This is a genomic window from Pseudoalteromonas sp. CR1, from assembly GCF_019392235.1.
Lineage (GTDB): Bacteria > Pseudomonadota > Gammaproteobacteria > Enterobacterales > Alteromonadaceae > Pseudoalteromonas.
Map to the genome: position 1 here is coordinate 1 of NZ_JAHXRM010000014.1, position 56796 is coordinate 56796.

Consider the following 56796-nt stretch of genomic DNA (forward strand, 5'->3'; position numbering starts at 1 on the left):
CGCGGGATGGAGCAGCCTGGTAGCTCGTCGGGCTCATAACCCGAAGGTCGTCGGTTCAAATCCGGCTCCCGCAACCACTGAAATAAAAAGTTATAGTAAAGCAACACGCCTAAAGCGTGTTTTTTTATGCCTGAAATTTAGTGAAATGGGTAGCTCGTCGGTCTCAACTCTTCATTAGCCAGCAAAGGTCGTCTTCACTGCGTGAGGCATTCACCCTCTATAAGCTCAGGCTCCCGCAACCACTGAAATAAATAGCTATAATAAAGCAACACGCCTAAAGCGTGTTTTTTTATGCCTGAAATTCAGTGCAATGGGTAGCTCGTCGGTCTCAACTCTTCATTAGCCAGCAAAGGCCGTCTTCACTGCGTGAGGCATTCACCCTCTATAAGCTCAGGCTCCTGCAACCACTGAGATAAATAGCTATAATAAAGCAACACGCCTAAAGCGTGTTTCTTATGCCCGAAATTCAGTAATTTCTAATAACAAAGCTGTGATTACATTTACCCCATTTACTTATACTAATCATTTTAAGTTTTTTATTACTTAACACCCCGTGCTGGGTATGTTAAAACGGCTGAAATATTTTTAAGCGCACTTTTACATGACAGAACTTTACCACTGGTTTGATTTAATCGGTATCGCCGTGTTTGCTATTTCAGGCACATTAGTGGCCTACGAGAAAAAAATGGATGGCTTTGGGGTTGTAGTATTAGCAACAGTAACCGCTATTGGTGGGGGGACTGTGCGTGATGTTATTTTAGATGTGCCGGTATTTTGGTTGCATGACCAGAGTTATTTTTTCGCTATTTTAGCCGCAGTGCTTATTACGTCTCGGCTTATTAATAAGCAAAAATCAATTCCGTACTACACATTGCAAATAGCAGATGCATTCGGTTTGGCATTTTTTGCTGTAATGGGCACGCAAAAAGCATTGCTTGCAGGTATGCCAGAAATGACAGCAATTATTATGGGGGTAATAACCGCCTGCTTTGGAGGCTTAATACGCGATGTTCTTGCCCGAGAAATTCCTATGTTATTAAAAGGCGAGCTATATGCTATTACCTGTATTGCGGGTGGTATTGTATATACGCTCAGTGTGTATTTTTCATTTGTGACCGAGCTGGCGATGGTATTGGCGATGTTGATGACATTACTCCTGCGTTTTTCAGCAATAAAGTGGAAAATCACATTACACGTTTTTAAATATCCTGACTAAACTTATCTAATCATAGGACTGATTAGGATAAGGAATGTCATTAGCTCGTATATATTCTCGTGCACAGGTGGGTATTAATGCCCCTGAGGTTATTGTTGAGGTTCATTTAGGAACGGGTCTACCTGCATTTCATATTGTGGGCCTTCCTGAGGCCTCAGTAAAAGAGTCAAAAGACAGGGTGCGCAGTGCACTTGAAAACTCTCAATTTGGTTTCCCTGATCAACGCATTACTGTTAATTTAGCGCCCGCCGACTTACCCAAAGATGGTGGTCGGTTTGACCTTGCTATTGCCGTAGGTATTTTAGTGGCATCAGGGCAAATAGTGTGCCCTGATATTCATAAATATGAGTTTTACGGTGAACTTGCACTCAACGGTGAGGTACGTGGAGTAAATGCTATTTTACCTTCTGTACTTGCTGCTAAGGAACAAAACCGCTGCTGCTTTTTACCCATAGCTAATGATAGCTTGGCAAGTCTTGTAAATGGTGTAAAACGTAAAGCGGTAAGCTCTATCCAAGAGGTATGGGGGGATTTACTAAACCAGCAGCCGTTGCCGTTAAATATAGAATACCCAGATTGCACGCAGGCACCTGACTTTTTACTTGATTTGAGCGATGTAAAAGGCCAGCCCGGTGCTAAACGTGTATTAGAAATAGCCGCTGCAGGCGGGCACAACCTGTTGTTTTTAGGTCCACCGGGAACCGGTAAATCAATGCTTGCTCAACGAATGGCCACAATAATGCCGGCTATGTCTGATGATGAAGCGCTTTCAACTGCCGCACTTTATTCAATTATTGGTCATTCAATCGATTTAACAAACTGGCGGCAGCGCCCTTTTCGTAATCCTCACCATACCTGCTCGGCGGTTGCATTAGTAGGGGGGTCATCAAACCCTAAGCCGGGTGAAATTTCGCTAGCGCATAATGGGGTATTATTTTTAGATGAACTTCCAGAGTTTGAGCGCAAAGTGCTCGACTCCCTGCGTGAGCCAATGGAAACCGGTACGGTAACTATTTCGCGTGCGGCGCGGCAAATGGAGTTCCCTGCGCAGTTTCAGCTCATTACAGCGTTAAACCCAAGTCCTACGGGAAGCCACACCGATAAACGAGCAACACCCGATCAAGTTATACGTTATTTATCTCGTGTATCAGGCCCATTTGTTGACCGTATTGATTTGCAAATAGAACTACCACGGTTAACAAGCGTAGAACTGCAAAGCACTAAACAAGAAGAAACCAGTGCACAGGTGCGTGCGCGGGTAGAAGCAGCTTATTACATACAGTTAAAACGCCAAGGCAAAGTAAATGCGCGGCTTAATAATAAAGAAATGAGTATTCACTGTGAGCTTGCTTCAGCAGAGCTGCAGTTTTTGGCGAAGGCCAGTGAAAAGCTGTCTTTATCGCCGCGCTCTTACCATAGGGTCATTAAAGTAGCGCGTACGATTAGTGATTTAAAAGGGAATGAAAAAATTAGCTTAGACGACTTAAAAGAGGCATTAAATTACAGAGCCTTTGAACGCTTAATTGCTCAACTCACCAAGTAACCAAAGTTGAGTATAAATAGCTTAAACCGCTTTTTAACAACTATATAGAGAGCATGTAGCCTTTGCCACGCACTGTGACAATACGCTTTTGATCTTTTTCATCGTTTAGCTTTTTACGCAGTCGACCAATAAGAACATCGACTGTACGATCGTTAGGGCTCCAATCGGGCTGTCCTATTTCTTCAGATATTTTTTCACGTGAAGTGGCTTTACCTGCATTACTTATTAAACAAATAAGTACTTTGTGCTCTGCTTCAGTTAAACGTGATTCAACACCTGATGAGGTAATTAAGGTGCGATTATCGGGGTGTAATTTAAAGTCGGCGTATTCAATAAACTCTTCACTTTCGTCGTTATCTATATTAACAGCAACGCGTTTGTATAGAGCACGCATACGTAGTTCAAGCTCAAGTAAATCGACAGGTTTACAAATATAATCGTCTGCACCTTGGGCAAGGCCTGCTATGCGATCTGCTTGGGAATCACGGCTAGATAGCACAATAACACCAATGTCTGTTAGAGTATTGAGCTCTTTGGCAAGCTGTAGCCCATCAATTTTAGGCAAAACAATATCTATAATGGCAAGTGTAAAAGCATCGCGCAGGTTTGACCGCTGCTTTACGATGCTTAGTGCATCAGCGCCAGTTGAGTCTACTTCTATTGTAAATTCGGTTTCTGCAAAGTGATTTTGAATGCGTTTAACGAGTATTTCGTCGTCTTCAACCAATAAAACATTAATAGCCATAGTACTTTATTTTAAATGTTTGTAGCTCTGTATGGTAGCACCATTAGGTAAATGCTGAGAAGGGGTTACATGCTAGTTTTAAGTAACTTAATATTTCAAAAATATTAAAATAATTATAAAAAATTAAAAAGCGCCCTTATATTTGAGGGCGCTTTTCATAGCGTTATAAAATACCGGATTAAATTATTTACCTTCGTACATTGAATCCCACCACTGTGGCTCATCTTTTAGTTTTTTATCGAAATAAGCCAGCATAGTATTCCACCAGTTAAAGCGTTTATCGCGAGCAAAAATTTGATGGTCTGCGCCTTTATACTCAATAAGCTCTACGTCTTTGTTAAGCAGTTTAAGTGCGGTATACATTGTTAAACTCTCGCCTACCGGTACGTTAGTATCGCTATCACCATGAATAAGTAACAGTGGAGAGGTTACTTTATCAGCATGAAATACCGGACTATGCTGGCTATAAAGCTCAGCGTTATTCCATGGGAAGCTGTTTTTAGATGCCTCACCAGAATATAAGTAGCCCCACCATCCTTCGCCCCAATAAGAGGTTAAGTTTGAAATACCAGCATGGGAAATAGAAGCGCTAAATAAATCGGTTTTTGTAGCCAATAACATAGTCATAAAGCCACCATAAGAGGCCCCTAAATTACCAACTTTGGTATTATCTACATAGTCGTATTTTCTTAAAAATGCCTGTGTCCCTTCAATAATATCGTCGGCGGTGTAATCACCCCACGCATTTACATGTTGCGCTGAGAATTTTTGTCCAAAGCCCGTTGCGCCGGTAGGTTGTACTACATAAACCACATAGCCGTTTTCAGCCCATAAATTAAATGGGTAACGGCCGGTAAAGCCACGAGTAACAGGTGATGTGCCACCGTAATAATAAACAAGAGCAGGGTACTTTTTAGTTTTATCTAGGTTACTTGGCACATAAACACGCCCGGTTATTTCAACACCACTTTTATTAGTAAAGTTAAATTCTTCAAGGGTGGGGATTGTTGTATTGGCATAAGCAATTGGTTTTGAATCCCAAATAAGATCGGTTTTGTTTTTACTAATATTAAGGCGTTTTAGTTGTTGGGGCGCTAAAGCACTTGTGCCAGTGATTAATACTTGTGAATTACGCCCGTATGAAACGCTAAATTTTTCTACAATATCTACACTGGTATTTAACTTTTTAAAGCGCTGCTTACTTAGGTCAAATAAATACAGTGGTTGAGTGTCTTTTTCGGTCACTTTAAGTACCGCATCGCCGTTTTCTAACACGCTTAGCTGACCAATCGATGGGTCGAATTGTTTACTGAGCGCAGTGACATTTTTACCGTTGTTAGTTAACAGGTAAAGCTGTCCGTCGTAATTATTGGCAAGCATTGACTTTGGCAGCGCTCTGCCAGCGCCATTTTTAAAGTCGGGACCTGCAACAACATACACGTCTTTGTTTGCGTATTTTGCTTGGTTAAATGTCTTAAATTTACCAAGTGACAAAAGTTTGTTTGATTTTATATCCAGCTCAACGAGCTCTGTCTCAGGGTGAGTAGACGCTTGCATAGCCATAACCGAACGGCTCATTAATACTTTTCCACGCGCACTATTTAAATCTTCAAAGCTATGAGAAAGCGGGCCTTGGCTAAGCGTTTTTGTTAAGCCACTTTTAGTATCAAGCATATAAAGTTGGCTGGTGGTGCGCGCATATGACCAACGATCTTGAAGGCCTTTGTAATGCTTGGTTAAGTTGTGACTGTTTTCTGGTGATTTAGACCAGCTAAATACGATGCTAGTGTCGTTAAAAAAAGTGAAGCCACTCGCGCCGGCTAAGTCGCTTGCCAGTGTTTTAATAGCTAAGCTTTTACGATTAAGCTGTTTTAGCTCACCATTTAACAAGTACACTAAGTACTGATTATCTGGGCTCCAAATAATGTTACTTGGTTGTCCATCTTCAAATCGATATACAGTCAAGTTGTCTGTATTTTTTAACTCGGTAACCAAGTTGGCTTTATTTTGATTCTTATCGTCGTAAGTGCGTTTAGTGGTTATGTATTGCTGAGCGTTGGGCGCTAGAGATATATTACTTAGGGTCGGTGCATCAAATAATTGCTTTGCCGATAAGCGCTTTATGTTTGATGTTTTTAGCGTAATTTTATCAGTGTCACTTTTAGGGATGAAATCGATAACCACATCATTCCAGTTTGCGACTTGTTGCGCCAAAATAATAACGCTGTGAGTGGAGTTAGTTAAGGCAAGCTTATAACTGTTTTTATCACCTTTTTGAAGCTCACTATTAATAAATAATTGCCCCTCTTCAATCCCCTTTAAAGTCAGAGTGCCTTGTGTAAAACGCGTTGTTTCTATATTAAACTTCAGCGCTTGAAGTCCGCCAAGGGTGAGTGCGCTTACTTTATTGAATGGTTGCCAGCTTTGTTTTTTACCGAAAATAGAAAAACTATCTGAGTTTGCTTGTAATTGTGGCAAAAGGTTGTTGATAATGGCTGAGCTATGAGGCGTTTGAAAAGGTTTTAATTGCATATCTTCGGCAATAGGGCCGATAAATTGAATCTTTGATTTGTCCAATGGTTCAGCAAGTGTTGCAAAGCATAAACTGCCAAACGCTAATAAGCCTAAGGCTCGTTTAAGTCGCTTGTTGCGATAACACCAAGGTGCATTAAATTTCATTATTGTGCCTGTTATTATTGGATGTTTGGTCAAATATAGCATGTATTGTTAACATGCTCATCCATCCAATATAAAGGAGAGAAAGTGACTTTACTGATTGTTTATATGGTTGTGGCCATTGTTATTTCGTTTTTGTGCTCTGTGATGGAGGCGGTGCTATTAAGTATTTCGCCAAGCTATGTTGCATCACTGAGAAAAGAGCAGCCTGAGCTTGCTAAGCAACTTGAAAAACTAAAAAATAATATAGATCAGCCATTAGCAGCTATTTTAACCTTAAATACCATTGCACATACCGCAGGTGCGGCGGGTGTGGGGGCGCAAGCTGCTGTGGTTTTTTCTGATGCTGCAGTAGGAATTGCCTCAGCAATAATGACTTTACTGGTATTAGTTCTTTCTGAAATTATTCCAAAAACACTGGGGGCTAATTATTGGCGTGCCTTAACGCCAAGTGTTACCTACTCTTTACGGTTTTTGGTGATTTCGCTAAAGCCCTTTGTATGGTGTGCGCAAAAGTTAACAAACCTAATGGGGCCAAAACACGACGAGGCTTATTATATTCGCCAAGAAATAGAAGCCATGGCAGATATTGGCACTGAGTCGGGTGCTTTGCACGAAGATGAGTCTGAAATTATTCGTAATCTTTTACATTTTAGACACGCAAAATTGTCTGACTTAATGACGCCGCGCACGGTTATATTTAAAGTACATAAAGACTTAACAGTAAACCAATACTTAAATGAGCATGGTTCGTCATCGTTTTCCCGCGTATTAATCTTTGATAAAGATGCTGACGACATTGTCGGATTTGTGCATAAAAACGATATTATGTTGGCCTATCATCGCTTAGGGACCGATTATAAAATTAGTAAGCTGATCAAACCAATCTATACAGTACCCACATCTCAAAACGTATCGTCATTATTGCAAACACTACTAACGCAGCGTACGCACATATGTTTAGTCGTGGATGAATACGGAGAAGTGCGTGGCATTGTAACGCTTGAGGATATGATTGAAGCACTTATGGGCTTAGAAATAGTCGACGAGCGCGACCAATCAACCAATATGCGTGCAGTAGCAAAACAGCGCTGGCGTAAACGTTTAGCCAGCAGTGCGCATATTGTAAGTGCAGAAGATGAACACCCTAAAGAAGAAAAATAGCCCTTTACTTGCAGCGTTAGCTATTGTTAGGTACTTAAACTTAAAACAATAGTTAACGCCTGCCCTCGTGTTTTTTTAGCCAAACGGTATACTAGCGCGATTATTTTAAATGGCTTTAATTATGATAAGAATAGATCTCACCTTGGCTGACCAGCCATTTTCATTGATGGTTTCTGGGCAGCAAATAGTACAAGTATTTCATAACCAGCAAGCTATTGCGTTTGATACTCCTCGAGAACATTACTATCAATTTAACTTTCAAGATAAATTAATAGGTATAGATACCAGCACAACTACTGAGCAAAGTATTTCGTTATTTGTAGACGAGCAATTTGCTACTCAGCTCGCTTTACCAGCCCCAGTTAATGGCGAACCTAAAAGAGGGGTTTTAGGGCTCGCGGCGCTTGGCTTTAAATTATTTAAAAGTGCAAAAGTAGTAAAGGCTGCGCTGGCAGGTGCATCAGTTGCTGGGTATGCCTGGCTATTTAGTATTGAATTTGCGCTGATGCTTATAGCGTGTTTAGTAGTGCATGAGTATGGGCACGTAAGAGCAATGAAGTACTTTGGTATAAAAACCAAAGGTATTTACTTAATCCCATTTGTAGGTGGGTTAGCTGTCAGTGACGATAAAATAACAACCCGCTGGCAAGATGTGGTGATATCGCTCATGGGCCCTGCATTTGGTTTGTTTACCTCAGTGTTAGGTGTGGTGCTTTATTACGCCACAGAGATGGACATATTTGCCGGTGTTGCGGTATTGAGCGCACTACTTAACTTATTTAACTTACTGCCTATTTTACCGCTAGATGGTGGGCATGTATTAAAGAGTATCAGCTTTTCTATGCGCTCATGGATTGGACTAAGTGTATGCTTGCTGGGAGTGTTATTTGGCTTATGGCTAAGTTACACCTTTGGTTTAATGTTATTAGTGTTCTTTTTGTTTGTGGGCGCACTGGAAATTGTATTTGAATGGCGCAGCCGACATTACTCCCATTTATTGCCGCTTGATAAATACGGCCAAGGCTTTTCAGCAGCTATGTACGCTATTGTAGTTGCAGGCCATGTGGCAGTGATGATGCATTTTGCAGACTCTGACAATCCAATACTTAGTTTACCGATGACGATTTTATCGAGCTAATAATTGTGCGCAGTTAACTTTTAACTGCACGCAAAGCTTCATTAATAAAAGCTCAATATCAGCGATATAAACACCCCTGTTACAAATAGCTGTACTACACAAAAACCCATAATATCTTTTGCTTTTAGGCCCGCTATAGCCAATACGGGTAGTGCCCAAAAAGGTTGAATTAAATTAGTCCACGCATCGCCCCATGCTACAGCCATAGCAACGCGCGATATATCGGCGCCTAGCTCTTGCGCTGCGGGTATAACAATAGGTGCTTGTACTGCCCATTGGCCGCCACCTGAGGGCACAAACATATTAACGAGTCCTGCACTTATAAAGCTGTAAAATGGCAAGCTATCGGCATCTGCAATGGCAATAAAGCCTTGTGATATTTGTTGTGCTAACCCTGTATCGACCATGACCGCCATAATGCCAGCATAAAACGGAAACTGAATAATAATACCCGCACCACTAGGAATTGCTTGTTGTAAGCTATTAAGCACATTGTGAGGAGTTTGATGTAGCGTAATAGCTAAAAATAAAAACAGGGCAATTACACTATTGAGGTTTAAGCCACCACCAGAGATAAAAAAGTAATAGCCTAAGTAGGCAAGCCCCATTAAGCCAATACCCATACCTAGTAGTTTGCTTTGCTCTAAATGTTGTGCAGGACGCGTTACATTTCTTGCTGCAGGTGTGCTGGTGTTCAATAAGTTTGGATCAATATAAATACTGTCGTTTTCACTGGGTAACATGTAGCGGTTTACTAATGGGACGATAATAAATAAACCAATCAGAATGGCAATATTAAAGCCTGCAAATAAGGTTTGATCTGTACTAACAATACCCATACTTGCCTGTGAAAAGTGTCCTGGTGTTGCAATGGTTAGCGGGATTGAGCCTGCAAGACCGCCATGCCATACCACAAAGCCAGTATATGCACTAGCTACTAATAATCGATAATCAACACGGGTATGTTTTGCGATAGCTTTGGCAAACAATGCACCAATAACAAGGCCAAATCCCCAGTTTAGCCAGCTCGCTAAAAGTGAGATCAAGGTAACCAATATAATTGCTTTAGGCGCGGTATTGGCTAAGGTTGCTAGTTTCTCTAATACTTTGCTAATGGGGGGGGTACTTGCCAGCATGTAGCCTGTAATAAGTACAAGCAGCATTTGCATAGCAAAGCTTAATAGGTTCCAAAATCCATTGCCCCATGCTTGCAGTACATTAATACTGGTGAAAGGTGTAAATATACTGGCAGCGCAAAATGTAATAAGTGTAAGCAAAATTACAAATATAAATGGGTCGGGTAGGTAACGCTCAACCAGTTTTGTAAATGGGGTGGCTATTCTATTAAGCATAAAAATACAGTTTAGTGTTTGTTTGTAGATTAATTAATCACGAAATGTGGTTATGTGCAAATCACAATTAGTATTACAGGGGACAGTTTTATACTGTCTATACCTTAAACGTTGATTAAAACTAAGGCATACAGTAACGTACTGTTTATAGATAATTTAATAACAAAGATTTTGTATTATGCCGGTGATATTTAAAAGGTTAGCGTTACTTGTGCGCGCTCATATTGATCAATTGAGCTGGCAAGCAGTGACCTTTGCAATTTTAACTCATATGCTCGTAACCTGGTTGCTACTGTATGTTGCTAATGAACAGGCATTAACCTCTATAACCACTTTTTTTTACTATTACACAGTGACAACCTCAACAGTAGGGTATGGTGATTTTAGCCCGACAACAGAGCTTGGTCGGTGGGTGGTTGCTTTAATACAAATTCCGTTTGGTTTAGCTTTATTTGGTGTTTTGCTTGGAAAAGCAGGACAAACTGTTACTTACTTAATTAGGCACGCTATGACTGGTGATAAAGATTTTGCTCACAGTAATAACCACATCATTATTTTTGGTTGGCACGATACCAGAACTAAAAAAATGATTGATTACATTTTGGCGGATACAAAACGCACTGAACGTCGTATTTTACTCGCGGTAACAGAGCAAATGGAACATCCGTTTTTAGCAAATGAGCAGGTTGATTTTGCGCGTCTTTCTAGCTTTACTGATTTAGCTGAGCTGGAGCGTGTAGCAATCAGGCATGCCGATAAAGTAATTATTGATGGACAAGACGATGACCAAACATTCACTACTGCGCTGCGTATTAGCCGCTTAGTAAAAGATGAGTGCCATATTAGTGCTCATTTTTTAGATGAAACTAAAGTCGATATGTTACTGGAGCACTGTCAAAATATAGAATGTAGCAGCGCTAAGTCGGCTGAAATATTAGTTCGTTCAATGCAAGACCCCGGCTCTAGTCGAGTACAAGAAGAGCTGCTTTCTACATTACATGGTGATACACAATTTAGCTTAAAAGTCCCCAGTGGTTGTAAGGAAATGGAATTTGGCACTTTATTTCATCATTTTAAAAAGCAGCACGACGCTATTTTATTAGGTGTTGCACATAACTTGAGTGCTCAAAATATGGACTTAAATCCACCTTTGGATTATAAAGTGAATGAAGGGGATATTCTCCACTATATTTCTGTTGAGCGTGTATTGAGCGGCGAAGTTGATTGGTCAAGCTTGGAAAAATAATGAATGAAGTTATATTTTTAATTGTTATTTTAAGTGCGTACATTTTACCTGTAGTCATTGTACTAAACAGTAAACGTACGCAAGGCCACGAAAAAAATGGTTGGCTTATTGGCATTATCTTTTTTTCGTGGTTAGGGCTTATTATGTATTTTGCAATTGTGCCCAAACACGGGCACAAAAAGAAAAAAGCAGTAAAAAAATAAGCGCAACGCGACCCTTACTATTTGGCCATATTCATAATTTCATTCCAATCATGCTCTGTTACGGGCATAACAGATAATCTTCCTGCTTTTTTTAGTGCTAGCTCAGTAATGCTGTTGTTTGCTTTTATTGATTTTAAGCTCACAATTTTATTCAAATGTTGGTGATAGGTTACGTTAACCACTACCCAGCGCGGGGTATCGCTGGTGGCTTTAGGGTCATAATAATCGCTATTTAGGTCAAATTGAGTAGGGTCTGGATAGGCTGAACTTGTTACCTTTGCCATACCCGCGACGCCTACGTTTTTACAGCTCGAGTGATAAATCATCACTAAATCGCCTTCTTTAACATCATCACGCAAAAAGTTTCGGGCTTGGTAATTTCTTACACCTTCCCACATTGTTGTTTGGTTAGTTGCGTGTTTTAGGTCGTCAATTGAAAAAGCATCGGGTTCGGTTTTAAACAGCCAGTAAGCCATAGTTGTATTCCTAACAAAGATTTACATAGTTGTAGTCTATAGTATCATTAAGTTATTAGGGAATTGAGGAACATATAATGAGCCAAGTTTTAGATGATTTATTATCGTTATTAACACTTGAAGAAATAGAGCAAGGGTTATACCGAGGGCAAAGCCAAGATTTGGGTTTTAGAGCTGTTTTTGGTGGTCAGGTTATGGGGCAAGCGCTTTCAGCTGCAAAGGAAACCCTACCGGCTGGACGTATTGTTCACTCATTACATTCTTACTTTTTACGCCCGGGTGACGCAGCTAAACCTATAGTGTACGATGTTGAAACTATTCGCGATGGCAAAAGCTTTAGTACCCGCCGTGTAAGTGCTATTCAATACGGTAAGCCTATTTTTTATATGACTGCATCTTTTCAAGCGGTTGAAGACGGACTTTCACATCAGGCAACGATGCCAGATGTACCGCAACCGGAAGAGCTTCGTTCGTCACTTGAGTTTTATCAAGAAAATGCTGAGCATATACCCGAGGTGATTCGTAATAAATTTATTCGCGAAATGCCTATTGAAATGCGCCCTGTGACATTTCATAACCCCTTTAAACCAGAAGCAATTGAACCAGTTAAACATATTTGGTTTAGAGCGAATGGGGATATGCCCGATGATCAGCGCATTCATAATTACCTATTGGCTTATGCCTCTGATTTTGAGTTTTTACCAACTGCATTACAGCCCCATGGCGTGTCGTTTATGCAGCCAAATATGCAGGTTGCAACGATTGACCATGCAATGTGGTTTCATCGTTCGTTTCGATTAGATGACTGGATTTTATATACCATAGACAGCCCGAGTGCGAGCTCAGGCAGAGGGTTGGTAAGAGGGCAGTTTTTTGATCGCCAAGGCAACTTGGTTGCCTCAACAATTCAAGAAGGGGTTATGCGTCAGCGCTAACCCTATTTTTTTTAGCGGCTAGTTACACTGGTCTTGAACAATGTCGCTAATTGATTGCCATATGCGGGCAGGTAGCAATGTTTTAAGTTGTGAATAGGTTTCGCATAATTGCGTACTGCCCACCAAGCCATTATCGCCCTCTGTAACCAGCCCTTCACCACGTAAGTTATCGATAAAACCAACAAGTACTTTTTTATCAAAAAATTCTGGTGTTTTAATGCCATGTAACGTGCCTAAACGCTGGGCTAATACTTGGCTTTCACGTTCAAGCTCTGCTTTTTCTATTCCATCACTCGTTTGTATAAAACCAATAACAATAGCATAACGTTGCAGGGTAAAGCTGAGTGCTCGTCCTAGCATTTCTAATTTTGCTAAACAATCGTTAGTGTTGGTGATATGTATATTGTCACCATCAAATTCAATTAAATTTTGGTCAGCAAAGTTCGCTAAAATACGAGTGATATAGTTTTCATCAAGGGGCTGTAAATACCACTCCTTGGCAAATAGCGGATAAAACGAATGTACTAATTGTTCGCATTGCTTAATCGTTGTTGTGTGCTGCTTGAATAAGTGCAATGCCAGTAAGCTAGGTACCGCAAATAGGTGCAAAATATTATTTCGGTAGTAGTTAAAAAGTGTTTTTTCTTTATCGCTAATGGCAATAATCTCGCCAAACTCATCGCTTATCACATCAAACTTATTAAGTTTTAAAGCGTGCGTAAGTAGTTGCTCCGGTGTTTCGTCTGGCGCGGTTACTTTGTCGCTATAACTAGCATCACGCTGCAAGCGTAAGTAAAAATCAAGCTGGGCTAATAGCTTTGGTTTACTTAATGCGTGCTTGTCGTTTACTAGCAACACCATCGCTAATAAGTTAACAGCATTTAATGCAGCTGCATTATTAATTTTAACCATAACTTGGTCTGCTAAAGCTGCGACTTGTGGGCCTAACCACTGAGGTTTTTGTACGTCAGTTGGGTGAATCGCGTCGCGCCAGTCGGGTTGGTTATCGTTTAAATATTGATTAACCGAAATAGGATCGCCGAAATTAAGGTAACCACGGCCATAGTTTTTAAGGTTTTTTATCGCTTTAAAAATACCAAATATTGACTCGCCTTTTTTATCTTTTCCAGCAAGCTCTTTAAGGTACGTATTTATTTCCATCACATGTTCGTAGCCAATATATACAGGGACTATCGATACCGGTCGGTCAATACCACGTAGCATTGCTTGAAAGGTCATTGCAAGCATACCTGTTTTAGGAGGTAACAAACGCCCCGTGCGGCTTCGTCCACCTTCTGTATAAAACTTAACAGAGTAACCTTTAATAAATAATTGGCTCAAATATTCTTTAAAAATAGCAGAGTACAGTTTATTACCTGCAAATGAGCGGCGAATGAAAAACGCACCAGAGCGGCGGAATATACCGCCTGCTGGGAAAAAGTTAAGGTTAACGCCTGCGGCAATATGTGGCGGCACTAAACCTAAATGGTAAATAGAGTAGGTAAGAAGCAAGTAGTCCATGTGGCTACGATGACAAGGCATGTAAATAATTTCATGTCCTTTATTTGTTAACTCATGCAATTGCTCTGTATGTTTTATATTTATACCGTTATATAGCTTATGCCAAAGCCATGTTAAAAAGCGATCAGCAACGCGGATCATGGCTTCAGAATAGTTTGCGGCTATTTCATCAAGTAGCTTAAGCGCATTTTGACGTGCTTCGGTTTGGCTAATATTTTTAGCTTTTGCTTCATCCTGAATGGCTTTTTTAATGGTAGGAGAGGCCAATAGTGAATTAAAGAGCTGCTCGCGCGATGGCATTTTAGGGCCAGTGGCTGCCAGTTTTTGACGCTTAAAGTGAACCCGGGCAACACGTAGTAATTTTTGTGGTAGCTCATTTACATCGGCTTTTTCATTTACAATAAGTGATAAGTCGAGAGGTTGACTAAAGCGAATAAAGTTATCGCGACCAGAAAATAACACCACAAAAAATTTTCTAAACCAGCTTGGTGTAACCGAGTGCGTTATTAATGTACGTAATCCTGGTTTTTCTTTACCTGGGTCGCGCCCCCATAAAATAGTTGCCGGTATCACTTGTACATTTTTTTGGCCACTATTTATAAGGTGGTCAATTATTTGCTTACCTTGTGCCAGCGCGTTAGTAGGTTTTGCTGTATCACCAAATAAAGGTGGTGGATTTTTAATACCAATAAACCGATCTAAATGCTCATCACCTAATATTTGCTCTTCAGTTGGACTGGGCAACCCGTGTTTTTTACAAGCATGAGCAAGCGCTGCAAGATCAAAACGAGAGTTTAAACGCACTATATAAAATGTAGGGTAATCAGGATTTAAATCGTACTGTTTAATAGGGTTTCCTGGGAGGACTTTGCTTTTTACAAATAAGCGACTAAATCCAGCAGATAAAACGTTTAAACAATAATTAAAAATACGCATCGACTCACCATATTGAGGGTGTTAAAAAAGCAAAATTAGCGTGATAGGATATCATATTATCTAAAAAATCGCTTCTTTACGAAATGAGATTAGTTAATGCTGCTATTGACCTTCGTAGAAAAATTTAGTTCCAGTATAGTCATATAATAGAAGCAGGCACTTATTTAAACGAATTAATCACTCATAGATTGTTTTGAATTAGTTGTTGCATTTATCACCAATACCTCTATAATACGCAGGCTTTCAAAATTCCCCCGGGAACTAGGAAGGATAAATTAAGCTTGGATTTCAAGCTAATAAACAGGAGTTCCGATTTGGAACTCAACGTAGATATAATCAAACAGCCGGCATCTTAGTTATTGAGATTGTTTCGGTCGTTTTTTTATGCTCTTTTAAATGCTCTTTATATTGAGGTTAAGAATGTCAAATCAACGCATTCGTATTCGCCTAAAAGCTTTTGACCACCGTTTGATTGACCAATCAACGGCAGAAATCGTGGAAACTGCGAAACGCACTGGCGCACAAGTACGTGGTCCAATCCCACTACCTACACGCTTTGAACGTTTTACTGTACTTACATCACCGCACGTAAACAAAGATGCGCGTGATCAGTACGAAATCCGCACCCATAAACGTCTGATAGACATCGTAGAACCAACTGACAAGACTGTTGACGCTCTTATGCGTTTAGATCTTGCTGCTGGTGTTGATGTTCAAATCAGCCTGGGTTAATCGGAAGATTAGAGAGGTTTTAGGAAAATGGCATTAGGTCTAGTCGGTCGTAAAGTGGGTATGACACGAATCTTCACTGAAGATGGTGTATCTATCCCTGTGACAGTTATTGAAGCGACACCTAACCGCATTGCTCAGATCAAATCTGACGCAACAGACGGTTATAACGCGCTTCAAGTAACCGCAGGCACTAAAAAAGCAAGTCGTGTAAACAAAGCTTCAGCGGGTCACTTCGCTAAAGCTGGCGTTGAAGCGGGTCGCGGTCTGTGGGAATTCCGCCTTAACGGTGGTGAAGGCGATTTTGAAGTAGGCGCAGAGCTTACTGTTGAGTTATTCAACGAAATCAACAAGGTTGACGTAACCGGTACTTCTAAAGGTAAAGGTTTCCAAGGTGGTGTTAAGCGCTGGAATTTCAGCATGCAAGACGCTACACATGGTAACTCTCTATCTCACCGTGCTCCTGGTTCAATCGGTCAAAACCAATCACCTGGTAAGGTGTTTAAAGGTAAGAAAATGGCCGGTCATATGGGTGCTGAGCGTGTAACGACTCAAAACTTAGAACTAGTTCGCGTTGACGCTGAGCGTAACTTGCTTTTAGTGAAAGGTGCAGTACCTGGATCTATCGGCGGTGACGTTATCGTTAAACCAGCTGTTAAAGCATAAGTCCTGGAGATTTAGTGATGGAATTAGCAATCAAAGACGCTTCTGGCGCTCTTGAAGTTTCTGAAGCTACTTTTGGACGTGAGTTTAACGAAGCATTAGTACACCAAGTAGTTGTTGCTTACGCAGCAGGTGCTCGTCAAGGTACTCGTGCTCAGAAGACACGTTCTGAAGTAAGCGGTGGTGGTAAAAAACCATGGGCTCAAAAAGGTACTGGCCGTGCACGTGCTGGTACAATCCGTAGTCCAATTTGGCGTTCAGGTGGCGTTAGCTTCGCAGCTAAACCACAAGACCACAGCCAAAAAGTAAACCGTAAAATGTACCGTGGTGCGATCAAAAGCATCCTATCTGAACTAGTTCGTCAAGAGCGTTTAATCGTTGTTGAGAGTTTTGGTCTTGAAGCACCAAAAACTAAAGATCTAGTAGCTAAGCTAAAAGAGCTTGAGCTTAAAGATGTACTTATCGTGACTGAAGAAGTAGATGAAAATCTTTTCTTATCAGCACGTAACCTTTATAAGGTTGACACGCGTGATGTAGCTGGTATCGATCCTGTAAGCTTAATTGCTTTCGACAAGGTACTTATTACAGCCGCTGCTGTTAAGCAACTTGAGGAGGCGCTAGCATGATCCGTGAAGAACGTCTTTTAAAAGTGATCCTTGCTCCACACATCTCTGAAAAAAGCACAATTGCTGCTGAAGAAAACAACACGATTGTTTTCAAAGTAGTAAATGACGCAACTAAAGCTGAAATTAAAGCAGCAGTTGAGAAGCTTTTTGAAGTAGAAGTAACGGGTGTTCGCACACTTAACGTTAAGGGTAAAACAAAACGTACTGGCATGCGTTTCGGTCGTCGTAGCGACTGGAAGAAAGCTTACGTTACTCTTAAAGAAGGCAGCGAGCTAGACTTTGTCGGCGGCGCCGAGTAATAAGGGGATAGAATTATGGCACTTCAAAAGTGTAAGCCTACTTCTGCGGGTCGTCGTCACCTAGTTAAAGTGGTTAACTCTGATTTACATAAGGGTAAGCCATACGCACCACTTTTAGAGAAAAACTCTAAATCAGGTGGTCGTAATAACAATGGTCGTATTACGGTTCGTCATATCGGTGGTGGTCATAAACATCATTACCGTTTAATCGATTTTAAACGTACTAAAGATGGCATTCCAGCTACTGTTGAACGTTTAGAATACGATCCAAATCGTAGCGCAAACATCGCTCTTGTATTATATGCAGACGGTGAGCGTCGTTACATTATCGCACCTAAAGGCTTAAAAGCTGGTGATGCAATCCAGTCTGGTGTTGATGCACCAATCAAAGCTGGTAATGCACTACCAATGCGTAATATGCCTGTAGGTTCGACTGTTCACAACGTAGAATTAAAACCAGGTAAAGGTGCACAAATCGCACGTTCTGCTGGTGCTTACGTTCAAATTCTTGCACGTGATGGTCAGTATGTAACATTACGTCTTCGTTCAGGCGAAGTACGTAAAGTTGAAGCTGATTGTCGTGCTACACTTGGTGAAGTTGGCAATGCTGAGCATATGCTTCGTTCACTTGGTAAAGCAGGTGCAAACCGCTGGCGTGGTATTCGTCCGACAGTTCGTGGTGTTGCCATGAACCCGGTTGATCACCCACACGGTGGTGGTGAAGGTCGTACTTCTGGTGGTCGTCACCCTGTGTCTCCATGGGGTAAGCCGACTAAGGGTGCGAAGACGCGTAAGAACAAGCGTACGGATAAATTTATAGTACGTCGTCGTACTAAGTAATATTGAGGAATAGCCATGCCACGCTCTCTCAAGAAGGGTCCTTTTATAGACCTACACTTGCTGAAGAAGGTAGAGAAAGCTTTGGAAAGCGGTGAGAAAAAGCCAATTAAAACTTGGAGCCGTCGTTCAATGATCATACCTAACATGATCGGATTGACCATTGCTGTCCATAATGGTCGCCAGCACGTACCAGTTTTCGTTTCTGACGAAATGATCGGTCACAAACTAGGTGAATTTGCACCAACTCGCACTTACCGTGGCCATGCTGCGGATAAGAAAGCGAAGAAACGTTAAGAGGGGAAGATAAATGCAAGCATTAGCTAAACATAAATTCGCCTCTGGTTCGGCGCAAAAAGCACGTCTAGTTGCAGATCAGATCCGCGGGTTACCTGTCGATCGCGCACTAGAAATCCTGGCGTACAGCCCGAAAAAAGCGGCTGTATTAGTTAAGAAAGTACTTGAGTCTGCTATTGCTAACGCAGAGCATAACGAAGGTGCTGACATTGATGAGCTTCGTGTAACTACGATCTTTGTGGACGATGGTCCTACAATGAAACGTATTATGCCTCGTGCTAAAGGACGCGCAGACCGCATCCTTAAGCGTACAAGCCATATCACTGTTATGGTTTCAGATAGCTAGGAGTATAAGTAATGGGACAAAAAGTTCATCCTACTGGTATTCGCCTAGGTATATCTAAACCTTGGGTTTCTACCTGGTACGCGAGTTCTAAAGATTTCTCTGATCAGCTTTTTGGCGATCACAAAGTTCGTGCATTCCTTACAAAGGAATTAAAAACGGCTTCTGTGTCTAAAATCGTTATTGAGCGTCCAGCAAAATCAATCCGCGTAACAATCCACACGGCTCGTCCGGGTGTTGTTATCGGTAAAAAAGGCGAAGACGTAGAAAAATTACGTCAAGCAGTAACTAAAATCGCTGGTGTACCTGCTCAGATTAATATCTCTGAAGTACGTAAGCCAGAACTTGATGCACAACTAGTAGCAGACGGCATTGCCTCTCAGCTAGAGCGTCGTGTTATGTTCCGTCGCGCTATGAAGCGTTCGGTACAAAATGCAATGCGCATCGGTTCAAAAGGGATTAAAGTTGAAGTTAGCGGTCGTCTTGGCGGCGCAGAAATCGCACGTTCAGAATGGTATCGTGAAGGTCGTGTACCTCTACATACTCTTCGTGCTGATATCGACTACGCAACTTCTGAAGCCTTAACCACTTATGGTATCATTGGTGTTAAAGTTTGGATCTTCAAAGGCGAAGTTATTGGTGGTTTACCACTAGTACAAGAGCAAGAGAAGCCAGCTAAACGCGCGCCAAAGAAAGCCAAGAAAAGTGCTAAGTAGAGGTAGCGAGTAATGTTACAGCCAAAACGTACAAAATTCCGTAAAATGCACAAAGGCCGCAACCGCGGTTTAGCGCAAAACGGTAACAAAGTAAGCTTCGGTACTTTCGGATTGAAAGCTACTGGCCGTGGCCGCATGACTGCTCGTCAAATCGAAGCAGCTCGTCGTGCTATGACGCGTCACGTGAAACGTCAAGGTAAAATCTGGATCCGTGTCTTCCCTGACAAACCGATTACAGAAAAACCTCTTGAAGTTCGTATGGGTAAAGGTAAAGGTTCTGTTGAATATTGGGTTGCTGAAATTCAGCCTGGTAAAGTACTTTACGAAATGGAAGGTGTTTCTGAAGAGCTTGCTCGTGAAGCATTCGACCTTGCAGCTCGTAAACTGCCATTCAAAACAACTTTCGTAACTCGGACGGTAATGTGATGAAAGCAAGCGAACTAAAAGACAAAAGCGTAGAAGAGCTTAATGCTGAACTTCTAGGACTTCTTCGTGAGCAGTTTAACCTGCGCATGCAAGCAAGCACTGGTCAGTTAGCTCAGACACACACGCTAAGAACAGTACGTCGCGATATCGCGCGTGTAAAAACAATTATTAACCAGAAGGCAGGTCAATAATGAGCGATAAAATTCGTACTCTTCAAGGCCGTGTAGTTAGCGACAAGATGGAAAAATCTTTCACTATCGCAATCGCACGTTACGTGAAGCACCCAATCTATGGGAAATTCATTAAACGTACAACTAAGCTACACGTACATGACGAAAACAACACAGCAAAAGCGGGTGACGTAGTTACTATCCGTGAATGTGCACCAATTTCTAAGAATAAATCTTGGACTTTAGTAGACGTTGTTTCTAGTCCAAAACAAGCTTAATTTTTAATTAAGTTAGTTTTGTAAAAAAGCCCCGGCATTAGCTGGGGCTTTTTGTATTTAGTACTGTAGTAAAGCAACGTATTGATGATTTTTAGACCGACAATGTATCTTTGTAAATGAACTAAACCTGCACAGTTATACTCATAAAGTAAACGGTTTACAGGAAGTTGATGTGTTGAAAGGTAACTATAAAGCGTGGGGTATATCAATTGGTTTGCATATTGTTGTTATTTATTTGGTTTCAAGGCAAACGCTTGAGATAGCACAACCATACGCAGGCAAAGTGATAAAAGCGTATGTAATGGTGGACCTGACAACATTACCTAGCCATACAAAAAGTAAACAGCCGAATACTTCATTCCCTGAAAATGATACCGAGTTTGATGCAAGTGAGTTAACACTTAAGCCGCTTAAAGAACGTGACTTAGAGAACGCTCAGCGATTAAAATTAAATTTACCAGAGAATACCACTGAGACAAGTAAAAGCATTGCCATAAGTACTGATAGAAAAAAGCATAATGTAAATAAAGCCACTATTGAGCCTATAAAGAATAAGGTTAATTCAAAAACTCAGCAGCAGTCATTTAAAAAAATTGATCCGTACGCACCAATAACTCAGCTTTCTACTTCCAGTAATGCTATTGTATCCTTTGATTTCCCGCAGATAGCAACTTTGCCAAAGAGCAAGAATCACCAACAAATAACGGTTCCAATTGAGCATTCTAGTGATTTTAAATCCGCGGTATTGTGGCAAAGCGCAGATGGTAGTCAGCGGATGGAAATGTACAAAGGTATGTGCTACAAAATTGATTTTAAGAGTGTTATGGGTAAAGTAGGCTTACCAACGGGATCGCCAAGGCCATGCAAAGATAACGATCGTATTTTATATAATAAAATAATGGATAAGTGGAACGCTAAAAAGCCCATTAGGTAATCTGTTTAAACTTTATTAAGAAGCTTAATTAATAAATGCTTTTTAGAAAAAGCGGCAACGACAACGGATAGCAAAATACAAAGTATAGAGCCTACAATTAAAAAGCGGTTTTCAATCCGGCTAACTTGTCTCTCACCTAAAATTTGGTAAATAACATCACCTTCAATAAATCGCTCGCCTTGGTAGTGCTGACTGACGTTGAATGCTACAAAATCGCCTAATTTGGCCTGATAAGTAAAGTAAGTCTCTGGGTAGAAAATTTCATAGGTTGCGCATAACCACATTACGAGACCAGTAATGAGCATAATTAAACTTACAAACAGCCTTTTTTTAATCTGTGTGCTTTGTAATGTTTTTGATGGTAAATACTTATCTAAACACGTTTTGCCATAGCAAAGTTCGAGCTTTTCAATTACCTCAGCGGACGGAATAAATTGTCCATTTTCAAGCTTAGATAAGTAAGATTGTTGAATACCAATCTCGCGTGCAGCAAATGCTTGGGTCCATTTTTTATTTGCTCTTAACTGCTTTAGCTCAATTGCTAGCGACAAGTTGCTTCCTTACCTTTTAATACTCATCTATTTATTATCGCTAAAAATGGTGTGTTTAAATAGCCCAATAAGCAATATTCATCACTATGAATTAAAAGAATATTATGAATATTAATAAGTTAAGTTTTAATAGGTGATAAATTGGTTATGCTAGGCTGACTAAATGATAAAGGAGTATAACGAATGAAAATGTATTTTTATAAAGCCGTAATGGGGATTACTCTGGGGCTTTTATCTTCAGCCTGTATTGCAGAACCAGTATTTGCAATTAAAGCCACTATTTACAAGCTAGAAAGTAAAATAACCATAGATAGCAACATAGATGAAACATTAAACACCCTACAACCTATCCATCAACCTCAGTTATTAGCTAACTTAAACAAACGTGCATTAATAGAAATAGGCGACGGCGAACAGTTAACAGCACTTGAGGTAAAAACAAACGAGCAAGGAAGTTATTATAATGCGAGCATGAAGATCAAAGAAAAAGTAGATAGCGATTGGCAGTCTATTACCTCTTTCATGCCTAATATTCCCAATGGGCAAACGGTGTATTTTAGCCGTACATTTACAGACAGCGTATGGGTGATTAAATTAACGGGAAAGCGCTATGAGTCTATTGCACTTGGTCAGGCGAGCTTTAAATAGCCTCAGCCTTGGCTGAGGCTATATTTATTACCAAATCATTTCTACAAATTCAGGGTAGTCGATAAACGGATTACGGTTACCTTGGAATTCAAATGCTGCTTGGTTTCGGTCTATTTCCATTTGGCTAACAGGGTCTGCGTTATGCCAGTTGATTAACATAGCAACAACCCAGCTTTCAAATACCTGCGTACTGGTGCCGTTAAGAACGGCATTACTTGCAGTGGTATTATTTTGCCACGTCCCAATCACATTTTCGTAGCGTGTAGCCATGTAAAAATAGGCGCGCGCAAAGTCACCTTTAAATTCATCAATGGGTTCAAACACTGTGCCCGTGTAATTAATGGTACTACTTGCAGAGCCTAACTTACTGCCATTAGTTGATGTAAATGTGGCGCTTGCTACTTCACCAAACGGGAAGTTGCTGCGTTTAGAGTTTACATAGCCATCGGTTGCATAAATATGATGAACATCTGAGTTCATAGGCTCATTGGTACCGCCAAACCAACTTTTAGGGAACGAATGCTCACGGTTGTAACAACCACCTTCACCACTATAATTGCCACATTGATCGCTAACAGCTGTGTATGTGTAGCTATCGCTGCCATTTGGCTTTTCGCTGTACATATCTAAAATACTATTATCGTTTTCAAAATATGTATCGCGAGCCGATGAATCATAAAAGTCCCATATCGCAGAGTACCCCTGCGAACTATGATTATTAATGATGTTATAAAGCTCTGTTTTCAGTGCATAACCGGTTAGGCCTTGTGCTGTAACATAATAACCCGTTGGTGTGGTCGGGGTGCCACCAGAGCCACCGCCAAGCGAAAATGAGGTGCTTTCAGTGCTGCTGAAACTTGCTCCACTTGCAATGGTTGAACCACCACTAGTGAGTGCATAATTACCACTACCAAAACTACAACAGATACCATCACCGTAGCTGTCGTTAATAGTAAAGGTATAGGCGCCATCAGCTAAACACAACGCTTCGTTGTATTGTGTATTAGACGCATAACCACTACCACTGGCAACCGTACTACCTTGGTTATTATTAATAGCCCAGCTTGTTTCGCTACCATAATTGTCTGTCGTCAAACTAAAAGAGAGACTATTGCTCGAACAACTTCCTGAACTGCTGTCGTTACTTGTAGGTAAAAAGTTATCTATATAAACAAGTTCACTGCCATCAAAGCCACTAACATCATAAAAGCGTAGACCAACATTAATGGTTTTATTACTACTTGCTGTATAGCTGTGGCTAATTGTTTGCCACTGGTTAGTTTGCGTATTATTGGAGTAGCCTTGGTAACCATCTACGAATAAACGGGCTTTAATTTTTCCTTCTGTGTGGTAGACATCAGTTGAAAACACATAGGTTTTCCCTGCTTCTACCGTTATTTGTTGTAATAAATCGGTGTTAGCCTGAGAGCCTGTGGTTACATTAACTGCTGCAGCGCTATTACCTGTTTTAACAATATTTGTTGAGCGCGATAGGCTAATGCCGCTATCTATCGTGCTCCATGCGTCAGGTGTATTGCCTGACCATTGCTCAAAACTACCGTTTTCTAAATTTGCCATTACCGGAAGTGTGCCTAGTAATAAGGCTGTTCCGAATAGTTTATTTTTATATGTCCCGTGTGACATGATTGTTCCTATTTTTATAATGAGTGAATAATATACATTACTTTGTTTAGGTTACAAAATTGTTAATTTAAAATTTAATAAAAAGCAATAATCACTCTTTAATCTGTTTTTTTAGGTGTTTTTTAAAATTAATAACTAAATGGAATATCAAAGCAGATTCTATTCTTTTTTGATAAGCGGATAGCCCGTTATCCTGCACAGTAAGAAAACCTCAGCAAACTTTATATTGGTTGAGGAAAAACTCATTTTTAACAATACACGGTGTGTGTTGTGCTTAATTTTCAGGGTTATGGGGAATCGATAAATGTTGTTAGGTCAACTAAATGCTGCGGCAAGCCCGCTATCGCAAGATCAAGTTCAAAAGCTGCAAGGTTTAGTGGCTGAACTTAATCCAATTCAACAAGCATGGGTAAGTGGTTACTTAGCAGCTAATGCTAATGCCTCAGCGCTTGGTATGCCTACAGCTGGGGCGTCAGTTTCTGGTGATGCAGCAGTACTAACTATTTTATACGGCTCACAAACGGGAAATGCAAAAGGTGTTGCAACCCAAATGAAAGAGCAAGCTGAATCACGTGGTTTATCAGCTAAGTTAGTAAGTATGTCTGATTACAAGCCAACGGCCCTGAAAAAAGAAAAGTTTTTAACCGTTGTTGTATCTACTTATGGTGAAGGTGAGCCGCCTGAAGATGGCGAGACTTTGCATGCATTTTTAGCGACCAAAAAAGCCCCTAAACTCGACGGTGTTAAAATAGCTGTTATTGGCTTAGGCGATTCTAGCTATGAGTTTTTCTGCCAAACCGCAAAAGATTTTGAAGAGCGCTTAAATAAGTTAGGCGCTGAGTCGGTTTATCAACGTGCTGATTTAGACGTTGACTACGAAGAAGAAGCTGCAACATGGATTCAAGGCGCATTGGATGCATTTGAACCAGATTTAAAAGCGCAACAGGGTAACGCAGGGGGCCAAGCCGCCGTTGTGCCATTTGGCGCGCCAATGCCTGTAGCTAGCCAGTACACAAAGCAAAATCCATTTGAAGCCGAATTATTAGCAGTTCAAAAAATTACTGGGCGTGATTCAACAAAAGATGTACGCCATGTAGAAATATCGCTTGAAGGCTCTGATATCACTTACACACCAGGTGACTCGCTGGGTGTGTACTTTTTAAATGATGAGGCGTTAGTTGATGAAGTACTAGCACTTACCCAAATTGATGGCTCTAGTCGCGTTAAAGTAGCGAATGAAGAGCTAAGCGTTCGTGATGCACTTATTGAAAAATTAGAGTTAACTCAGTCATACCCTGGCTTTGTTGAAAAATACGCAACAGCAACAGGTACACCTGAACTATTAAAGCTAGTAGAAGATAAAGCGGCGATGCGTGCATACATTGAACCACGCCAAATATTTGATGTTATTCGTCAAAATCCAGCAAAACTAGATGCACAAACATTAGTTGATTGCTTACGTAAGCTTCAGGCTCGTTTATATTCTATAGCTTCTAGCCAAAGCGAAGTTGAAGACGAAGTGCATTTAACAGTAGGACTCGTTGAGTTTGACACCTTTGATAGCGAGCACTTAGGTGGTTGTTCTGGTTATTTAGCGCGCCGTGCAGAAGAAGGCAGCAAGGTCAAAGTATTCAGCGAGCATAATGATAACTTCCGTTTACCTACTAACGATGAAACACCTATCATCATGGTGGGTCCGGGCACCGGTATTGCGCCATTCCGTGCTTTTTTACAAGAGCGTGACTCGCGTGAAGCACAAGGTAAAAACTGGCTGTTTTTTGGTAACCCTCATTTTACACAAGACTTTTTATACCAAGTTGAGATTCAGGGGTATTTAAAATCGGGCTTATTGAGCAAAGTAGACGTGGCATTTAGTCGCGACCAAGCCGAAAAAATCTATGTACAAGACAAGCTTCGTAAAAACTCAAAAGATGTTTTTGAGTGGTTAGAAGCTGGCGCTCACTTTTATGTGTGTGGTGATGCAAACCGCATGGCAAAAGATGTACATCAAGCATTGGTTGATATCATTAAAGAAAATACCGGCAAAAACGATGAAGACGCAGAGCAATATTTAAAAGACCTGCGTAGCGCAAACCGCTATCAGAAAGACGTGTATTAATCACGTTTCTTATTTTATTAACAGCTAACAGCCGTCACTGTAACAAATTTAGGATTTAAAATGAGCGAACAAGATAAAAACGTAAAGCTTTCTGATAACGAGCGTTTGAAAAGAGAAAGTAACTTTTTACGAGGCACTATAGAGCAAGACTTAAAAGATGAGATAACCGGTGGTTTCACTGCTGATAACTTCCAGTTAATTCGTTTTCATGGCATGTATCAGCAAGACGACCGCGATATTCGTCCAGAGCGCGCTAAACAAAAGCTTGAGCCATTACATAACGTAATGCTACGTGCGCGTATGCCTGGCGGTATTATTAAGCCAGAGCAATGGTTAGCAATTGATAAATTTGCTGATGAGAAAACTAGCTACGGCAGCATTCGTTTAACTACGCGTCAAACGTTTCAGTTCCATGGTGTATTAAAGCCAAATATTAAAGGCATGCACCAAATGTTAAACAGTGTGGGTATTGATTCAATTGCAACTGCGGGCGATGTAAACCGTAATGTGTTGTGTACTACCAACCCGGTTGAGTCTGAGCTACATCAAGAAGCGTATGAGTGGGCTGCTAAAATTTCAGAGCACTTGTTACCAAAAACAAAAGCGTATGCTGAAATTTGGTTAAACGGCGAAAAAGCAGAAACAACAGAAGAGCCTATTTTAGGGTCTAATTATTTACCACGTAAGTTTAAAACAACCGTCACTATTCCGCCTAATAACGAGGTTGATGTTCATGCTAACGATTTAAACTTTGTCGCTATTGCAGAAGACGGCAAGCTTGTTGGCTTTAACGTACTTGTAGGTGGTGGCCTTGCGATGACCCACGGCGATACGGCTACGTATCCGCGTAAGGCTGACGACTTTGGCTTTATTAGCCTAGAAGACACGCTAAAAATTGCAGAGCACGTTGTATCTGTTCAGCGCGATTGGGGTAACCGCTCAAACCGTAAAAATGCAAAAACTAAATACACACTAGACCGTGTTGGGTCTGACGTATTTAAAGCCGAAGTAGAAAAACGCGCAGGCGTTAACTTTGCACCGAGCCGCCCGTATGAGTTTACTCATCGAGGTGATCGTATTGGCTGGGTAGAAGGCATTGATGGTAAGCACCACTTAACGCTATTTATTCAAAGCGGCCGTATTTTAGACTACCCAGGTAAGCCACTTAAAACAGGTTGTCGTAAAATTGCAGAAGTTCACCAAGGTGATATGCGTATGACGGCTAACCAAAACTTAATAATTGCTGGTGTACCTGCCGATCAAAAAGCAGTGATTGAAGAAATTGCTCGCAATCATGGGTTGATTGACGACGGTGATACAGAGCAACGTAAAAATTCAATGGCCTGTGTGGCATTACCCACATGCCCGCTAGCAATGGCTGAAGCTGAGCGTTACTTACCGAGCTTGATTGAAAAAACTGAAGCTTTACTCGCTAAACACGGCATTCCAGACGACAGCATTATTATGCGTGTTGTGGGTTGTCCAAATGGGTGTGGCCGCGCAATGCTTGCAGAGGCCGGTTTAGTAGGTAAAGGCCCTGGTAAATATAACGTTTACTTAGGCGGTAACCTTGAAGGTACACGCATTCCTAAATTGTACCTAGAAAACGTAGGCGAAGATGTTTACCTAGAGGCGTTTGACAAGTTAATAGGCCAATGGGCAAGCGAACGTAACGACGGTGAGTGTTTTGGTGACTTTGTAATTCGCAAAGGCATTGTTGCTGAAGTAAAAGTATCAGTAACCGACTTTCACGCATAATTTGATACCAGCGCATGGCGCTGGTGAGGCTTGGAATTTTCCATGAGTGAATTTAAAAATATATTACAGCTAGATAAACAAAGCCAAGCGGCTATGTTGGCTGATGCTAATGGTTTACTAGCAGATATGAACGCAGAGGAACGCGTTGCGTGGGCACTTGAAAATTTACCCGACACTGCGTTTTTATCCTCAAGCTTTGGGATTCAAGCTGCGGTAATGCTGCATTTAGTGACGACCCAGCGCCCAGATATTCCTGTGGTATTGACTGATACTGGCTATTTGTTTCCTGAAACGTATCAATTTATTGAGCAAATGAGCGAACGTTTGTCACTTAATTTAAAGGTGTACAAAGCGCAGCTGAGCCCAGCATGGCAAGAAGCTAAGTTTGGAAAACTTTGGGAGCAAGGTGAAGACGGTATTAAGCAATATAACCAGCTCAATAAAGTTGAGCCAATGACCCGTGCGTTAAAAGAAATTGAAGCGGGCACCTGGTTTAGTGGTTTGCGTCGCGACCAGTCATCAACACGAGCAGATAAGCAGTTTGTAGAAATTAGCAGAGGTACGGTTAAGGTATACCCCATTATTGAATGGTCAAACCGTGATGTCTATCAATACCTGACTAAGCATGATTTGCCTTACCACCCGTTATGGGAGCAAGGGTATGTGTCAATGGGAGATGTACACACTACGCGTAAATTAGAGCCGGGTATGACCGAAGAAGAAACACGCTTTTTTGGTTTAAATCGCGAATGTGGTCTTCATATGGACGGCGATGGGATTTAACACGATTAAGACGTTGTTTAACCACACTATAACGCAGCATAAGCTGCGTTTTTTATTGCTTAGATTTTGATAATAAATTGCTTGATTGTACTTTATTTACTACTATCAACTTAATGGAATAACAAAAGCAGGAACGCTATGAAATACTTTACCTATTTAGCAATATCAGTCATGGTTATTGCTGTCATATCATTGTTTTATTTAAAAAAGCCCGACGGCCAAACTTGGCTTTCTGGTTCAACAGTTAGCAAAGAAACCCAGCAAATTAAAGAACAAATGGTGGCGCTATCAACCAATACGCTTGATCAAGCTGTAAAAGGCATCCAGCAGGCTGGGGATAAAATTACCAGTGGCATTTCAAGCAATACATCAACAGTGACATCTTCAAGTACAATTTATAAGTGGCAAGATGAAACAGGCCAATGGCATTATTCAGATAGCCCTAATCCGAATGGAAAAAGTATAGAATTAACCCTTAACCCTGAAGACATAACCGTGATTGGTGCAGAAGATACCTCTATTTTAAATTTAGAATCTAGCACTAATGAGATGTCAGCTAATACACAGGCTCCTTCAATATTAAACCCTGAATCGATTAAAAAGCTGTTTGAAGACGCAGAAAACATCGAAAAAAAATTAGAAAAACGTAATAAAGAAATTAATAATTTAAGTGTGCTTTAAGCGCTATTCATGAGTACGAGAGCGGGTATAACGTTTTTCAACTTCCATTAGTAATATGGTTAGATATATTTTGGTGGGAAGTGATAATAATATGCCCACTGCAATGCAAGCTGCGGATGCAATAATGCCGTTAATACCAAATTGCTCATTAAACCCATTAGATATGATAAGTGCATGGCCCGTAATTATAAGGCATAAGCCAAGCACGATGGATGTTTTAAGTACTCTAATAATAGTTACATGCGACATAACGCCCCCACTGGTTATGGTACCAGTGTATTAAGCTATGTGTTTTGCATATTGATGCAGCGCAATAATAAGACAGTTATAAAAAAGGCCTCATGGTTTTTAACCATAAGGCCTTTGAATCATTCACTACGCAGCTTAGTTAAGCATATTACGCAGTACATACTGTAAAATACCGCCATGCTTGTAGTAATCCCACTCTTTAGGTGTATCAATACGTACATCGGCTTTTACGCTTGTTTGTTTGCCATCGGCATTTGTAGCCACCAGTGTAACTTCGTCGGTTTTATCGTACAGGCCTTGAATATCAAACTCTTCTTGTCCTGTTAAACCATGTGACTCATAACTTTCACCCTCTTTAAATTGTAATGGCAGTACACCCATCCCGATTAAGTTAGAGCGGTGAATACGTTCATAACTTTGTGCAAAAACGGCTTTTACACCCAACAGTAATGAGCCTTTCGCAGCCCAATCGCGAGACGAGCCTGTTCCATATTCTTTTCCGGCCAAAATAATAAGTGGTGTATCATTTTTTTGATATGCCATAGCTGCATCGTAGATACTTTCTAAGCTATTGTCTGGTTGCGTGCGTGTTACACCGCCTTCTGTGCCCGGTGCTAACAAGTTTTTTAGTCGCACGTTAGCAAAGGTGCCACGCATCATTACTTCATGGTTACCACGACGAGAGCCGTAAGAATTAAATTGTGCTTTTTCTACATTGTGTTCTTGCAGGTAAAGCCCAGCAGGTGCTTCGGCTTTAATTGCGCCAGCAGGCGAAATATGATCGGTTGTAACCGAGTCTCCTAGCTTAGCTAAGCAGCGCGCTCCTTCAATAGTAGGAATGCCAGGTGGCTCTACGGTCATGCCATCAAAAAATGGTGCTTTTTTAATATAGGTAGATGCGTCGTTCCAATCATATAATTTACCATCAGGTATTTGAATTTGTTGCCAACGGCTGTCGCCTTCATAAACATTGGCGTAGCTTTTGGCAAACATTTCTTTGGTAACCGTCTCTTTTACTAAATCGCTAACCTCTTTTACGCTTGGCCAAATGTTTTTAAGGTAAATATCGTTACCGTTTTCATCTTGTGCAAGAGGCTCGTTATAAACATCTATGTCTGTTCTACCTGCAATTGCGTAAGCAACAACTAAAGGAGGTGACGCTAAAAAGTTCATTTTAACATCTTGGTGTATACGCCCTTCAAAATTACGATTACCTGATAAGATAGAGCTGACTACCAGCTTGTGTTTTTGAATAGCTTGTGAGATTTCATCAGCTAGCGGTCCAGAGTTACCAATACAGGTGGTGCAACCGTAACCCACTAAATTAAAACCTAAGCTTTCTAAGTCGTCCATCAAACCTGCTTTGTCTAAGTAGTCAGTGACCACTTTAGAGCCTGGTGCAAGTGAGGTTTTAACCCAAGGTTTAACATTAATACCGAGTTGTTTTGCTTTTTTAGCCACAAGGCCCGCGGCTAAAATAACACTTGGATTAGAGGTATTAGTACAGCTTGTAATAGCTGCAATAACGCAGGCACCGTCGTTAAGTTCAAACTCTTGGCCTTTGTAATTAACTTTTGCCGCCCCCATAAATTGTGCTTCGTTTACAGGTTCATCAGGGTTGGTTGTGGGGCCTTCGCTTTCGATACGCGATTGCTCATCATCACTTTTATCGCGATGTGCGATACGCTCTTCTTGGAAACCTTTTAAATGTTGAGAAATTTCCTCGCCGGCTTTGTTGAGCGCTATTCTGTCTTGTGGGCGTTTAGGGCCAGCAAGGCTTGGTACAACATCATCGAGCTTTAGTTCTAGTGTGTCGGTATAGCGAGCTTCGTCGCCATCGTTACGCCACAGGCCTTGGTGTTTTGCGTAATCTTCAATAAGTTTTAGTTGGTCTTCATCGCGGTTGGTGAGGCGTAAATAATTAATGGTTTCATCATCAATTGGAAAAATACCACATGTAGCGCCATATTCGGGTGCCATGTTTGCAATGGTTGCTCTATCAGCAAGGGGGAGATCTGCAAGGCCATCGCCATAAAATTCCACAAACTTGCCGACCACACCGTGGTTACGCAAAATTTCAGTTACTGTAAGCACTAAATCGGTTGCTGTTGTGCCTTCAGGTAATCGGCCACTAAGCTTCATACCAACTACTTGTGGAATGAGCAAGCTAATAGGCTGGCCAAGCATAGCAGCTTCAGCCTCAATGCCACCTACACCCCAACCAAGTACACCTAAGCCATTAATCATGGTGGTGTGCGAGTCAGTACCAACCAGTGTGTCGGGGTAGGCAAACTTTTTACCATTGTTATCTTCATTGAAAATAACACGGGCTAGATATTCTAAATTAACTTGGTGAACAATTCCGGTTGCGGGAGGCACCACTTTTAAGTTATCAAATGCCGTTTGGCCCCAGCGTAAAAATTCGTAGCGTTCTTTATTGCGGTCGTATTCAAGTTTGGCGTTTAAATCGAAGGCACCGTCATTACCATAGCCGTCTACTTGAACTGAATGGTCTATCACTAACTCAGCAGGCGAAAGCGGATTAATTTTTGCAGGATCCCCACCTAATTTTTCCATTGCATCTCGCATTGCAGCTAAATCAACAATGGCAGGTACGCCAGTAAAGTCTTGCATTACTACCCGTGCAGGGGTAAATGCAACTTCAGATGATGGTTTTGCCTTTGGATCCCAATTTAGTAGCGCATTAATATCTTGCTCTTTAATGTTTTCGCCGTCTTCGTTGCGCAGTAAATTTTCGAGTAAGACTTTTAAGGAGAATGGGAGTCGTTTTGCTTTGTCGCCAAGTCCTTTTAGAGAATGTATATTATATTGCTCACCATTAATTGTGAGCTCATGTTGGGTATCGAAACTATTTTTCATTATTTTGCCCCTTCTTAACTAATTAAATTTTTTAAAAAGTAACCTCTGTAATTAGGTTATTGCAAAGTGCATACCATGATAAACGAACCTTAAATAGCTGCATTTATGAACAGCTAGAGTCGGGAGTAAGGTTTTAAATTATGATTTTAATAAACCATCTATGACAACTAAAAAACGTTGTTCAGCTGGCCCCATCAAGCTAGTTTAGCCAGCCTTGTTGTTTGCCTTTTATACTTAAATAAATAAGCGCTAAGGCAATGACAACTACCAATGATGGCATGATAATCGAGCTTACTCCGAGTAGAGCAATGCTATCAATTACAAAAAAGTTGTAGTATTGCTGAATTACTATCGCGCCGAGCGATAAAGCAAAAGTAGGTGTTGCAAGCGATTTTTTAGCAAGTAAAAATACGCAGCCTAAGGCACCGCCAAAAACGGCAACAGCAAAGGCAATGGTGGCCCATATTGGGGTGTTTGAATATGCAGCTTGTTGATCTAATGGTAGTTTACTGATCATATCTGGGCTTGTCATTATGTGCATAATGAATGCTATAACGCCCAATAAATTCCATATAAGAGCAGCCCAAGCTACAGGTTTAAACCAGTTTTTAGGTGTGTGAGATGACATGTTGTGACCTTGTTTTTATTATTATTAACAAGGTTATTAAAGAGTAAAAAAGCCAACTATACAAGTTGACCTTTTTTGTAGTGCAGATTATGGGCTTACCCAAATGAAATAGGGCGTCGTCCTGTTTTTTCATCGACCTTTGGCTTTTTAGTACGTTTACGCTTACTTTTTGCTGGTTGGTTTTCCGCAGCTGAAGTATTTTGCTTGGGTTCAACAGGTGCTTGTTCAATCGGTTTTTGTACTGGGGTTGCATCTTCACTCAGAGAGAGTTGAAAAAGTTCGCCATCAAATTCAAGCACATCACCACTGTATAATTTTTTCCGTTTTATTGTACAAATTTCATGGTTAACACCCACATAGCCTTCGGTGATTAGGTTTTTAGCTTGGCCGCCACCTTCAACTAAATTGAGTACTTTTAATAATTTACAGAGCTCTATAGGCTCTTCTTCTAGTTCTATTTCTATGTATTCTTCGTTCATTTTTACTCTCGGTGGAGGCTTGCATAGGCTGTAGTATAAAGGCATACAGCCAATTATGCACCAAACCAAATCACTCAAATTTACGTATTAATTATTTTTTAAAAAATGACTTCCTTAAAAAAACTGAAGTATTTATTAGTTAAGCTGCGGCGAGTCACTTTTGTAGGTGGCTTACTAATTGCTATAGCTGTGTCGAATTTAGAATACATAGAATCATGGAGTAAAAAATGGGCGTAAGATTAGCAATGAGAAAAGAGCTAATGGGCTTAAATCATTCAGACATGTTAACTGCCGATGATGTTAGGGAACACCTTAGTAAATCAATAAAAAAACACGACCAAAAACCTGAGCGAGGGTTTTCGGTTATTTCAAAATTTAACGATACACACAGCCAGTTACTAAGTGGCAATACTAACAAAAAAAGCGTTTTGGAATTTGAACGTCACCGCTTATTTAAAGAGGTGTTATATACGCGCAAAAGTGTAGATGCTTGGTTGAATAACCAAATAAATTAGGTTGCTATAAGTCATTACCTCTAATAGACTACATTTGTAATCAATTGAGGTGACTATGAAAAAAGGACTTTTAATTTGTGTACTGGCATGTATGTTAGCCGCATGCCAGCAACCCACCGTTTATGTTTTTAGTGAAAATTTGCAAGTTGAACAGCGCAACCAGCTCGATGCTGCGCTAAAAGCACAGAACCTTCCTTATGAATATGTAGAACTAGAAATCCCATCTGATTTTGGTGAAGCTACATTGCTTTTATCAAGCAATAAGATTTATCAAAAAGAGACTGAGCAGTTAGCTATTATTATGCAAGAGCTAGGTTATCAACCCGAAATTAACTACACCACACGATCAAATCATTTTTATGGCGATGGCAATATAGGCTTTTATTTAAAAAGTACTGATGGAGAAGGCGCTTTTACTATGCCGTCTCGGCTAAGAACAACCCAATGCAGCGAAGATAAGTACAATGATTTAATCGTTTCCTTTACCAAAAAGCATGCTGATTTTACCTTACCCAGTGGCGCTATTGTGAGGTTAGGTTGGGAGTTTTTATACGGTTACGTTGTCATTTATTACAAAAATTATTCGCAAACATATAGCCACTCACAGCCGCTTGTAAATACGCCCTTTGGCGCCAAGCCATCCGATACTTTCACATTTACAGCCCATGTCAATAACCCAAGCTGGCTTGATTGCTCATTACAGGTTGTTTATATGGATTGAACTAACCGTGGTTTTCTATATAGTCACTGAGCTTGGTTATTCGCTCGCTCATACCTTCAATAATACGGTCTTTAATTTTTTCTCGAATGACATTGGGTAATTGCGTGAGTGCTTCGGGAGTGATAGCAAGGACAATGGTGTCGGTTTTGGCGCGAGCACTTGTACTGCGCTCTCGGTTATTTATAAATGCGCCTTCACCTATAAATTCACCAGGCTCTATAGTGCTTAATTCTAGTAAGTGGTTATGTTTAAATACTAAAAGTGCACCGCTAAGTACAATATATAATCGTTTATCGTTATCAAACTGCTTAAACAAAAATTGATGTTGGCCAACTAAATATAACAGGCCATATGATTCTAATAAAATTTGACGCTCGTTAAGCGTAAACTCTTTAAAAAAATGCAGCCTGTTAATTATTTCCATTTGTTTGAATAAAGGAATATGTTCGATTAATTTCATTCGATATCAAAATTTAATGCACATTGTTAACTAATATTGCGCTCTTTTAATTTACGGGTCAATGTATTGCGACCCCAGCCTATTTTTATGGCCGCATCTTGTTTGTGACCAGAACAATTAGCAAGTGCTGTTTTAATTAATCGTGTTTCTAGCTGTGCTTGTATGTCTGGCCAAATATTTTCTTTGCCTTGTTTTAGTTCATTATTAAGCCATTGCTGAAAAGCATCCAGCCAATCACCTTCTACTTGTATTGGTGTTACTTCAATAATTTCAGGGGGCAAATCTTGCTCTGTAACAAGCTCGCCTGGTGCCATAACCGTTAACCAACGACAGGTGTTTTCAAGCTGGCGAACATTGCCTGGCCAGTTAAATAAACGAAGTTGCTCAGTGGCTTTAGGGCTCAACACTTTACTTTCTACTTGCAGATCTTTAGCGCTTTTATGTAAAAAGTGTTGCGCTAAGCGTTCAATATCTTCGGTGCGTTCACGTAAAGCAGGTAAACGAAGGCGAACTACATTTAATCGATGAAATAAATCGTCTCTAAACTTACCTTGTTTAACGAGATCTTCTAAGTTTTGATGTGTCGCTGCAATGATACGTACATCGACTTTGATACTTTGATGCCCACCTACACGGTAAAATTCACCATCGGCAAGTACGCGTAAAAGACGGGTTTGCACATCAAGCGGCATATCACCAATTTCATCTAAAAATAAAGTGCCGCCATTGGCTTGCTCAAAGCGACCTTTTCGTACGCTATCGGCACCAGTAAATGCTCCTTTTTCATGGCCAAACAGTTCAGACTCAACTAATTCTTTTGGAATAGCGGCCATATTAAGGGCAATAAACTGGTTTTCTTTACGGGGACTATGGTTGTGCAGTGCACTTGCAACGAGCTCTTTACCTGTACCCGACTCACCATTAATCAAAACACTCATGCTTGATGCTGACAGTTTACCTATCGCTCTAAATACTTCTTGCATAGCCGGTGCTTCACCAATGATGTGGGCACTTTTAGGTGGCGCTTGTTTGCGTTTGGTTTTTTTTGTGGAGTTTGCTCTAAATGCGCTTTCAACAAGTGCAACGGCTTCATTTAAATCAAATGGTTTAGCTAAGTACTCAAATGCCCCTTTTTGAAAGGCATTCACTGCTGAATCTAGGTCTGAGTGTGCAGTCATTATGATCACTGGTAAGCCAGGGTTTTGTTCTGCGATGAGTTCAAGCAGCGCCATGCCGTCCATACCGGGCATTTTTACGTCCGACACCAAAACAGCTGGCTGGCTAAATTTTAATGCATTAAGTACATCTTGCGCATTAGCAAAACTTTCCACATTAAAACCAGAACGTTCTAGTGCTTTTTCAAGTACAAAACGAATTGATGCGTCATCATCTACAAGCCAAACTGTTTTCATGCAAACTCCAAACATTAATCTGCAAAAGGCAGATAGATATTAAATTCAGTATGTCCAGGCCAGCTATCACATTCAATGTAGCCATCGTGTTGATCAATAAGCGTTTGCGCAATCGAGAGTCCAAGTCCAGAGCCACCTTCTTTATTGGTGATCATAGGGTAGAACAATGTTTCACGTATGCTGTGATCAATGCCTGGTCCGTTATCAGATATTTGGATCAACAAGGCTTTTTTAGGAGCCTTACCCGGGCGGCGATGCTGATGATTTATTCGTGTTTTTATTTTTATCTCACCACCATCAATAAGCGCCTGCTGAGCATTACGAACAATATTCAAAACAACTTGTTGTATTTTGCTCTGATCAATAAACACATCAGGGATACTAGGGTCGTAGTCTTTTTTCAATTCGATATTTGTACAATTATCGAGTGTGCTTAACTTCACAACCGACTCTAACGCTTGGTGTATATTAACGTAAGATTTTTGCGGAAGCTGATTAGGCCCTAAAAGTCTATCTACTAATTCACGTAATCTGTCTGCTTGCTCTATAATGAGCTCAGCGCATTGATTTCTTTCTTGCTGATCAACCTCATATTGCAATAACTGCGCCGCTCCGCGGATTCCACCCAAAGGATTTTTAATTTCGTGGGCTAAGCCTCTTATTAAATTGCGTGCAGCTTGGTATTGGTGCATTTGATTTGAGGCCTGATCGTGTTTTATTTCGTCGTCTGTTTGGCGACACTCTAATAAAATATAAGCAATCCCTTTAAAGTTAATTCGTCTTGAATTAACGCTTACTTTGGCATGGCGAGAATCGCTAAACACCACGTCAGCTCTGTGTTGTTGGCAATCAACACCATCAATTAATGAAAACTGCGCTATTCGTTTTAAGTCAATTGAATGGTAATTAAAAAGGGTATCAAAGGGCTGTTTCAATAAGCGTTTAGTAGCAAGCCCAAGTAACTCACTGGTACTGGTATTTGCATAAACAACCGTAAAGTTTTTATCGAGAAGCATGACCGACGTTGTTTGATTTTGCCATATGGCATCAAGTAATTCAGGGCTAAAATTTTCGTTATTAATCATGTTTGCACCATTTTAGTGCGCAGGTGTTTGCAGGCCAGGTTTTATCTAAAATGAGCTGCTGCGCCTAAGTATTAAGTTTCGCTTTAATTGCCATGGGTTTTGCCTTTTCTGCGCATATTAAATATACGAGGCTCGCTCACAGCGATAATTTGGTTTTTCTCGTTAAACAGCCTCAGTTGAAGCATGTGTTCACCGGCTTCAACATCAGCAATTGCAAATACGGAGTTGTTTATTGCAGGGCCGTTTGCTTCTCCATTAACAAGCAATTGAATGGTATACCCTGTTTTAAAGCTCGGGATTACCCGGCTGGTGACGTATATTGTTCCGGTATTTTCATGAATGGTTTGATTGTGCTCAGGTGACGTAATGGCAATACCAAACCCTGTTTTTTTAGTATGGGATTGGCTGCTGAGAGTCGCTATATCTTTAGCGGGTATAGTTAAACTTTGGCTAGAGAGTTTGACCTCTGTAGCACCTTTACGCGGTGTATCTGAAAACACTAAAACGCCATTTTGATCCTTCCAAGCGTAAATTCTTTTTTCACCCGCATAACCATAATTACTTAATCCTAAAGTAATCATTAGCAATAAAATCTTACTATTCACACTGCTACCCTGCAATTTTTATGATGGCTTAACTTTAGTGGAGTTTGATTTAATTTACCATTAAAAAAGCCCGCTTAGCGGGCTTGAGAACACACATTCTTTTACAGTGTTAAATTAACAGCTGTAGTACATTTCAAACTCAACTGGGTGAGTTGTCATGTTAAGCTTTTCAACTTCTTGACCCTTAAGTGCAATGTAAGCATCAATTAGGTCATCAGTGAATACACCACCTTGAGTTAAAAACTCACGGTCAGCACTTAGTGCATCGAGTGCTTCACCAAGTGAAGATGCAACTTGTGGAATTTCTGCTGCTTCTTCTGCTGGTAAGTCATATAAATCTTTATCCATTGCATCGCCAGGGTGGATCTTGTTTTTGATACCATCAAGGCCAGCCATAAGCATTGCTGAGAAAGCAAGGTATGGGTTAGCTGTTGGATCTGGGAAACGTACTTCAATACGACGACCTTTCGCAGATGGTACCACTGGGATACGAATTGAAGCAGAACGGTTACGTGCAGAGTATGCAAGCATTACTGGCGCTTCAAAGCCCGGTACTAAACGTTTGTACGAGTTAGTTGATGCGTTAGCAAATGCGTTAATAGCTTTAGCATGCTTGATAATGCCGCCAATGTAGTAAAGCGCCTCTTCAGATAGGCCGCCGTACTTATCGCCTGCAAACAAGTTTACACCGTCTTTAGCTAAAGACTGGTGACAGTGCATACCAGAACCGTTATCACCAACAATTGGCTTAGGCATAAATGTAGCTGTTTTTCCGTATAAATGAGCCATGTTATGAATAACATATTTCATCTCTTGGATTTCATCCGCTTTTAAAACCATGCTGTTAAAACGCGTTGCGATTTCGTTTTGGCCAGCTGTTGCTACTTCGTGGTGATGTGCCTCTACCACTTGACCTAGTTCTTCAAGCACTAAACAAGTGGCTGAACGCCAATCTTGTGAAGAATCAACAGGTGAACAAGGGAAGTAACCGCCTTTAACACCTGGACGGTGACCAGTGTTACCGCCTTCGTAATCTTTATCTGAGTTCCATGCCGCTTCAACAGCATCAACTTTGTACATTGAACCAGACATATCTGATTTGTATTTAACATCGTCGAAAAGGAAAAACTCTGGCTCTGGCCCAAATAACACAGTATCTGCGATACCTGTAGATTTCATGTACTCTTCAGCACGTTTTGCAACAGAGCGTGGGTCACGCTCGTAACCTTGAAGTGTAGAAGGCTCTACAACGTCACAACGTACAATTAATGTCGTTTCTTCAGTGAATGGGTCAAGTTTTACTGATTCAGCAACAGGCATTAATACCATGTCTGATTCGTTAATGCCTTTCCAGCCAGCAATTGAAGAACCGTCAAACATTTTACCGTCTTCGAAAAAATCTTCATCAACTTGGTGATGAGGAATAGATACATGTTGCTCTTTACCTTTTGTATCAGTAAAGCGTAAATCAATGAACTTAACGTCATTTTCTTTAATAAAATCTAAAACCGATTGTGACATGTGTCCTCCAACTATTGGGTTTTATTATTGCTGCATAATTGCTTTGGGATTTATTAAGCTGATTTTGTGCCATTTTTATAACTCTATGTTTATAGGTTAAAAAAACTTAGTTGCTACAATGTGGGGCATAAAATGGCACCAACATGGTGCGGTTAAGTTCCACTTTGGTGCAAGCTGTGCACGCTCTATTTTGTTGTTAATTTAATCGCTCGAAATCAGCATAACCTAAATGTAAAAGAGTGCCAAAAATATCGTATAAATAGTGTAAACTGCATTTTTGAAAAAATAATGACAATTTATTTCATATAATTGTCATATATAAAACAGATACTTAGTAAAAGTATTGAGAAAGTTTTGAAAATTGTATTGGATAAACTTTCATCCATGTCATTAATGAGGGATAATATGCGCCCTTTTAAATCCTATGCTTGGACATCTCGTGAAAACGCAGATGAGTGCGTAGATCTTGCAGGATCATTGAGAATTTAATTTCTCTGAGTAAATATATGAGCATCGAACAGTTAAGAAATATAGCGATTATCGCGCACGTTGACCACGGTAAAACAACTCTGGTTGACAAACTACTTGAGCAATCAGGTACATTAGAAACACGCGGCGGTAACGAAGAGCGCGTGATGGACTCAAACGACATTGAGAAAGAACGTGGTATTACCATTTTAGCTAAAAACACAGCTATCTCTTGGAATGATTACCACATCAATATCGTAGATACCCCGGGACACGCCGATTTCGGTGGTGAAGTTGAACGCGTACTTTCGATGGCTGACTCAGTATTATTACTTGTTGATGCTCAAGAAGGTCCAATGCCACAAACGCGTTTCGTAACGCAAAAGGCATTCGCGCAAGGCTTAAAGCCAATCGTCGTTATCAATAAAATTGATAAGCCAGGTGCACGCCCTGATTGGGTTATGGATCAAATCTTTGATTTATTCGATAACCTTGGCGCAACTGACGAACAGTTAGACTTTAAAGTAATCTACGCATCAGCTATCAACGGTTGGGCAACATTAGATTTAGACGAGCCATCAGACAACATGGAACCTATGTTCAAGATGATCGTTGATGAAGTATCACCACCGGATGCAGATCCTGAAGGTGACTTCCAAATGCAAATCTCTCAGCTTGATTACAACTCGTACAAAGGTGTAATTGGTATTGGCCGTATTAAGCGCGGTTCTGTTGCGACTAACCAACAAGTGACGGTTATCAGCGCTGACGGCACGACTCGTAACGGTAAAATTGGTTCAGTACAAAGCTACTTAGGCCTTGAGCGTATCGATACTGATAAAGCTTATGCTGGTAACATCGTTACTGTAACAGGTTTAGGCGAGCTTAAGATTTCAGATACGCTTTGTTGTCCTAACAACGTTGAAGCATTACCACCACTAAGTGTTGATGAGCCAACAGTAACAATGACGTTCTCTGTAAATAACTCTCCGTTCTGTGGTAAAGAAGGTAAGTTTGTAACATCACGTAATATTCGTGAGCGTTTAGACAAAGAATTAGTACACAACGTAGCACTTCGTGTTGCAGATACAGATAACCCAGATAGCTTCCGCGTATCGGGTCGTGGTGAATTACACCTAGGTATCTTAATTGAGAACATGCGTCGTGAAGGTTACGAGCTAGCTGTTTCTCGTCCAGAAGTAATCTTACGTACTGTTGATGGTGTGTTAGAAGAACCGTATGAAACACTAACGATTGACTGTGAAGAAGAGCACCAAGGTTCTATCATGGAGCAAATTGGTCTTCGTAAAGGTGAGTTAACTGACATGGCACCAGATGGTAAAGGTCGTATGCGTATGGACTTTATGATCCCAAGCCGTGGCTTAATTGGTTTCCAAACTGAGTTCATGACATTAACGTCAGGTTCTGGCTTACTTTACCATACGTTCGATCACTACGGTCCGCACAAAGGTGGCGAGCTAGGTGTTCGTAAGAACGGCGTAATGATTGCTAACGCAACAGGTAAAGCACTTACTAACGCATTATTTAACTTACAAGAGCGCGGCCGTTTATTCATCGGTCACGGTGTTGAAGTTTATGAAGGTATGGTTATCGGTATTCATAGCCGTGATAACGACCTTACAGTTAACGCGCTTAAAGGTAAGCAACTTACTAACGTTCGTGCATCTGGTACAGATGAAGCACAAACATTGACACCAGCACTTAACTATTCACTTGAGCAAGCGCTTGAGTTTATTGCTGATGATGAGCTAGTAGAAGTTACACCTGAGAACATTCGTATTCGTAAACGTCATTTAACTGAAAATGAGCGTAAACGTGCGGGTCGTGCTCCTAAGTCATAATCTATTAATTTAGAATAATGATTTTAAAAGCCGCTGTATTGCAAAATACAGCGGCTTTTTTGTGGATAATAGTTAGCCAGGGAAGAGCTTTAAGCCCTCAGGTTAGAGCATCGCAGTTGGTTCGATACTGTTGAACAGTTTTTTTATGTTGGACCTAAAAAAGGTATTAAGTTATTATCAAAGCTATATTTACTATGTGCGAGTGAGCTAGTGTGAATACCGAAAATGAAATTAAGGCAAAACTAGAGATAGAACATATTGCTGAACTGCAAAAATATAAAGATGAATTTGAAACGTTAGGAAAAAATGATTGGGGCTTGAAAGATCTCATATCAATTTTTTTACCGTTTGTTTTGTTATCAATTGCTAATGGCTTCTATGATATTGAAACTGAATTATTTCAAATTATATGTCTTATTTTCCTTGCTTCAGCTGTGGTGCAGGGAATGATTAGGGAGCAGACCAAAAAAACAAATCGCAGAATTGATTTGCTTCTTAAAATTTTTAAACACGAGCAAAAAGATGGTTAAAATTAGCTTTATATTAGGGCGCAGCGCTCTTTATAAGCAAAAACGTGCTTGAGAATTAAATAATCTATATTGAAAAGTCTCTGTTTTTGCTAATAGGGTATTTTTGTTGGGTTTCGCTTAGCTCAACCCAACCTTTGTTATCAATTATTTCATTAGTGATTACTGACTTTTCGGTAGCAAAGTGATTTTGCCAAATACATCTGCGTCTATAAATCCACGGTTTCTGTCACCCTTCACAGGCTGTACTTCGTGTGAACCCATAAAGTGCTCGCGTGTTTCACTGCCATCGTTATCGCAATAGGCGAGCATAAAACCAATAACTTGTTTTTCTGTTAATTTAAGTGGTGTATTTTTTGCGTCTTGTTGATAATCATTCGGGTAGAGTTTTATCGCAACTTCCCAAGTAATGTTATAGGGTGCAGTGGTATTGCGTTTCCAGTTGCTAACTAAGTGGTCGGTATACAAGTGCGCTTTTTTATCAGGGCCGTAATCGGCAGCTTGGTTATCAAGGCCAATGTGGTACGCTAAAGCGGTGTGGTTAAATTGGTGAATCCCGCCCGATGCATCGCTATCTATAAATATTTCAAGGGCATCGTCATCCCAATATTTATAGGTTGGGTCTGGGTGTGTATCTATTAAAACATCATCTACAATATCGGCTTGTAGGTATAAGAATTTTTCATCCCACAATAAGCGATAGCGGCCTTTAAAATCGGCATCGTTTGAAGGCAGTGTACCATCCATTAAATGTGGCATATCGTGCCAAGCAGCCTTATCCCATGCGCTTTCAGATACGCCGTCAATATTAATAGGGGTTGATGTGTATTTTACGTCTGCCGCCATTATTTGGGTGCTGATTAATAAGCTTGTTGCTAAGAGTATTTTTTTCATTAATAGCCTTACTAATTGAAGATGACTTAGCTTGGCCTAAGTGACTATTAAAAACAAATATATATGTGTATTTTAACTAATAGCACCAGTAATGCTGTCTTTTAACGCGAGCATTAATAAGTGGGCACTTTCGCCAGACATTTTAAATGGATTAAAATCAACAGAGCCTGAAAATTTCAGATTCAGTGATTCGGTTACCCTAGATTGTGGAACATAACCCATAGACCACTTTTCAAATTCTCTTTCTGGAATTTGGGTATAGTTAAGCATAATTACATTGTGGTGACGCTTGTCATTTTATATTTGTTGATAGGTATTATTTACTGCGGTTCTGGAGCCATCAAGGCACTGTAAAAAGTACTTGTTACTAAAGCAAAGCATGCCGGTAACATGTGTTTTTACATTATAGGTACGAGCACTTTGTAAAATATTTTCTATATCTTTAGGCCCAAAGCCGTCTGTAATTTTGCTTGCGTAAATGAGTCGTACAAGAAACATATTATTCCCTCCTGCTTAGTTAATTAAAGATAGTTCAGCAAGGAGTTTATTACTAATTATGTTAGTGACTGATTAAAGTTTAATAGTCCCACCTTCGTTTAAAATATAAAGCGGCACTGATGATTTCATTGTTTTATGCATGTGTAATAAACGCAGTAAGGCTGAATGACTCGTCCGATCGCCCATTTTCCATGATGAGTTACCATATCCCCAAGGTATCATTACCTTGCAGTTAAGCTCTTGTGCGGCTGTAAGAGCATCTTCTGGTGTAGTATGAACATAACGATACCATTTAGGGTTATCTTCGCTGTAGTACGATGCTATGGGCATTAAACATATGTCTATGCCGCCATAGTTGTGTTGAATATCTTTAAAATGCTTTGAGTAGCCTGTGTCGCCTGCAAAAAATAAGGTTTTGCCATTTTGCTCAAGTAACCAGCCATTCCATAAGTCTTTATCGTTATCTTCATAAATAAAGGGCACTAATATTCGACTGCTGAAATGATGCGCAGGTAGTGCATGAATAGTTAAATCATCAATTTTAGTTTTTGCATACCACGCCATTTCGCTAATATTAAGCCCTGCATTTGGAAAGTTATCTGCCATGCCTAATGGTGCTAAGTAACGTGGTTTGCTGCCTATTTCTTCTATATCAGATTTATTAAAGTGATCGTAATGAATATGTGAATACATAACGGCGTCTACGTTTTCGAGTTCAGTTTTGCTTAGCCAGTCACCTGGTTTTCGATAAAAGCCAGAGGCAAGCTTAAATGCTAAATCAACCGGGGAATCAAACTGCTCTTTTACAGGGTCAAATACGACATGTTGGCCGCTAGGTGTTCGGATCAAAAAACCAGCATGCCCTAACCAACGTATATTAAAGCCAAGGTTTAGATGCGGGTTTAATTGCTCAGCGTTATATGTGCAATTCTCAGCAGTGGTTTCGCATATTACGTTGGGGTGCTTTGGGTAGCAGTCGGTTTCACACGTAACTGGGTAGGTTTTTTCGCCCATATAGAGATTGTGATAGCGATCTTTACGCTCACCTGATTCATGAATTGGCGTTACGCTGTCTTGCCCTGCAATAACATTGATATTGTTGTTTGTGCTACAGGCAGCTAAAAAACTTGAGGAAATAAGTAAGCACAGTATGTGTAATTTCATTTCTATTATTTTTATTGCTTCAATTAGGTAAAAGTTTAACAAACGCTATTTATTAAACAATGTGTTAATCGTAACAAAAAATAATTATAAAAAAGCCTGTTAGAGTAACAGGCTTTTAGGGGAGCTATATTAAGTAGTATTATTAGGCTTTGTTCATTTGCTCAATAAATTTGTTTGAATCGGCAATTGACTTGTTCATGTCGTTCATCAGTATCTGAATATCGCGTTTAAGGTTAGTAAATTCACCTTTTATAGCAGCAACGGCCTGTGCATTTAAATTATGCTTTAAGTACAAAACGTTATCTTTTAGTGATGAGAGAACTGGTTCCATTTTACTTTCAGCACTTCGCATAGAGCGAAGAAGCTGATCAAACAGGCGCTTAGTGGCGTTAAGTTTTTTACTGCTTTCGCGTTTTAACGAAGCGCTTTTGTATTGTTCTAACTCATCGCTCCACTCATCAAACAATGCTTCAGCAACGTCTTCTACTTTATTAATATTGGTAGTAACGTCGTCTGCGGCTTTAAGGCTTGATTCGTAATCGTCATTGAGTTGGTTGTAAGCATCTTGTAGCTCACCGCCGTCGAAATTAATAAGTGTAGTTAAACGTTCAAGCGCTGACTGAAACTCTTCTTGAGACTCTTCTTGCGACTCTTTTGTTTCTTCTACGCGGTCAATAAGAATGTCACGTTTGTGAACGCCTACTTTTTCCATTGCAGAATAGTAAGCTGATTGACAGCCAGATAATGCTAACGTTAGGGCAAGTATTGATGCGCTTAACAGTGTTTGTTTTTTCATTTGATTCCCTATTTACGTGTAAGTGCTGTAAATTCCGGTGCTGATTGTTATGATAATCAAAACTCGATAAGCACAAGTCAATTGTATGAATGATAAGCTCTCCCATTACAAACAGCAAGTTAAGTCCTTTATACGCCAGCAACCCGGCTGGTGGATGCAATATATTAACCGTTGTATAGATGATCAAATTACAGTTAATGCTGGTTACCTTGCTTACGTAACGCTACTTTCATTAATACCACTTATTGCGGTGGGTGTTGCTATATTTTCAGCGTTTCCGGGGTTTGAATCGACACGCATGGAAATAGAAAGCTTTTTGTTTACTAACTTTGTACCGACTTCTACGGATGTGATCAGAGAGCATATTAGCTCCTTTGCAGGAAATGCCAATCAAATGACTGCAGTGGGTATAGGTTTTTTAGCCGCTGTTGCCTTACTTTTAATACGTAATGTAGATGCAACACTTAATCGTATTTGGCGTATTAAGAAAAAGCGCCCGATGATGATTTCATTTGCAGTGTATTGGATGGTACTGAGTTTAGGCCCCGTGTTACTGGGGGCAAGTATTGGTGTAACTTCGTACATTGTGTCGTTCGTCTCGTTTGCTGATCAAGGTATTCCAGGGTTTAGTGGTTTTTTATTAAAATTGCTCCCTTATGGAATTTCGATGATGGGGTTCATCATGCTTTATACCCTAGTGCCTAATACACGCGTATCGTTTAAAGCCGCAGTGCCAGGGGCATTATTTGCTGCGCTTTTATTTGAGCTAACAAAAAAAGGGTTTGCACTTTATATTAGCCACTTTCCTTCGTATGAAGTGATTTATGGTGCAGTAGCCACAATTCCAATTTTATTTGTGTGGGTGTATTTAGCGTGGGTAGTTGTACTTTTGGGCGCCGAATTTACGGCATGTATTAGCCCAAATGATATTGAGGATACCCCAGAAATAGAACTGGAAGAAGAACCAGAATTAAAGGATATACATTAAATGCAAGGGCTAATACAGCGCGTAAAACACGCAAAGGTAGAAGTTAACAACCAAGTAATTGGGCAAGTAGCGCAAGGTATTTTACTTTTGTTAGGTGTTGAAAAAGCAGACGATAAACACGCTGCCGATAAGCTTTTACATAAAGTCAGTAATTACCGAATTTTTACCGACGAAAACAACAAAATGAACTTAAGCCTAAAAGATATAGGCGGAGAGTTACTAGTGGTTTCGCAATTTACATTAGCGGCTGATACCAAAAAAGGAATGCGTCCGAGCTTTTCATCGGCGGCAACCCCAAGCCAAGCTAATGAGTTGTATGAGTATTTTGTTGACCAAGCCAAAGCGTTAGGAATTAAAGTAGCAACTGGGGAGTTCGGTGCCGATATGCAAGTGAGCTTATGTAACGATGGGCCGGTTACGTTTAACTTATCTGTTTAAGGTGTTTGCTTGTGAATCACAACAATATGGTTAACGTACCCCTTAATTTTTTGAGAGTGAATATCACAGCCAAATACATGGCGTAATTGTTGCTGAAGTTGCTTTAACTGTGAGCTGTGTTGCGATAAAAAATTAATAAAGAGTGTCCCGTTGTTGTTCAGCGCTGAGTAGATTTTTTCATAAAATGCGCGTTCAAATAAAAAACGGGGTGCATCTATGTGGCTAAACAAATCTAAAATAATCCAATCAATATTTCGGGCAGTATTTAATACCAGCTGCGCGTCAGCGCAAAGTAAATTCTCATCACTTTTGATTGCAAAAAACTGTGAATAACACGCCAATATTTCTGCGTTTTTTTCAACTGACGTTATATTTACTTGGGGGTATTGGTTAAGTAAATAGTTGCGAATAGCCCCACCACCTAGCCCAAGTTCAAGCACGTTATTAGGGGGTGAAAGTGTTTGCCATTGTTTAGCCAAATATTGTAAGTGAGGAAACAACAGAGCTTCAGGGTTTTTGACATCGATAATGGATTGCAACGTATTATTAATTAGCAGCCACCGCAAATTACCATGCTCGCGCACTTGAATGTGCTCGCCATTTACGTTGTGCCAATAAAGTAGGACTCCTTCATTTTGGCTGCCTTCAATAAAATGGCTATTAATTAGGCCTGTTGAGGCATCAATATATGTGGTCATGATCTTTAGCATAAACCAGCTTGGTTAAAGCGCAATGTGATTTGTCATTAATTTTTTACGCATTTATAAAGTCTCACCAAAGTCGTATTTGCAGTTTTTTTAAGATGGAGTATGGTATTTGCCATCAACAGGTTGAGGCCTTTTTAGATTTTTACATGCGGCTTTTACAACAACAGGAGTAAGTATGTTTCAAGTAAGTACCCCACAAAGTAGCGAAGATTGGCAAGCTTATTATCAATTACGTTGGGAAGTATTACGTGCTCCTTGGGGCGAGCCCAGGGGTTCTGAACAAGATGATTTAGAGCAGGACGCTGAACACCGGTTTATAAAAAATAAAGAGGGTGAAGTATTAGGGGTGGCTCGATTACATTTTAATAACCATGAGCAAGCTCAGGTTCGTTATATGGCGGTGGCTGAAGGTAACCGAAATCAGCATATTGGTAGTCGTCTGTTACACGATTTAGAAAAAATAGCATGGACACAAAATGCCGATGAACTGGTGTTATTTGCACGCGAACGCGCACTTGAATTTTATAAGCGCCACGGCTACGAATTAAAAGAAAAAGCGCACTTAGCTTACGGTGATGTTCAGCATTTTAAAATGGTTAAGCAAAAGCCGAGTGAGCCAGGTTGGTTCCGTCATCCTAATTGGACTCAAGTGCTACAAAATATCTGGCGGGAATCAATTCCTATTAGTGATGCAATGGGCATTAAAGTAGAAAGTTACACCGATTGGCAATTTACAACCAGCGCTGATTTAGACGCTAATTTAAATTTACATAACACCATGTTTGCTGGTTCTATTTATAGCTTAGCCACATTAACTGGCTGGGGGGCAACGTATTTGGCGCTCAAAGAAGCGGGGCTTGAAGGTAATATTGTACTGGCTGATGCCAATATTAAGTACTTAAAGCCACTCAATACAGATCCGCGCGGTTGTGTCGATTTACAAGCGTGTAAAGGTAAATTAAGCGATTTAGAAGCCGATGGTAAAACAAGTTATGTGGTACCGGTAACCATTTATGATGGTGACAATGTAGTTGCTGAGTTTGAAGGTGTGTTTGCCGTAAAAAAATAACGAGTAATTTTTAATTAAAAAAGCCAAGCACTTAATAATTAATGCTTGGCTTTTTTATGCGCTGATTTTATAACAAATCGGTTAATAAGATACCCACGCCAATCCGCTCAACATCGGCGTTGTAATCAATTAGGCTTTCACCGTAGCCGTTAAAGTATTGCGCGTAGCCACGAACGCGGCCCCACAAAGGAAATGACCAATCAAGCTGAAGTGCACCGCGATTGTCTGAATTTAAATTGTTGCGAGTCATAAAGCTAAATTCATGATCGTGATAACGATACGCACCACTAAATTCAAAATACCCCATGTATTTGTAAATATCGGGATTATCGTCACCTTTTGCGTCTAGCAGATCTTCTTTTTCGTCTTCAGCTATGCGGTACCAAGGTTTAAAACTAAAAACAAAGCCTCGGTTTTCCCAAATGAAATCGGCGTAAATACGGTTCCACGAGCGCGAGTTTGGTTGGCTACGGCCATTTGACTGGTGCGATATACCGAGCACAATAGCCATTTCATCGCCCCAGAGTACGTTTTCTGGATCAAGGTAATTCATCCAGAAAATTTCTGGCTCGTAGTTAGTTTCACGAAATGGCGATGAAATTTCCGAGTTATAAATTTGCCAATACGATTGCAGGGTAAAGCCAAAATACAATGCTTGGTCTTCGTCAGAGAATTCGTCAAACAAGGGGACCTTGATTGAAAGCTGATATTTAGCTTCTAAGTTATCGAGTGTATCACCATCTTGTTCGTCTGTGAGCTCGTCAAAACGATCGAACGGGCGATCGTTTGGATGCGATACATATGATAATGGCAATATGTAATTACGTTTATGGGGTGTGATTACATTACGATTTTTTTTGCCTACCTCTTCACGTGCTTGGCGTTTATCAAGTGCGGTCAGTTGTTTGTTTTCTTCCAGTGCAGAGCATTTTTTACGAAGCTCATCGAGTGTTTGCTTGCCATCGCCCCCAATCACTTCATTCAAAATACATTGCTTGACGAGTTCTATGCTGCTGTCTTGCTCGTTTGTTGGTACTTCGTCTTGCGCAAATGCTGCGGTACTTAGTAAAGCTGAAAGGGTGATCCAGTGGCGCCAGCTCATTGTAATTCCTTGTGAGTATTGGGTAGGTTGTGATTTATTTTATTATAACGCTTTTTACATTAGGTACAGTGAACTTTTACTGAATTGTTTACATTACGTTAAAGGCGGTACTAATAGATCAAAAGAAAAGCGGCCAAAGCCGCTTTATCTAATGTACATTAACTTAGAAGATTAATGTACTCTCACGCAATGAGAAGGGTGAGCTATAGCTCAAATACGTTTGTAAAAAATTTATACAACTCAGTGCCTTGATTAACGCTTGCTGAGGCAAAGTGCAAAATAGCGATAGCATCGCAATCAAGAGTCAGCGTTTGTAGTGGCTGCTCACTCAAGTAGCGCTCCATGCGTAAAATATGTGCGATGGGCTCGCCTGCTTTAATATGACCACCAAGTGGTGCTACATATTCAACCATGCCGCCAATAGGGGCGTAATAGGCAAAGTAGTCATCTAGGTTACACGCATAGCGAGTTATATTAGCTGGTTTATGGGGTGCATCTACTAATACGTTCTTATGATTTAGGTAACTTAAAATGCTATTTGCATCGTTGAGTGCTTCTTTTAAATCTATTTTTTCTTGGCTACCTAGCTCTACTGTAAAGGCTTCTACCTGCACGTTGAATGATCGCCCTTGCGCGCTAAGTGCATCACTTAAGTGCCACCATGGGCAAAAGCTAGCTTCATCCATAGCGCCATCAAAGTCGCTTGGGATGAGCAGTACATGTTCAATGTTAAAATAACGAGCACTGTCGGTTGCATACGTTGGGCAATATAAGTGTTTACTTGAAATAGGGCCTGTGTGTAAATCAAGGACTATATCGGCTTGGTGCGCAAGCTTTTGCAAATTAAGCGCAATGCGTTTACCGGTATTGAGTAAATATGCGGGGCCGTTAAGTTTAGTGTCTATTTCATCAATCAAGGCTTGTTTAAAGTTACTTTTTAAAGCTGCATCGTCGTATTGGCTATGATCTTTGGCAAACTGGGTCACTAAATCATTGTTGTAGTGATACATGCGGTTCCAGTTAGTGCCAGTAATAGGGTCGAATCGGCCAAGGGTAAATTCCCCTGATTTTTGGTTACAGCCAATAGGGTTAGCATAAGGTACTAAGGTAATGTCGCCTTTTAAATTGAGCTGTTTTAACTGCTCTAGCAGCTGAAAAATAACCGCGTTACCTTGTACCTCGGCGCCATGCATGTTGGCTTGAATATACACGCTTGGACCGCTGCCATCGCCTTTTAAGCGATACACCGGAATAGTGAGAGGTAAGCCGTTTGCCACTTCCCCTACTACAATGTTTTCTTGGCTGATTGGTGTTGTTATGCTCATGTTTATTACCTTAAATAGTGGCTGGCATCTTCTGCTTGGCGTACGCAGGTGAGCTCACCATTTTGTAAAACGTATTCTGCTGCCAGCTCATGACATAAAAAATACGGCATGCTTTCGGTAAAACCATAGGCGCCACATTGGCTAAATACCAGCCAGTCTTGCGCGTTTAAATCGCTTGGTAGGGTGTGCTCACCTAAGCAATCAAGGGCCGTACATAACGGGCCATATAGGCTCATTGCCTGTTTTGGTGCAGTTGATTCGCGCAATAGCGCCGCAGGAAAATCTTGGCTTGTAACAGCTGGGCGTAATAAGTGGTTAATGCCACCGGTTAAAATAACTTGCTGTTGGCCGTAGTTTTGTTTGCACTCAACGACGGGGTTGGCGTAATGACCGCATTCGCCCACAGCATAGCGGCCAAGCTCCATCCAAAGCTCGTCTACGCCTGCATCTTTTTTAATTTTAGCAAGCGCGGCTATAAGGCCATCCCACTCAAGTGTTGCTTCGTTTGGGGTGTAAGGAATACCTAAACCGCCCCCTAAATCTAAAATTTTAAGGTCTATATTTAAGTTATTTGCCAAGGTGGTCAGCGGTGCAATCATTTGCGACCACAGTTCGCTTAGCTTTTGTGTGCTAAGCATGTTGCCCCACTGAAATATATGCAGGCCATCAAAATTGAGTGCTGGGTAATCGCCAGTATTTAGTGCTTGCCATTCATCGCAGCCAAGCCCAAACGGAGTTAGGCTGTCGCCGCCTAGTGGGTTTTTTTCACCTTCAGGCCAGCGTAGTTGCACACGCAATAAAACTTGCAGCTGCGTATTTTGCAGCTGCGCTTGTTGGTCTAACCAACGCACTTGATTGAGGCTTTCGGCAACAAATATGTGCACACCGCGCTCAATAAAGTGTTTAATTTGTTTAGGGCTCTTTGCAGGCCCTGTGTTGAGCACGCGCTGCGAACTAATACCTTGTGCAAGTACTTGTTCAAATTCACCTTTACTTGCAACGTCAAAGTTAAAGCCTGCGCTATCTAAGCTTTGAATAATCTTAGAAAGCGGGTTCGCTTTTACAGCATACCAAAGCTTTACATCGGTTTGCGCAACTAAACGCGTAAGGTGCGAGTTTAGTTTATCTAAGTCGTAAACAAAAAAAGGGGTATCAAGTTGCTGTGTAAGCGTATTAACAGCGGTTTTGATTGGCGTGCTCAAAAAGCTCATTATCGTAAAACCTCTTCTAGCAATAATGATGCATCGCTTTGTTCGTCACGGTATTTAACAATTAACGCACACGACATGCTCAAGCCTTGCTCACGTGCCCATTCGTTAGACGCCGGGCGAGAGCCAGGTATTACAATTGCGTATTCTGGGATTGGTTCGCCTTTATCAAGCTGACGCTCATTAACGCAGTCGTATACCGGAATGGTTGCAGATAAGCGTACGCCTGGCGCTAGTACTGCCCCTTTTTTAACAACTACGCCTTCAACAATGACACAACCTGCGCCAATAAAGGCATCGTCTTCAACTACTACAGGGCTTGCACCAATTGGCTCAAGTACACCGCCAAGTTGCACAGCTGCGCTCAAATGTACGTTTTTACCTACTTGTGCACACGAGCCTACTAATGCGTGGCTATCAACCATAGTGCCTTCGTCGATGTATGCGCCAATGTTTACGTACGCTGGTGGCATAATAATAGTGCCTTTAGCTACATATGCACCACGGCGAACACTTGAACCACCAGGTACCATACGCACGCCATCGTCAGTACTAAACTCTTGCGGTGCAAGGTTGTGTTTATCTACAAAACCACCTGCAAACTCAGTGTTAGTGCCATTTTTAAAGGCTTCTAAAATGCCTTGTTTTACTTCTACGTTAGCTTCCCATTGGCCGCTTTCGTTTTGTGATGCTGCGCGTACTGCGCCCGATTCTAAATTATTTAGTAGTTCTAACCAGCTCATTATAAAAACCTGTATTTAATGCCAAGATAAAATGGTGTCGTTTGCAGTAGTAATGCAATCGGTTTGCGTTAACTCAAAATGCGTTAAAGGTGGGCGTAGCAACGGGCTACTTAAGCGGCCTTGTTGGTGCATTAACACTTTAACGGGAATAGGGTTTGCTACAGCAAAAAGGCTATTAATAGCGCGAGTCCACTGAGCAAATAAATTGGGGTGTTGGCCACTTAAGCTGCGTTTTACAAACTCATGCGTTTGTGTTGGCCATGCGTTTGCCGCAACCGATACTAAGCCTTTTGCGCCTGCTTGTGCGAAATAGGGCATAAGTGCATCGTCGCCACTGTATAGTGCTAAATTAGGGGCGGCTTGTCGGTATGCTTCAAATTGGCTGATGTTGCCACTGGCTTCTTTTAACGCCCACAGCTTTGGATGTGCCTGTAAATTTTCGATGGTTTGCACCGGAATGCTTACACCGCTTCTACCCGGTACGTTGTATAACATACACGGGTGCGCGCTTTCGTTTAATAAGCTTTCGTACCAATGAGTTTGACCTACAGCCCCTGGTTTTGCATAAAGGGGCGAGCCTAGTAAGTAACTGTGAATAGGTAACTGATTGCAATAGTTAACCCACTCTTTTTGTTGGTCTAAATTGCTACCGCCTACAGCAACCATCAGCGGTACATTGGGCTTTAATTGGCACACGTGTTCAACAATGGCTTGTTGCTCTTTGAGTGTTAGCGCTAAGCCTTCACCAGTACTACCAAGTAGTAAAATACCGTTATGTGCCGCTTCTTGTTCGCTAACAAGTGTTGTGAGCGTGTTGTAGTCAACATTACCGTGTTGGTCAAACGGCGTAACAAGCGCTGTCCACAATGCGTAGTCGTCTAAATTGAAGTTGTTGATCATCTCTTACGAACCTATAAGGTGTTCGAGATATTAAAGGGGCTTTATGATGTGAGCCGCATTAACGTCGTTCGAACAGTATTCGAAGAGCGAATGGGCTTAAAATAATAGGGCGCACGGCCTTATTATTTAAGACCAGAAGCTCTCCACCAAACTAATAAGCTGCTAAAAAGCAGCTCTTGGTGACAGTCGCTAGGATTCAACCTAGTCGCCCGAAGTAATTGCTTCGCAAAAGCATTTACCTCTCGGCGGTATTCCCCTGGCGTATGCTCACTGGAGTTTGCGCTCCTAACATACGCTACCTGAATAACGCACCTCTTCTAGCCCTTTGTATTTTGTTTAACCGCAAAAGGCTTAACAAAATACAATTTAAATAGGGTAATTGCGGCGATTAAAACATTTTAGCCGTCTAGGTGTCAAGCTGCTAAATATAGATTAGCTCATCGAAAATAGCGGTGGTTACGTATTGGCTGCTTTTCTCGTACACTAACACTATGAGCAGCGAGGTATTTAATAAGTATGGAAAAATTTAGTGATATTTATAAGCGAGCGGTAGAGCGAAAGGGCTCTGAAAAAATGCTTAAGTTATTACTCGCAAAACCTTTATCTAAAAAAGCGTTAAGTACGTTAAGTGACGACGATTGGCTTGAAGAATTTACCCGAAAAGTTTTTCAAAGTGGCTTTTATTGGTCGGTAATAAATAGTAAATGGCCCGGCTTTAGAGAGGTTTTTTGGGAGTTCAGCGTTGATAAGTTATTAATGATGCCGCCCGATATGCTAGAGCAAAAAGCAACGGATGAACGCATTATTCGTAATTATAAAAAAGTGAAAACGATTCCTGAAAATGCGTACATGATCCACGAAATAGCACAGGAACATGGCAGCTTTAGTAAGTTTATTGCCCAGTGGCCAACAGATAATATTATTGGTTTATGGGCGCATTTAAAAAAACACGGTGCTCGGTTGGGCGGCAATACAGGCCCCTATGCTTTAAGAGCGCTTGGTAAAGATACATTTTTACTTTCGCGCGATGTAGAAAGTTACTTAAGAGCGCATAAAATAATTGATGGCGGGCTGCAAACTAAAAAATCACTCACTGCTGCGCAGGCATTTTTTAATGAAATGCAAAAGCAAAGTGGTTTAAGCATGCAAGAGCTAAGTTTAATTGTGGCCTACGGTGTGGGTGACAATCGCGTAGGTATAAGCCAACAAGCTGAGGATTAATGATGAAACTAGTGCCAAGATACACCGATATAGCAGATAACTTCGCGATAGAGGATCAACCCTCAAGCGTTGCTGCACCGCAATTGCTGCTGTGGAACGCATCGTTAGCTAAGCAGTTTAATATAGAAATTGAGCCGCAGCTGCGTGCGAGTACCTTTGCAGGCAATGAGCCACAGCAAATAAAGACGGTAGCGCTTGGCTATTCTGGGCATCAATTTGGACACTTTTCGCCTCGCTTAGGTGACGGGCGCGCGCATTTGCTTGGCGCTATTAATGACGATAAAAACCAGCTATGGGATATTCAATTAAAAGGCTCAGGCGCTACCCCGTATTCTAGAGGTGGCGATGGAAAATGTGCACTAGGCCCTGCTATTCGTGAATACGTAATGAGTGAAGCTATGCACGCATTAGGTATTCCAACCACTCGCTGTTTAGCTGTTGTAGGCACAGGCGAAAGCGTTTACCGCAACCCGCCTCAGCCTGGTGCTGTTGTTACTCGCTTAGCAAGTAGCCATATTCGGGTAGGCTCGTTTCAATATTTGGCAACACAAGGTGATATTGAAGGTTTAAAAAAGCTAGCGGATTTAGCTATTGGACGTCATTACCCTGAAATAAAGAGTGAAGGCCCAGAACGGTATCTAGCGTTTTTAGAATCAGTGACTAATAATCAGGTAAGCT

58 protein-coding genes, 1 tRNA gene, 1 pseudogene and 1 riboswitch (1 of these 61 only partly in view) are annotated in these 56796 nt (G+C 40.8%); of the genes and pseudogenes, 34 read left to right on the forward strand and 26 right to left on the reverse strand.

What is annotated here, in order from left to right; translation table 11 throughout:
- The 3 genes from KZZ04_RS12685 to KZZ04_RS12695 all read left to right on the forward strand — a co-directional run bounded on the left by KZZ04_RS12685 (position 1) and on the right by KZZ04_RS12695 (position 2759).
- Positions 1-77, forward strand: a tRNA-Met gene (locus KZZ04_RS12685).
- A 524-nt stretch (positions 78-601) separates the two neighbouring features.
- On the forward strand, positions 602-1216 hold the full coding sequence (locus KZZ04_RS12690; protein WP_058405904.1) for a trimeric intracellular cation channel family protein: 615 nt from the start codon (positions 602-604) through the stop codon (positions 1214-1216).
- Positions 1217-1250: 34 nt separating this feature from the next.
- A complete protein-coding gene (locus KZZ04_RS12695) occupies positions 1251-2759 on the forward strand; it encodes a YifB family Mg chelatase-like AAA ATPase (protein ID WP_058551337.1) in 1509 nt (502 codons plus the stop codon).
- Positions 2760-2799: 40 nt separating this feature from the next.
- Here KZZ04_RS12695 and KZZ04_RS12700 read toward each other — a convergent pair whose 3' ends face one another.
- Together KZZ04_RS12700 and KZZ04_RS12705 are read right to left on the reverse strand one after the other, a co-directional pair.
- Positions 2800-3504 (reverse strand): response regulator transcription factor, encoded by a 705-nt coding sequence (locus KZZ04_RS12700; protein WP_219422897.1) that lies wholly within the window; start codon positions 3502-3504, stop codon positions 2800-2802.
- A 183-nt stretch (positions 3505-3687) separates the two neighbouring features.
- Positions 3688-6183: a S9 family peptidase gene (locus tag KZZ04_RS12705; RefSeq protein WP_219422898.1), complete on the reverse strand. Its 2496-nt coding sequence runs from the start codon at positions 6181-6183 to the stop codon at positions 3688-3690.
- A gap of 84 nt (positions 6184-6267) precedes the next feature.
- Here KZZ04_RS12705 and KZZ04_RS12710 point away from each other — a divergent pair, with 84 nt between their 5' ends.
- Together KZZ04_RS12710 and KZZ04_RS12715 are read left to right on the forward strand one after the other, a co-directional pair.
- On the forward strand, positions 6268-7344 hold the full coding sequence (locus KZZ04_RS12710) for a hemolysin family protein (protein ID WP_219422899.1): 1077 nt from the start codon (positions 6268-6270) through the stop codon (positions 7342-7344).
- A 121-nt stretch (positions 7345-7465) separates the two neighbouring features.
- A complete protein-coding gene (locus KZZ04_RS12715) occupies positions 7466-8482 on the forward strand; it encodes a metalloprotease (RefSeq protein WP_219422900.1) in 1017 nt (338 codons plus the stop codon).
- A gap of 41 nt (positions 8483-8523) precedes the next feature.
- On the opposite strand, the gene KZZ04_RS12720 is transcribed toward KZZ04_RS12715, so the two are convergent.
- On the reverse strand, positions 8524-9834 hold the full coding sequence (locus KZZ04_RS12720; protein WP_219422901.1) for a short-chain fatty acid transporter: 1311 nt from the start codon (positions 9832-9834) through the stop codon (positions 8524-8526).
- Between the two features lie 178 nt (positions 9835-10012).
- Here KZZ04_RS12720 and KZZ04_RS12725 point away from each other — a divergent pair, with 178 nt between their 5' ends.
- Complete coding sequence (locus KZZ04_RS12725; protein ID WP_058405911.1) at positions 10013-11080, forward strand: potassium channel family protein; 1068 nt, start codon at positions 10013-10015, stop codon at positions 11078-11080.
- Positions 11080-11283: a PLDc N-terminal domain-containing protein gene (locus KZZ04_RS12730; RefSeq protein ID WP_006791365.1), complete on the forward strand. Its 204-nt coding sequence runs from the start codon at positions 11080-11082 to the stop codon at positions 11281-11283. Before KZZ04_RS12725 ends, KZZ04_RS12730 begins: the two co-directional genes overlap by 1 nt.
- 17 nt (positions 11284-11300) lie before the next feature.
- Here KZZ04_RS12730 and KZZ04_RS12735 read toward each other — a convergent pair whose 3' ends face one another.
- The gene (locus tag KZZ04_RS12735) at positions 11301-11759 is read right to left on the reverse strand and encodes an EVE domain-containing protein (RefSeq protein WP_219422902.1); all 459 of its coding nucleotides are present in this window, start codon (positions 11757-11759) and stop codon (positions 11301-11303) included.
- Positions 11760-11836: 77 nt separating this feature from the next.
- Here KZZ04_RS12735 and tesB point away from each other — a divergent pair, with 77 nt between their 5' ends.
- Entirely contained in the window at positions 11837-12694 is an 858-nt protein-coding gene (tesB, locus tag KZZ04_RS12740; protein WP_006791363.1) for an acyl-CoA thioesterase II, read from the forward strand.
- An 18-nt stretch (positions 12695-12712) separates the two neighbouring features.
- Here tesB and plsB read toward each other — a convergent pair whose 3' ends face one another.
- Positions 12713-15151 (reverse strand): glycerol-3-phosphate 1-O-acyltransferase PlsB, encoded by a 2439-nt coding sequence (gene plsB, locus KZZ04_RS12745; RefSeq protein ID WP_219422903.1) that lies wholly within the window; start codon positions 15149-15151, stop codon positions 12713-12715.
- A gap of 420 nt (positions 15152-15571) precedes the next feature.
- Here plsB and rpsJ point away from each other — a divergent pair, with 420 nt between their 5' ends.
- The 12 genes from rpsJ to KZZ04_RS12805 all read left to right on the forward strand — a co-directional run bounded on the left by rpsJ (position 15572) and on the right by KZZ04_RS12805 (position 21469).
- Positions 15572-15883 carry a 30S ribosomal protein S10 gene (gene rpsJ, locus KZZ04_RS12750; protein WP_002957900.1) on the forward strand — a complete coding sequence of 104 codons (312 nt, stop codon included), beginning with the start codon at positions 15572-15574 and terminating at the stop codon, positions 15881-15883.
- A 27-nt stretch (positions 15884-15910) separates the two neighbouring features.
- Positions 15911-16546, forward strand: coding sequence for a 50S ribosomal protein L3 (gene rplC / locus KZZ04_RS12755; protein WP_006791361.1), 636 nt, complete (start codon positions 15911-15913; stop codon positions 16544-16546).
- 17 nt (positions 16547-16563) lie between these two features.
- The gene (rplD, locus tag KZZ04_RS12760; protein ID WP_006791360.1) at positions 16564-17169 is read left to right on the forward strand and encodes a 50S ribosomal protein L4; all 606 of its coding nucleotides are present in this window, start codon (positions 16564-16566) and stop codon (positions 17167-17169) included.
- Positions 17166-17468: a 50S ribosomal protein L23 gene (rplW, locus tag KZZ04_RS12765; protein ID WP_006791359.1), complete on the forward strand. Its 303-nt coding sequence runs from the start codon at positions 17166-17168 to the stop codon at positions 17466-17468. Before rplD ends, rplW begins: the two co-directional genes overlap by 4 nt.
- Before the next feature lie 15 nt (positions 17469-17483).
- Positions 17484-18308, forward strand: coding sequence for a 50S ribosomal protein L2 (rplB, locus tag KZZ04_RS12770; protein WP_006791358.1), 825 nt, complete (start codon positions 17484-17486; stop codon positions 18306-18308).
- Positions 18309-18323: 15 nt separating this feature from the next.
- A complete protein-coding gene (gene rpsS, locus KZZ04_RS12775; RefSeq protein WP_004588689.1) occupies positions 18324-18602 on the forward strand; it encodes a 30S ribosomal protein S19 in 279 nt (92 codons plus the stop codon).
- 13 nt (positions 18603-18615) lie between these two features.
- Positions 18616-18948 (forward strand): 50S ribosomal protein L22, encoded by a 333-nt coding sequence (gene rplV / locus KZZ04_RS12780; protein ID WP_006791357.1) that lies wholly within the window; start codon positions 18616-18618, stop codon positions 18946-18948.
- An 11-nt stretch (positions 18949-18959) separates the two neighbouring features.
- On the forward strand, positions 18960-19661 hold the full coding sequence (gene rpsC, locus KZZ04_RS12785) for a 30S ribosomal protein S3 (protein WP_006791356.1): 702 nt from the start codon (positions 18960-18962) through the stop codon (positions 19659-19661).
- 12 nt (positions 19662-19673) lie between these two features.
- Positions 19674-20087 (forward strand): 50S ribosomal protein L16, encoded by a 414-nt coding sequence (rplP, locus tag KZZ04_RS12790; RefSeq protein ID WP_002957890.1) that lies wholly within the window; start codon positions 19674-19676, stop codon positions 20085-20087.
- The gene (gene rpmC / locus KZZ04_RS12795) at positions 20087-20278 is read left to right on the forward strand and encodes a 50S ribosomal protein L29 (protein WP_004588692.1); all 192 of its coding nucleotides are present in this window, start codon (positions 20087-20089) and stop codon (positions 20276-20278) included. The genes rplP and rpmC overlap by 1 nt, the downstream gene beginning before the upstream one ends.
- The gene (gene rpsQ, locus KZZ04_RS12800) at positions 20278-20535 is read left to right on the forward strand and encodes a 30S ribosomal protein S17 (RefSeq protein ID WP_006791355.1); all 258 of its coding nucleotides are present in this window, start codon (positions 20278-20280) and stop codon (positions 20533-20535) included. Before rpmC ends, rpsQ begins: the two co-directional genes overlap by 1 nt.
- 172 nt (positions 20536-20707) lie before the next feature.
- A complete protein-coding gene (locus KZZ04_RS12805; RefSeq protein WP_368735892.1) occupies positions 20708-21469 on the forward strand; it encodes a hypothetical protein in 762 nt (253 codons plus the stop codon).
- Between the two features lie 5 nt (positions 21470-21474).
- On the opposite strand, the gene KZZ04_RS12810 is transcribed toward KZZ04_RS12805, so the two are convergent.
- On the reverse strand, positions 21475-22020 hold the full coding sequence (locus tag KZZ04_RS12810; RefSeq protein ID WP_219422904.1) for a helix-turn-helix domain-containing protein: 546 nt from the start codon (positions 22018-22020) through the stop codon (positions 21475-21477).
- A gap of 183 nt (positions 22021-22203) precedes the next feature.
- On the opposite strand from KZZ04_RS12810, the gene KZZ04_RS12815 reads away from it, so the two are divergent.
- Complete coding sequence (locus tag KZZ04_RS12815) at positions 22204-22668, forward strand: hypothetical protein (RefSeq protein WP_219422905.1); 465 nt, start codon at positions 22204-22206, stop codon at positions 22666-22668.
- Positions 22669-22695: 27 nt separating this feature from the next.
- Here the strand turns inward: KZZ04_RS12815 and KZZ04_RS12820 are convergent, their stop codons facing one another.
- Entirely contained in the window at positions 22696-24312 is a 1617-nt protein-coding gene (locus tag KZZ04_RS12820) for an endonuclease (RefSeq protein ID WP_219422906.1), read from the reverse strand.
- Between the two features lie 304 nt (positions 24313-24616).
- Between KZZ04_RS12820 and KZZ04_RS12825 the strand changes: the two genes are divergently transcribed.
- From KZZ04_RS12825 to KZZ04_RS12840, 4 genes are all read left to right on the forward strand, one after another.
- Positions 24617-26431 carry an assimilatory sulfite reductase (NADPH) flavoprotein subunit gene (locus KZZ04_RS12825; protein WP_058405917.1) on the forward strand — a complete coding sequence of 605 codons (1815 nt, stop codon included), beginning with the start codon at positions 24617-24619 and terminating at the stop codon, positions 26429-26431.
- A 60-nt stretch (positions 26432-26491) separates the two neighbouring features.
- Positions 26492-28189 carry an assimilatory sulfite reductase (NADPH) hemoprotein subunit gene (gene cysI / locus KZZ04_RS12830; protein WP_058405918.1) on the forward strand — a complete coding sequence of 566 codons (1698 nt, stop codon included), beginning with the start codon at positions 26492-26494 and terminating at the stop codon, positions 28187-28189.
- A gap of 42 nt (positions 28190-28231) precedes the next feature.
- The gene (locus KZZ04_RS12835) at positions 28232-28972 is read left to right on the forward strand and encodes a phosphoadenylyl-sulfate reductase (RefSeq protein WP_058405919.1); all 741 of its coding nucleotides are present in this window, start codon (positions 28232-28234) and stop codon (positions 28970-28972) included.
- A gap of 138 nt (positions 28973-29110) precedes the next feature.
- Complete coding sequence (locus KZZ04_RS12840; protein WP_058405920.1) at positions 29111-29653, forward strand: DUF4124 domain-containing protein; 543 nt, start codon at positions 29111-29113, stop codon at positions 29651-29653.
- A 3-nt stretch (positions 29654-29656) separates the two neighbouring features.
- Here KZZ04_RS12840 and KZZ04_RS12845 read toward each other — a convergent pair whose 3' ends face one another.
- The 4 genes from KZZ04_RS12845 to KZZ04_RS12860 form a co-directional block, all read right to left on the reverse strand.
- Positions 29657-29902 carry a hypothetical protein gene (locus KZZ04_RS12845; RefSeq protein ID WP_058405921.1) on the reverse strand — a complete coding sequence of 82 codons (246 nt, stop codon included), beginning with the start codon at positions 29900-29902 and terminating at the stop codon, positions 29657-29659.
- A gap of 135 nt (positions 29903-30037) precedes the next feature.
- On the reverse strand, positions 30038-32782 hold the full coding sequence (acnA, locus tag KZZ04_RS12850) for an aconitate hydratase AcnA (RefSeq protein ID WP_219422907.1): 2745 nt from the start codon (positions 32780-32782) through the stop codon (positions 30038-30040).
- A 199-nt stretch (positions 32783-32981) separates the two neighbouring features.
- Positions 32982-33410: a hypothetical protein gene (locus KZZ04_RS12855; protein ID WP_058405923.1), complete on the reverse strand. Its 429-nt coding sequence runs from the start codon at positions 33408-33410 to the stop codon at positions 32982-32984.
- A gap of 95 nt (positions 33411-33505) precedes the next feature.
- Positions 33506-33889: an RNA-binding S4 domain-containing protein gene (locus KZZ04_RS12860; protein ID WP_058405924.1), complete on the reverse strand. Its 384-nt coding sequence runs from the start codon at positions 33887-33889 to the stop codon at positions 33506-33508.
- A gap of 227 nt (positions 33890-34116) precedes the next feature.
- Here KZZ04_RS12860 and KZZ04_RS12865 point away from each other — a divergent pair, with 227 nt between their 5' ends.
- Both KZZ04_RS12865 and KZZ04_RS12870 read left to right on the forward strand, forming a co-directional pair.
- On the forward strand, positions 34117-34404 hold the full coding sequence (locus tag KZZ04_RS12865) for a hypothetical protein (protein WP_058405925.1): 288 nt from the start codon (positions 34117-34119) through the stop codon (positions 34402-34404).
- Positions 34405-34459: 55 nt separating this feature from the next.
- Positions 34460-35125 (forward strand): hypothetical protein, encoded by a 666-nt coding sequence (locus KZZ04_RS12870; protein ID WP_219422908.1) that lies wholly within the window; start codon positions 34460-34462, stop codon positions 35123-35125.
- A 1-nt stretch (position 35126) separates the two neighbouring features.
- Here KZZ04_RS12870 and KZZ04_RS12875 read toward each other — a convergent pair whose 3' ends face one another.
- From KZZ04_RS12875 to glnA, 5 genes are all read right to left on the reverse strand, one after another.
- Positions 35127-35585, reverse strand: coding sequence for a cyclic nucleotide-binding domain-containing protein (locus KZZ04_RS12875; protein WP_058405927.1), 459 nt, complete (start codon positions 35583-35585; stop codon positions 35127-35129).
- Between the two features lie 26 nt (positions 35586-35611).
- Positions 35612-36997, reverse strand: coding sequence for a nitrogen regulation protein NR(I) (gene ntrC, locus KZZ04_RS12880; RefSeq protein ID WP_058405928.1), 1386 nt, complete (start codon positions 36995-36997; stop codon positions 35612-35614).
- A 14-nt stretch (positions 36998-37011) separates the two neighbouring features.
- Positions 37012-38082, reverse strand: coding sequence for a nitrogen regulation protein NR(II) (glnL, locus tag KZZ04_RS12885; protein ID WP_058405929.1), 1071 nt, complete (start codon positions 38080-38082; stop codon positions 37012-37014).
- 83 nt (positions 38083-38165) lie between these two features.
- A complete protein-coding gene (locus KZZ04_RS12890; protein WP_283235009.1) occupies positions 38166-38687 on the reverse strand; it encodes a DUF4124 domain-containing protein in 522 nt (173 codons plus the stop codon).
- Positions 38688-38801: 114 nt separating this feature from the next.
- A complete protein-coding gene (gene glnA / locus KZZ04_RS12895; protein ID WP_058405931.1) occupies positions 38802-40208 on the reverse strand; it encodes a glutamate--ammonia ligase in 1407 nt (468 codons plus the stop codon).
- Positions 40209-40714: 506 nt separating this feature from the next.
- Here glnA and typA point away from each other — a divergent pair.
- Together typA and KZZ04_RS12905 are read left to right on the forward strand one after the other, a co-directional pair.
- The gene (typA, locus tag KZZ04_RS12900; RefSeq protein WP_058405932.1) at positions 40715-42538 is read left to right on the forward strand and encodes a translational GTPase TypA; all 1824 of its coding nucleotides are present in this window, start codon (positions 40715-40717) and stop codon (positions 42536-42538) included.
- Between the two features lie 212 nt (positions 42539-42750).
- Positions 42751-43068 carry a hypothetical protein gene (locus KZZ04_RS12905; protein ID WP_058405933.1) on the forward strand — a complete coding sequence of 106 codons (318 nt, stop codon included), beginning with the start codon at positions 42751-42753 and terminating at the stop codon, positions 43066-43068.
- Positions 43069-43227: 159 nt separating this feature from the next.
- On the opposite strand, the gene KZZ04_RS12910 is transcribed toward KZZ04_RS12905, so the two are convergent.
- The 4 genes and pseudogenes from KZZ04_RS12910 to KZZ04_RS12925 form a co-directional block, all read right to left on the reverse strand.
- The gene (locus KZZ04_RS12910; protein WP_058405934.1) at positions 43228-43959 is read right to left on the reverse strand and encodes a CBM9 family sugar-binding protein; all 732 of its coding nucleotides are present in this window, start codon (positions 43957-43959) and stop codon (positions 43228-43230) included.
- A 72-nt stretch (positions 43960-44031) separates the two neighbouring features.
- Positions 44032-44457 (reverse strand): annotated as a pseudogene (locus KZZ04_RS12915) (BLUF domain-containing protein).
- A gap of 72 nt (positions 44458-44529) precedes the next feature.
- A complete protein-coding gene (locus KZZ04_RS12920; RefSeq protein ID WP_219422909.1) occupies positions 44530-45621 on the reverse strand; it encodes an MBL fold metallo-hydrolase in 1092 nt (363 codons plus the stop codon).
- A 142-nt stretch (positions 45622-45763) separates the two neighbouring features.
- Entirely contained in the window at positions 45764-46417 is a 654-nt protein-coding gene (locus KZZ04_RS12925) for a DUF2959 domain-containing protein (RefSeq protein ID WP_219422910.1), read from the reverse strand.
- Between the two features lie 85 nt (positions 46418-46502).
- On the opposite strand from KZZ04_RS12925, the gene KZZ04_RS12930 reads away from it, so the two are divergent.
- Positions 46503-47405: a virulence factor BrkB family protein gene (locus KZZ04_RS12930; protein ID WP_058405936.1), complete on the forward strand. Its 903-nt coding sequence runs from the start codon at positions 46503-46505 to the stop codon at positions 47403-47405.
- Entirely contained in the window at positions 47406-47843 is a 438-nt protein-coding gene (gene dtd, locus KZZ04_RS12935) for a D-aminoacyl-tRNA deacylase (RefSeq protein ID WP_058405937.1), read from the forward strand.
- Here the strand turns inward: dtd and KZZ04_RS12940 are convergent.
- Positions 47840-48553, reverse strand: coding sequence for a spermidine synthase (locus tag KZZ04_RS12940; protein ID WP_058405938.1), 714 nt, complete (start codon positions 48551-48553; stop codon positions 47840-47842). The genes dtd and KZZ04_RS12940 overlap by 4 nt on opposite strands.
- Positions 48554-48725: 172 nt before the next feature.
- On the opposite strand from KZZ04_RS12940, the gene KZZ04_RS12945 reads away from it, so the two are divergent.
- On the forward strand, positions 48726-49619 hold the full coding sequence (locus KZZ04_RS12945) for a bifunctional GNAT family N-acetyltransferase/hotdog fold thioesterase (RefSeq protein ID WP_058405939.1): 894 nt from the start codon (positions 48726-48728) through the stop codon (positions 49617-49619).
- Positions 49620-49686: 67 nt separating this feature from the next.
- Here the strand turns inward: KZZ04_RS12945 and KZZ04_RS12950 are convergent, their stop codons facing one another.
- From KZZ04_RS12950 to dapA, 5 genes are all read right to left on the reverse strand, one after another.
- Positions 49687-50721: a phospholipase A gene (locus KZZ04_RS12950; protein ID WP_058405940.1), complete on the reverse strand. Its 1035-nt coding sequence runs from the start codon at positions 50719-50721 to the stop codon at positions 49687-49689.
- Positions 50722-50924: 203 nt separating this feature from the next.
- A complete protein-coding gene (locus KZZ04_RS12955) occupies positions 50925-52046 on the reverse strand; it encodes a succinylglutamate desuccinylase/aspartoacylase family protein (protein WP_219422911.1) in 1122 nt (373 codons plus the stop codon).
- A 5-nt stretch (positions 52047-52051) separates the two neighbouring features.
- A complete protein-coding gene (locus KZZ04_RS12960; RefSeq protein WP_219422912.1) occupies positions 52052-53257 on the reverse strand; it encodes a PLP-dependent decarboxylase in 1206 nt (401 codons plus the stop codon).
- Positions 53257-53997 carry a 2,3,4,5-tetrahydropyridine-2,6-dicarboxylate N-succinyltransferase gene (locus tag KZZ04_RS12965; RefSeq protein ID WP_006791320.1) on the reverse strand — a complete coding sequence of 247 codons (741 nt, stop codon included), beginning with the start codon at positions 53995-53997 and terminating at the stop codon, positions 53257-53259. Before KZZ04_RS12965 ends, KZZ04_RS12960 begins: the two co-directional genes overlap by 1 nt.
- Before the next feature lie 15 nt (positions 53998-54012).
- Positions 54013-54897: a 4-hydroxy-tetrahydrodipicolinate synthase gene (dapA, locus tag KZZ04_RS12970; RefSeq protein WP_219422913.1), complete on the reverse strand. Its 885-nt coding sequence runs from the start codon at positions 54895-54897 to the stop codon at positions 54013-54015.
- A 128-nt stretch (positions 54898-55025) separates the two neighbouring features.
- Positions 55026-55222, reverse strand: a riboswitch (Lysine riboswitch).
- A 191-nt stretch (positions 55223-55413) separates the two neighbouring features.
- On the opposite strand from dapA, the gene KZZ04_RS12975 reads away from it, so the two are divergent.
- Both KZZ04_RS12975 and KZZ04_RS12980 read left to right on the forward strand, forming a co-directional pair.
- Complete coding sequence (locus KZZ04_RS12975) at positions 55414-56118, forward strand: DNA-3-methyladenine glycosylase I (RefSeq protein ID WP_138527350.1); 705 nt, start codon at positions 55414-55416, stop codon at positions 56116-56118.
- A 2-nt stretch (positions 56119-56120) separates the two neighbouring features.
- Positions 56121-56796, forward strand: the 5' portion of a protein-coding gene (locus tag KZZ04_RS12980; RefSeq protein WP_058405946.1) for a YdiU family protein. The gene runs 734 nt beyond the window's last position; the window shows 676 of its 1410 coding nt (coding positions 1-676); it begins with the start codon at positions 56121-56123; its stop codon lies beyond the right edge, outside the window.

What these genes read in the sequence shown, in the direction of transcription:
- KZZ04_RS12690 (WP_058405904.1), top strand. Translation starts at nt 602, where the DNA reads ATGACAGAACTTTACCACTGGTTTGATTTAATCGGTATCGCCGTGTTT.
- KZZ04_RS12965 (WP_006791320.1), bottom strand. Translation starts at nt 53,997, where the DNA reads ATGAGCTGGTTAGAACTACTAAATAATTTAGAATCGGGCGCAGTACGC.
- dapA (WP_219422913.1), bottom strand. Translation starts at nt 54,897, where the DNA reads ATGATCAACAACTTCAATTTAGACGACTACGCATTGTGGACAGCGCTT.
- ntrC (WP_058405928.1), bottom strand. Translation starts at nt 36,997, where the DNA reads ATGAAAACAGTTTGGCTTGTAGATGATGACGCATCAATTCGTTTTGTA.
- KZZ04_RS12925 (WP_219422910.1), bottom strand. Translation starts at nt 46,417, where the DNA reads ATGAAAAAACAAACACTGTTAAGCGCATCAATACTTGCCCTAACGTTA.
- KZZ04_RS12820 (WP_219422906.1), bottom strand. Translation starts at nt 24,312, where the DNA reads ATGTCACACGGGACATATAAAAATAAACTATTCGGAACAGCCTTATTA.
- acnA (WP_219422907.1), bottom strand. Translation starts at nt 32,782, where the DNA reads ATGAAAAATAGTTTCGATACCCAACATGAGCTCACAATTAATGGTGAG.
- glnL (WP_058405929.1), bottom strand. Translation starts at nt 38,082, where the DNA reads ATGATTAATAACGAAAATTTTAGCCCTGAATTACTTGATGCCATATGG.
- KZZ04_RS12735 (WP_219422902.1), bottom strand. Translation starts at nt 11,759, where the DNA reads ATGGCTTACTGGCTGTTTAAAACCGAACCCGATGCTTTTTCAATTGAC.
- glnA (WP_058405931.1), bottom strand. Translation starts at nt 40,208, where the DNA reads ATGTCACAATCGGTTTTAGATTTTATTAAAGAAAATGACGTTAAGTTC.
- rpmC (WP_004588692.1), top strand. Translation starts at nt 20,087, where the DNA reads ATGAAAGCAAGCGAACTAAAAGACAAAAGCGTAGAAGAGCTTAATGCT.
- KZZ04_RS12845 (WP_058405921.1), bottom strand. Translation starts at nt 29,902, where the DNA reads ATGTCGCATGTAACTATTATTAGAGTACTTAAAACATCCATCGTGCTT.
- KZZ04_RS12695 (WP_058551337.1), top strand. Translation starts at nt 1,251, where the DNA reads ATGTCATTAGCTCGTATATATTCTCGTGCACAGGTGGGTATTAATGCC.
- KZZ04_RS12950 (WP_058405940.1), bottom strand. Translation starts at nt 50,721, where the DNA reads ATGAGCTGGCGCCACTGGATCACCCTTTCAGCTTTACTAAGTACCGCA.
- KZZ04_RS12860 (WP_058405924.1), bottom strand. Translation starts at nt 33,889, where the DNA reads ATGAACGAAGAATACATAGAAATAGAACTAGAAGAAGAGCCTATAGAG.
- tesB (WP_006791363.1), top strand. Translation starts at nt 11,837, where the DNA reads ATGAGCCAAGTTTTAGATGATTTATTATCGTTATTAACACTTGAAGAA.
- rplW (WP_006791359.1), top strand. Translation starts at nt 17,166, where the DNA reads ATGATCCGTGAAGAACGTCTTTTAAAAGTGATCCTTGCTCCACACATC.
- KZZ04_RS12910 (WP_058405934.1), bottom strand. Translation starts at nt 43,959, where the DNA reads ATGAAAAAAATACTCTTAGCAACAAGCTTATTAATCAGCACCCAAATA.
- KZZ04_RS12930 (WP_058405936.1), top strand. Translation starts at nt 46,503, where the DNA reads ATGAATGATAAGCTCTCCCATTACAAACAGCAAGTTAAGTCCTTTATA.
- KZZ04_RS12855 (WP_058405923.1), bottom strand. Translation starts at nt 33,410, where the DNA reads ATGTCATCTCACACACCTAAAAACTGGTTTAAACCTGTAGCTTGGGCT.
- rpsC (WP_006791356.1), top strand. Translation starts at nt 18,960, where the DNA reads ATGGGACAAAAAGTTCATCCTACTGGTATTCGCCTAGGTATATCTAAA.
- KZZ04_RS12705 (WP_219422898.1), bottom strand. Translation starts at nt 6,183, where the DNA reads ATGAAATTTAATGCACCTTGGTGTTATCGCAACAAGCGACTTAAACGA.
- KZZ04_RS12975 (WP_138527350.1), top strand. Translation starts at nt 55,414, where the DNA reads ATGGAAAAATTTAGTGATATTTATAAGCGAGCGGTAGAGCGAAAGGGC.
- KZZ04_RS12865 (WP_058405925.1), top strand. Translation starts at nt 34,117, where the DNA reads ATGGGCGTAAGATTAGCAATGAGAAAAGAGCTAATGGGCTTAAATCAT.
- KZZ04_RS12875 (WP_058405927.1), bottom strand. Translation starts at nt 35,585, where the DNA reads ATGAAATTAATCGAACATATTCCTTTATTCAAACAAATGGAAATAATT.
- KZZ04_RS12815 (WP_219422905.1), top strand. Translation starts at nt 22,204, where the DNA reads ATGAAAATGTATTTTTATAAAGCCGTAATGGGGATTACTCTGGGGCTT.
- KZZ04_RS12715 (WP_219422900.1), top strand. Translation starts at nt 7,466, where the DNA reads ATGATAAGAATAGATCTCACCTTGGCTGACCAGCCATTTTCATTGATG.
- KZZ04_RS12835 (WP_058405919.1), top strand. Translation starts at nt 28,232, where the DNA reads ATGAGTGAATTTAAAAATATATTACAGCTAGATAAACAAAGCCAAGCG.
- rplC (WP_006791361.1), top strand. Translation starts at nt 15,911, where the DNA reads ATGGCATTAGGTCTAGTCGGTCGTAAAGTGGGTATGACACGAATCTTC.
- KZZ04_RS12870 (WP_219422908.1), top strand. Translation starts at nt 34,460, where the DNA reads ATGAAAAAAGGACTTTTAATTTGTGTACTGGCATGTATGTTAGCCGCA.
- rplV (WP_006791357.1), top strand. Translation starts at nt 18,616, where the DNA reads ATGCAAGCATTAGCTAAACATAAATTCGCCTCTGGTTCGGCGCAAAAA.
- typA (WP_058405932.1), top strand. Translation starts at nt 40,715, where the DNA reads ATGAGCATCGAACAGTTAAGAAATATAGCGATTATCGCGCACGTTGAC.
- plsB (WP_219422903.1), bottom strand. Translation starts at nt 15,151, where the DNA reads ATGCGTATTTTTAATTATTGTTTAAACGTTTTATCTGCTGGATTTAGT.
- rplP (WP_002957890.1), top strand. Translation starts at nt 19,674, where the DNA reads ATGTTACAGCCAAAACGTACAAAATTCCGTAAAATGCACAAAGGCCGC.
- KZZ04_RS12720 (WP_219422901.1), bottom strand. Translation starts at nt 9,834, where the DNA reads ATGCTTAATAGAATAGCCACCCCATTTACAAAACTGGTTGAGCGTTAC.
- rplB (WP_006791358.1), top strand. Translation starts at nt 17,484, where the DNA reads ATGGCACTTCAAAAGTGTAAGCCTACTTCTGCGGGTCGTCGTCACCTA.
- rpsQ (WP_006791355.1), top strand. Translation starts at nt 20,278, where the DNA reads ATGAGCGATAAAATTCGTACTCTTCAAGGCCGTGTAGTTAGCGACAAG.
- KZZ04_RS12730 (WP_006791365.1), top strand. Translation starts at nt 11,080, where the DNA reads ATGAATGAAGTTATATTTTTAATTGTTATTTTAAGTGCGTACATTTTA.
- KZZ04_RS12920 (WP_219422909.1), bottom strand. Translation starts at nt 45,621, where the DNA reads ATGAAATTACACATACTGTGCTTACTTATTTCCTCAAGTTTTTTAGCT.
- KZZ04_RS12945 (WP_058405939.1), top strand. Translation starts at nt 48,726, where the DNA reads ATGTTTCAAGTAAGTACCCCACAAAGTAGCGAAGATTGGCAAGCTTAT.
- KZZ04_RS12725 (WP_058405911.1), top strand. Translation starts at nt 10,013, where the DNA reads ATGCCGGTGATATTTAAAAGGTTAGCGTTACTTGTGCGCGCTCATATT.
- KZZ04_RS12955 (WP_219422911.1), bottom strand. Translation starts at nt 52,046, where the DNA reads ATGAGCATAACAACACCAATCAGCCAAGAAAACATTGTAGTAGGGGAA.
- rplD (WP_006791360.1), top strand. Translation starts at nt 16,564, where the DNA reads ATGGAATTAGCAATCAAAGACGCTTCTGGCGCTCTTGAAGTTTCTGAA.
- rpsJ (WP_002957900.1), top strand. Translation starts at nt 15,572, where the DNA reads ATGTCAAATCAACGCATTCGTATTCGCCTAAAAGCTTTTGACCACCGT.
- KZZ04_RS12840 (WP_058405920.1), top strand. Translation starts at nt 29,111, where the DNA reads ATGAAATACTTTACCTATTTAGCAATATCAGTCATGGTTATTGCTGTC.
- cysI (WP_058405918.1), top strand. Translation starts at nt 26,492, where the DNA reads ATGAGCGAACAAGATAAAAACGTAAAGCTTTCTGATAACGAGCGTTTG.
- KZZ04_RS12700 (WP_219422897.1), bottom strand. Translation starts at nt 3,504, where the DNA reads ATGGCTATTAATGTTTTATTGGTTGAAGACGACGAAATACTCGTTAAA.
- KZZ04_RS12940 (WP_058405938.1), bottom strand. Translation starts at nt 48,553, where the DNA reads ATGCTAAAGATCATGACCACATATATTGATGCCTCAACAGGCCTAATT.
- dtd (WP_058405937.1), top strand. Translation starts at nt 47,406, where the DNA reads ATGCAAGGGCTAATACAGCGCGTAAAACACGCAAAGGTAGAAGTTAAC.
- KZZ04_RS12825 (WP_058405917.1), top strand. Translation starts at nt 24,617, where the DNA reads ATGTTGTTAGGTCAACTAAATGCTGCGGCAAGCCCGCTATCGCAAGAT.
- KZZ04_RS12960 (WP_219422912.1), bottom strand. Translation starts at nt 53,257, where the DNA reads ATGAGCTTTTTGAGCACGCCAATCAAAACCGCTGTTAATACGCTTACA.
- rpsS (WP_004588689.1), top strand. Translation starts at nt 18,324, where the DNA reads ATGCCACGCTCTCTCAAGAAGGGTCCTTTTATAGACCTACACTTGCTG.